The 48,656-nt window shown below is 44.8% G+C and carries 55 protein-coding genes and 5 pseudogenes; 33 read left to right on the top strand and 27 right to left on the bottom strand.

What is annotated here, in order from left to right; genetic code table 11:
* The 6 genes and pseudogenes from QUA80_RS23030 to QUA80_RS23010 form a co-directional block, all read right to left on the bottom strand.
* The coding region (locus QUA80_RS23030) for a transposase (protein ID WP_333427346.1) at positions 1-518 on the bottom strand (518 nt) is incomplete at its 3' end.
* A gap of 587 nt (positions 519-1,105) precedes the next feature.
* Complete coding sequence (locus QUA80_RS23025; protein ID WP_333427344.1) at positions 1,106-1,906, bottom strand: hypothetical protein; 801 nt, start codon at positions 1,904-1,906, stop codon at positions 1,106-1,108.
* Between the two features lie 477 nt (positions 1,907-2,383).
* The gene (locus QUA80_RS23020) at positions 2,384-4,303 is read right to left on the bottom strand and encodes a pentapeptide repeat-containing protein (RefSeq protein WP_333427343.1); all 1,920 of its coding nucleotides are present in this window, start codon (positions 4,301-4,303) and stop codon (positions 2,384-2,386) included.
* 129 nt (positions 4,304-4,432) lie between these two features.
* A complete protein-coding gene (locus QUA80_RS23015; RefSeq protein WP_333427342.1) occupies positions 4,433-4,750 on the bottom strand; it encodes a hypothetical protein in 318 nt (105 codons plus the stop codon).
* 733 nt (positions 4,751-5,483) lie between these two features.
* Positions 5,484-5,723: a hypothetical protein gene (locus QUA80_RS33905; RefSeq protein WP_445302279.1), complete on the bottom strand. Its 240-nt coding sequence runs from the start codon at positions 5,721-5,723 to the stop codon at positions 5,484-5,486.
* A gap of 1,081 nt (positions 5,724-6,804) precedes the next feature.
* Positions 6,805-7,391: pseudogene (locus QUA80_RS23010) on the bottom strand (ISKra4-like element ISMiva1 family transposase); the annotation flags it as partial.
* 84 nt (positions 7,392-7,475) lie between these two features.
* Here QUA80_RS23010 and QUA80_RS23005 point away from each other — a divergent pair.
* Positions 7,476-8,493 (top strand): annotated as a pseudogene (locus QUA80_RS23005) (IS4 family transposase).
* Positions 8,494-9,562: 1,069 nt separating this feature from the next.
* Here QUA80_RS23005 and QUA80_RS23000 read toward each other — a convergent pair.
* Positions 9,563-10,309, bottom strand: a pseudogene (locus QUA80_RS23000) (IS1634 family transposase); the annotation flags it as partial.
* A gap of 177 nt (positions 10,310-10,486) precedes the next feature.
* Between QUA80_RS23000 and QUA80_RS22995 the strand changes: the two are divergent.
* A complete protein-coding gene (locus tag QUA80_RS22995; RefSeq protein WP_333427341.1) occupies positions 10,487-10,702 on the top strand; it encodes a hypothetical protein in 216 nt (71 codons plus the stop codon).
* Here the strand turns inward: QUA80_RS22995 and QUA80_RS22990 are convergent.
* From QUA80_RS22990 to QUA80_RS22975, 4 genes are all read right to left on the bottom strand, one after another.
* Positions 10,699-11,130 carry a hypothetical protein gene (locus QUA80_RS22990; RefSeq protein WP_333427340.1) on the bottom strand — a complete coding sequence of 144 codons (432 nt, stop codon included), beginning with the start codon at positions 11,128-11,130 and terminating at the stop codon, positions 10,699-10,701. The two genes, QUA80_RS22995 and QUA80_RS22990, sit on opposite strands and share 4 nt — an antisense overlap.
* A 107-nt stretch (positions 11,131-11,237) precedes the next feature.
* Positions 11,238-12,194, bottom strand: a complete 957-nt coding sequence (locus tag QUA80_RS22985) for a shikimate dehydrogenase (RefSeq protein ID WP_333427339.1) — start codon at positions 12,192-12,194, stop codon at positions 11,238-11,240.
* Between the two features lie 123 nt (positions 12,195-12,317).
* Entirely contained in the window at positions 12,318-13,682 is a 1,365-nt protein-coding gene (locus QUA80_RS22980) for a P-loop NTPase fold protein (RefSeq protein ID WP_333427338.1), read from the bottom strand.
* Between the two features lie 483 nt (positions 13,683-14,165).
* Complete coding sequence (locus QUA80_RS22975; protein WP_333427337.1) at positions 14,166-14,846, bottom strand: type 1 glutamine amidotransferase domain-containing protein; 681 nt, start codon at positions 14,844-14,846, stop codon at positions 14,166-14,168.
* Positions 14,847-15,108: 262 nt separating this feature from the next.
* Here QUA80_RS22975 and QUA80_RS22970 point away from each other — a divergent pair, with 262 nt between their 5' ends.
* Positions 15,109-15,420: a LysR family transcriptional regulator gene (locus tag QUA80_RS22970; RefSeq protein WP_333427345.1), complete on the top strand. Its 312-nt coding sequence runs from the start codon at positions 15,109-15,111 to the stop codon at positions 15,418-15,420.
* 579 nt (positions 15,421-15,999) lie between these two features.
* On the opposite strand, the gene arr is transcribed toward QUA80_RS22970, so the two are convergent.
* The 3 genes from arr to QUA80_RS22955 all read right to left on the bottom strand — a co-directional run bounded on the left by arr (position 16,000) and on the right by QUA80_RS22955 (position 19,566).
* Entirely contained in the window at positions 16,000-16,434 is a 435-nt protein-coding gene (gene arr / locus QUA80_RS22965; protein WP_333427336.1) for an NAD(+)--rifampin ADP-ribosyltransferase, read from the bottom strand.
* A gap of 27 nt (positions 16,435-16,461) precedes the next feature.
* Positions 16,462-16,593 (bottom strand): hypothetical protein, encoded by a 132-nt coding sequence (locus tag QUA80_RS22960; protein WP_333427335.1) that lies wholly within the window; start codon positions 16,591-16,593, stop codon positions 16,462-16,464.
* A gap of 204 nt (positions 16,594-16,797) precedes the next feature.
* A complete protein-coding gene (locus tag QUA80_RS22955; protein WP_333427334.1) occupies positions 16,798-19,566 on the bottom strand; it encodes a phycobilisome rod-core linker polypeptide in 2,769 nt (922 codons plus the stop codon).
* A gap of 465 nt (positions 19,567-20,031) precedes the next feature.
* Here QUA80_RS22955 and QUA80_RS22950 point away from each other — a divergent pair, with 465 nt between their 5' ends.
* Both QUA80_RS22950 and QUA80_RS22945 read left to right on the top strand, forming a co-directional pair.
* Positions 20,032-20,187: a hypothetical protein gene (locus QUA80_RS22950; protein WP_333427333.1), complete on the top strand. Its 156-nt coding sequence runs from the start codon at positions 20,032-20,034 to the stop codon at positions 20,185-20,187.
* Positions 20,188-20,247: 60 nt separating this feature from the next.
* Positions 20,248-21,432, top strand: coding sequence for a class I SAM-dependent methyltransferase (locus QUA80_RS22945; RefSeq protein ID WP_333427332.1), 1,185 nt, complete (start codon positions 20,248-20,250; stop codon positions 21,430-21,432).
* Positions 21,433-21,545: 113 nt separating this feature from the next.
* Here the strand turns inward: QUA80_RS22945 and QUA80_RS22940 are convergent, their stop codons facing one another.
* Positions 21,546-21,989 (bottom strand): type II toxin-antitoxin system VapC family toxin, encoded by a 444-nt coding sequence (locus QUA80_RS22940; RefSeq protein ID WP_015175629.1) that lies wholly within the window; start codon positions 21,987-21,989, stop codon positions 21,546-21,548.
* Positions 21,990-22,271 (bottom strand): hypothetical protein, encoded by a 282-nt coding sequence (locus QUA80_RS22935; protein ID WP_333427331.1) that lies wholly within the window; start codon positions 22,269-22,271, stop codon positions 21,990-21,992.
* Between the two features lie 512 nt (positions 22,272-22,783).
* On the opposite strand from QUA80_RS22935, the gene QUA80_RS22930 reads away from it, so the two are divergent.
* Complete coding sequence (locus QUA80_RS22930) at positions 22,784-23,029, top strand: hypothetical protein (RefSeq protein ID WP_333427330.1); 246 nt, start codon at positions 22,784-22,786, stop codon at positions 23,027-23,029.
* A gap of 176 nt (positions 23,030-23,205) precedes the next feature.
* Positions 23,206-24,837: a leucine-rich repeat domain-containing protein gene (locus tag QUA80_RS22925; RefSeq protein WP_333427329.1), complete on the top strand. Its 1,632-nt coding sequence runs from the start codon at positions 23,206-23,208 to the stop codon at positions 24,835-24,837.
* Between the two features lie 123 nt (positions 24,838-24,960).
* Here the strand turns inward: QUA80_RS22925 and QUA80_RS22920 are convergent, their stop codons facing one another.
* On the bottom strand, positions 24,961-25,563 hold the full coding sequence (locus QUA80_RS22920; protein ID WP_333427328.1) for a hypothetical protein: 603 nt from the start codon (positions 25,561-25,563) through the stop codon (positions 24,961-24,963).
* A 214-nt stretch (positions 25,564-25,777) separates the two neighbouring features.
* Between QUA80_RS22920 and QUA80_RS22915 the strand changes: the two genes are divergently transcribed.
* Both QUA80_RS22915 and QUA80_RS22910 read left to right on the top strand, forming a co-directional pair.
* Positions 25,778-26,122, top strand: coding sequence for a hypothetical protein (locus QUA80_RS22915; protein ID WP_333427327.1), 345 nt, complete (start codon positions 25,778-25,780; stop codon positions 26,120-26,122).
* 85 nt (positions 26,123-26,207) lie between these two features.
* Positions 26,208-26,612 (top strand): DOPA 4,5-dioxygenase family protein, encoded by a 405-nt coding sequence (locus QUA80_RS22910; RefSeq protein ID WP_333427326.1) that lies wholly within the window; start codon positions 26,208-26,210, stop codon positions 26,610-26,612.
* Positions 26,613-26,633: 21 nt separating this feature from the next.
* On the opposite strand, the pseudogene QUA80_RS22905 reads toward QUA80_RS22910, so the two are convergent.
* Both QUA80_RS22905 and QUA80_RS22900 read right to left on the bottom strand, forming a co-directional pair.
* A pseudogene (locus QUA80_RS22905) lies at positions 26,634-27,212 on the bottom strand (cyclic pyranopterin phosphate synthase MoaA); the annotation flags it as partial.
* A gap of 138 nt (positions 27,213-27,350) precedes the next feature.
* Positions 27,351-28,220 (bottom strand): EamA family transporter, encoded by an 870-nt coding sequence (locus QUA80_RS22900; RefSeq protein WP_333427325.1) that lies wholly within the window; start codon positions 28,218-28,220, stop codon positions 27,351-27,353.
* A gap of 99 nt (positions 28,221-28,319) precedes the next feature.
* Here QUA80_RS22900 and QUA80_RS22895 point away from each other — a divergent pair, with 99 nt between their 5' ends.
* Together QUA80_RS22895 and QUA80_RS33900 are read left to right on the top strand one after the other, a co-directional pair.
* Positions 28,320-28,811, top strand: a complete 492-nt coding sequence (locus QUA80_RS22895; RefSeq protein ID WP_333427324.1) for a MarR family transcriptional regulator — start codon at positions 28,320-28,322, stop codon at positions 28,809-28,811.
* 44 nt (positions 28,812-28,855) lie between these two features.
* Positions 28,856-28,975 (top strand): hypothetical protein, encoded by a 120-nt coding sequence (locus QUA80_RS33900; protein WP_445302278.1) that lies wholly within the window; start codon positions 28,856-28,858, stop codon positions 28,973-28,975.
* A gap of 103 nt (positions 28,976-29,078) precedes the next feature.
* Here the strand turns inward: QUA80_RS33900 and moaA are convergent, their stop codons facing one another.
* On the bottom strand, positions 29,079-30,068 hold the full coding sequence (moaA, locus tag QUA80_RS22890) for a GTP 3',8-cyclase MoaA (protein ID WP_333427323.1): 990 nt from the start codon (positions 30,066-30,068) through the stop codon (positions 29,079-29,081).
* 269 nt (positions 30,069-30,337) lie between these two features.
* On the opposite strand from moaA, the gene QUA80_RS22885 reads away from it, so the two are divergent.
* The 13 genes from QUA80_RS22885 to QUA80_RS22825 all read left to right on the top strand — a co-directional run bounded on the left by QUA80_RS22885 (position 30,338) and on the right by QUA80_RS22825 (position 38,754).
* Complete coding sequence (locus QUA80_RS22885; RefSeq protein WP_333427322.1) at positions 30,338-30,790, top strand: nitrate reductase associated protein; 453 nt, start codon at positions 30,338-30,340, stop codon at positions 30,788-30,790.
* A gap of 93 nt (positions 30,791-30,883) precedes the next feature.
* Positions 30,884-31,168, top strand: coding sequence for a hypothetical protein (locus QUA80_RS22880; RefSeq protein WP_333427321.1), 285 nt, complete (start codon positions 30,884-30,886; stop codon positions 31,166-31,168).
* Between the two features lie 376 nt (positions 31,169-31,544).
* The gene (locus QUA80_RS22875; protein ID WP_333427320.1) at positions 31,545-32,000 is read left to right on the top strand and encodes an ATP synthase subunit I; all 456 of its coding nucleotides are present in this window, start codon (positions 31,545-31,547) and stop codon (positions 31,998-32,000) included.
* Between the two features lie 26 nt (positions 32,001-32,026).
* Positions 32,027-32,782, top strand: a complete 756-nt coding sequence (atpB, locus tag QUA80_RS22870) for a F0F1 ATP synthase subunit A (RefSeq protein ID WP_333427319.1) — start codon at positions 32,027-32,029, stop codon at positions 32,780-32,782.
* 161 nt (positions 32,783-32,943) lie between these two features.
* A complete protein-coding gene (atpE, locus tag QUA80_RS22865; RefSeq protein WP_015175641.1) occupies positions 32,944-33,189 on the top strand; it encodes an ATP synthase F0 subunit C in 246 nt (81 codons plus the stop codon).
* A 26-nt stretch (positions 33,190-33,215) separates the two neighbouring features.
* Positions 33,216-33,683, top strand: coding sequence for a F0F1 ATP synthase subunit B' (locus QUA80_RS22860; protein ID WP_015175642.1), 468 nt, complete (start codon positions 33,216-33,218; stop codon positions 33,681-33,683).
* 87 nt (positions 33,684-33,770) lie between these two features.
* Positions 33,771-34,298 carry a F0F1 ATP synthase subunit B gene (locus QUA80_RS22855; RefSeq protein WP_015175643.1) on the top strand — a complete coding sequence of 176 codons (528 nt, stop codon included), beginning with the start codon at positions 33,771-33,773 and terminating at the stop codon, positions 34,296-34,298.
* A gap of 3 nt (positions 34,299-34,301) precedes the next feature.
* Entirely contained in the window at positions 34,302-34,847 is a 546-nt protein-coding gene (atpH, locus tag QUA80_RS22850; RefSeq protein ID WP_333427318.1) for an ATP synthase F1 subunit delta, read from the top strand.
* A 118-nt stretch (positions 34,848-34,965) separates the two neighbouring features.
* Complete coding sequence (atpA, locus tag QUA80_RS22845) at positions 34,966-36,483, top strand: F0F1 ATP synthase subunit alpha (protein WP_333427317.1); 1,518 nt, start codon at positions 34,966-34,968, stop codon at positions 36,481-36,483.
* 128 nt (positions 36,484-36,611) lie between these two features.
* Complete coding sequence (locus tag QUA80_RS22840) at positions 36,612-37,565, top strand: F0F1 ATP synthase subunit gamma (protein ID WP_333427316.1); 954 nt, start codon at positions 36,612-36,614, stop codon at positions 37,563-37,565.
* A 334-nt stretch (positions 37,566-37,899) separates the two neighbouring features.
* Positions 37,900-38,085: a copy number control protein gene (locus QUA80_RS22835; protein ID WP_190657378.1), complete on the top strand. Its 186-nt coding sequence runs from the start codon at positions 37,900-37,902 to the stop codon at positions 38,083-38,085.
* A 74-nt stretch (positions 38,086-38,159) separates the two neighbouring features.
* The gene (locus QUA80_RS22830; RefSeq protein ID WP_190657376.1) at positions 38,160-38,363 is read left to right on the top strand and encodes a hypothetical protein; all 204 of its coding nucleotides are present in this window, start codon (positions 38,160-38,162) and stop codon (positions 38,361-38,363) included.
* 16 nt (positions 38,364-38,379) lie between these two features.
* Complete coding sequence (locus QUA80_RS22825; protein WP_333427315.1) at positions 38,380-38,754, top strand: hypothetical protein; 375 nt, start codon at positions 38,380-38,382, stop codon at positions 38,752-38,754.
* A gap of 29 nt (positions 38,755-38,783) precedes the next feature.
* Here QUA80_RS22825 and QUA80_RS22820 read toward each other — a convergent pair whose 3' ends face one another.
* On the bottom strand, positions 38,784-38,996 hold the full coding sequence (locus QUA80_RS22820; RefSeq protein ID WP_332958465.1) for a helix-turn-helix transcriptional regulator: 213 nt from the start codon (positions 38,994-38,996) through the stop codon (positions 38,784-38,786).
* A gap of 198 nt (positions 38,997-39,194) precedes the next feature.
* On the opposite strand from QUA80_RS22820, the gene QUA80_RS22815 reads away from it, so the two are divergent.
* Together QUA80_RS22815 and QUA80_RS22810 are read left to right on the top strand one after the other, a co-directional pair.
* Positions 39,195-39,638, top strand: coding sequence for a hypothetical protein (locus tag QUA80_RS22815; protein WP_333427314.1), 444 nt, complete (start codon positions 39,195-39,197; stop codon positions 39,636-39,638).
* 74 nt (positions 39,639-39,712) lie between these two features.
* Positions 39,713-39,985: a hypothetical protein gene (locus QUA80_RS22810; protein ID WP_333427313.1), complete on the top strand. Its 273-nt coding sequence runs from the start codon at positions 39,713-39,715 to the stop codon at positions 39,983-39,985.
* A gap of 37 nt (positions 39,986-40,022) precedes the next feature.
* Here QUA80_RS22810 and QUA80_RS22805 read toward each other — a convergent pair whose 3' ends face one another.
* The gene (locus tag QUA80_RS22805; RefSeq protein WP_333427312.1) at positions 40,023-40,388 is read right to left on the bottom strand and encodes a CHAT domain-containing protein; all 366 of its coding nucleotides are present in this window, start codon (positions 40,386-40,388) and stop codon (positions 40,023-40,025) included.
* 266 nt (positions 40,389-40,654) lie between these two features.
* Between QUA80_RS22805 and QUA80_RS22800 the strand changes: the two genes are divergently transcribed.
* The 7 genes from QUA80_RS22800 to QUA80_RS22770 all read left to right on the top strand — a co-directional run bounded on the left by QUA80_RS22800 (position 40,655) and on the right by QUA80_RS22770 (position 45,868).
* Positions 40,655-41,194: a Uma2 family endonuclease gene (locus tag QUA80_RS22800; protein WP_333427311.1), complete on the top strand. Its 540-nt coding sequence runs from the start codon at positions 40,655-40,657 to the stop codon at positions 41,192-41,194.
* A gap of 202 nt (positions 41,195-41,396) precedes the next feature.
* On the top strand, positions 41,397-42,578 hold the full coding sequence (locus QUA80_RS22795; protein WP_333427310.1) for a GTPase: 1,182 nt from the start codon (positions 41,397-41,399) through the stop codon (positions 42,576-42,578).
* A gap of 121 nt (positions 42,579-42,699) precedes the next feature.
* Positions 42,700-43,245 carry a Uma2 family endonuclease gene (locus QUA80_RS22790; protein ID WP_333427309.1) on the top strand — a complete coding sequence of 182 codons (546 nt, stop codon included), beginning with the start codon at positions 42,700-42,702 and terminating at the stop codon, positions 43,243-43,245.
* 244 nt (positions 43,246-43,489) lie between these two features.
* Positions 43,490-43,807, top strand: coding sequence for a 2Fe-2S iron-sulfur cluster-binding protein (locus tag QUA80_RS22785; protein ID WP_333427308.1), 318 nt, complete (start codon positions 43,490-43,492; stop codon positions 43,805-43,807).
* A 57-nt stretch (positions 43,808-43,864) separates the two neighbouring features.
* Complete coding sequence (locus QUA80_RS22780; protein ID WP_190738159.1) at positions 43,865-44,056, top strand: hypothetical protein; 192 nt, start codon at positions 43,865-43,867, stop codon at positions 44,054-44,056.
* Entirely contained in the window at positions 44,053-45,228 is a 1,176-nt protein-coding gene (locus QUA80_RS22775; RefSeq protein WP_333427307.1) for a DUF3326 domain-containing protein, read from the top strand. The genes QUA80_RS22780 and QUA80_RS22775 overlap by 4 nt, the downstream gene beginning before the upstream one ends.
* Before the next feature lie 46 nt (positions 45,229-45,274).
* Complete coding sequence (locus QUA80_RS22770; RefSeq protein ID WP_333427306.1) at positions 45,275-45,868, top strand: CPBP family intramembrane glutamic endopeptidase; 594 nt, start codon at positions 45,275-45,277, stop codon at positions 45,866-45,868.
* Positions 45,869-46,087: 219 nt separating this feature from the next.
* Here QUA80_RS22770 and QUA80_RS22765 read toward each other — a convergent pair whose 3' ends face one another.
* The 5 genes and pseudogenes from QUA80_RS22765 to QUA80_RS22745 form a co-directional block, all read right to left on the bottom strand.
* Positions 46,088-46,492: a TIGR02588 family protein gene (locus QUA80_RS22765; protein ID WP_333427305.1), complete on the bottom strand. Its 405-nt coding sequence runs from the start codon at positions 46,490-46,492 to the stop codon at positions 46,088-46,090.
* The gene (locus QUA80_RS22760; RefSeq protein WP_333427304.1) at positions 46,489-47,343 is read right to left on the bottom strand and encodes a TIGR02587 family membrane protein; all 855 of its coding nucleotides are present in this window, start codon (positions 47,341-47,343) and stop codon (positions 46,489-46,491) included. The genes QUA80_RS22765 and QUA80_RS22760 overlap by 4 nt, the downstream gene beginning before the upstream one ends.
* A gap of 55 nt (positions 47,344-47,398) precedes the next feature.
* On the bottom strand, positions 47,399-47,728 hold the full coding sequence (locus QUA80_RS22755) for a type II toxin-antitoxin system PemK/MazF family toxin (RefSeq protein ID WP_333427303.1): 330 nt from the start codon (positions 47,726-47,728) through the stop codon (positions 47,399-47,401).
* 234 nt (positions 47,729-47,962) lie between these two features.
* Complete coding sequence (locus QUA80_RS22750) at positions 47,963-48,388, bottom strand: ISAs1 family transposase (protein WP_333427302.1); 426 nt, start codon at positions 48,386-48,388, stop codon at positions 47,963-47,965.
* A gap of 25 nt (positions 48,389-48,413) precedes the next feature.
* Positions 48,414-48,656, bottom strand: a pseudogene (locus QUA80_RS22745) (hypothetical protein); the annotation flags it as partial.

The following is a 48,656-nucleotide window of genomic DNA, read 5'->3' as shown; positions in this document are numbered from 1 at the left end:
ATTGACACGGCGAGCCTTGGCTTACTTAAATATGGCTCTCCTTCCCGTAACTTCTCTTTGGGTTTATAGACTTCAAATATTAGCGGAAAAGTCATTCCCTCCACTAACCCATAGGCTGTGACTGCCACTATCCCATTCTCTATTTTTCCTAAATTTCCAATGTATTGTCGTTTCACATAGTCTGTGGTTTCTCCTTTTTTTCGACCGCCGGTCTCATCAATAATTAGTGTAATTTCTCGACCTGCCAATACTTGTAGTATTAGCTTTAATCTTGTTTGTCTTAGTTGCTCTACTTTCCAAGGCGATTCGGTTAGAAAATGTAATAAGCCTTGCTCGTTACTCAATCCGACTACACGCGCTATTGCTGGTAACGTTTTACGTTTAATATCGGAAATCATCCCGACATGGAGGTATTTAAACGCCTCAAAACTTCTTACTTCTGGAAATAGTGTTCTGTACCATTGACAGTAATCGTCCACGAATTTTATGGTCGATGCAGGTTTTCTTTCCGCAAACATAAGCCAGTTAACGGTTTGTGACACTTTTCTCTATTATTCTATCATAAGAGTGATGGAAGAGCGATAGACCATATAAAGATAGTCGCAAGCATAGCACAAAAGCTGACTACTAGCCACATGAATGTGAGTTTTGTCTTGATACTTAATTGCTTCAGTAATTGTATAGGATGTTTTTCGATCGGGACTTACGCATCGGGACTGGTGAAACCGGGTTTTTTACAAAATCAGGGGTCTACAACACCTCTTTTCGTAATAAAACCCGGTTTCTCAACAATGGTGCGTAAGTCCTATTGATATTCTTTAGCTTGTTTTTTACGCTATAAAAAGTTCAAAAATAATCTCTCACCATTGGTAGGAGCGCATTTCAGTCAGCCAAAGCTTTTATACTGACATATTTCTCATTTTATGAGTATAAAAGCACGTAAATATATTACCAAAAATTGGCATATTTTCCTGGTGTTTCGGGAAGAAAAGTAATTTTTATATCTGATAAAAAACTCAACATTTTCTGGAATTGGACGACAATTTATGCTGTGCTAAGCTTTTCTTAACAGGTGTAAAAATTACTTGAGAAATAACTCATTTGCTCAACCTATTTTAGGCTCATCATTTTTCAATAGCTCCTCACGCAGTCGATGGTACGACTTCTCTATAGATGACAAATCAATATCCGCACTAGATGTTCCGTTGTACTCAAAAGGATTGTCAAGATCGTAGACCAAAAACAACAAATACATGAATGACGTAAACAGAAAACCTGAAACAATAAAATTGGTATTAAAATCGTCGGTACGCGTTATTAACAAAGCACTGCTTGAGGCAATTATCAGAACATGCAGCAATCCATAGGCGGCTGCCAGAAAGTCGGTATCACGAATCCTTTGAATTCGATCGATCAGAAGACGAATCTTTGCCTGTTCACCTTGAAGGCGACTTATCGCAGGAATTTCGCAAAACTTTGAGAATTGAGCCAGTAATTGATTGAGGTTTGTCAGGGCATTCTGAACTCTGATGAATGGCTGACCCTGTTTCAAACAGAGTAGGACTGATTTGAGGATCTCAGCTAACCCTTCTGTAAGTAGGGTTGGGTCATAGTCGGGCTTACGGGCTGCAATGAACAAATTAGTATCTTGAATCGTTTCAACCGCATTCACAATCTGGCTTGGCATATCTTCACTGGTACGGTAATCATTCAGCGTCCCGTTCAGCATAAACGCCAAGATGAACGTTACCGCCGCTAACAGAGAACCTACCTGACTGTCGAACTTACCAAATTCCCACTGCATCTGATGAACGATCCATTTTGCCAAGCAAAATAGTGCTGTTAGCGGCAGAACTTTGAGTAAGATTGACCACTTTGACAGATCGGTAAATTTTCTGAGATTCATTGCGTTTATCCTTGATTAAAGATGTGTTTTTGGTGATGAACGAGTGCGATCGCTGACCTCTGCTAATTTTAGTATTAATGGAGAAGCCGATCGCGCTACGATTTAGATGGCATCCAGAGAGGGTCGTCCTACGCCAACATGATGGACGAACTCAACCGTGATTGCAAAGTCACACCTCGAACCACCGTTGCTCATTGCTAGAAGTTTTCCGGCATTTTTGTACACCGCGATTGAGACGCTGCAACTATGGTGGCGACATAACGCTTCAGAAACTTTTTCGGTAATCATCCCTAGTGTAGAGGATATTAAGAGCGAGGTTGCTATCTATTTTTTGTCGCGAGCAGCTTCAATGAAATGATTCCACGTCAACCCTCCCGCGCGATCGCATTTCAGTAAGCCAAAGCTTTTGTACTAAAGTGTTTCTCACCATTTTAGTACAAAACCAGACCTCAAGGTCACAAACAAACTGGCATCAATTTATTGATTTTTGACCCGATCTTCCGGAGACTGATACTTCGACCCATCAGGCATAATAGCGCCTTCAAGCAAAGCACCACTCAGCTCAGAAATGCTAACTTGAGCACCTTTGAGATTTGCACCGCTTAGGTAGGCACTATTCAAATTAGCACCGCTCAAACTAGCATTTTTCAAATTGACGCCGCTCATATTTGCGTTGCTCAAGTCCGCACAAATTAAATTAGCATCACTGAGGTTGGCATTGCTGAGATTAACCTGACTCAAGCGAGCAAAACTTAGCTTGGCATGGCTGAGATTAGTACCCGCAAGTTTAGCTTGACTGAGGTTAGCATTGTCGAGGTTGGCATGGCTCAAATTTGCATTACTGAGATCGGTATTACTCAAATTGGCTGCACTCAGATTGGAATGAGAGAGATTAATAGCTATTAACTCTGCATCAGTAGAATCCAAACCTCTGAGAGAAACACCATCTTCATTCAAATCTTGAAGTGCCAAAATTCTTGCATAGCTAACTTTTACACCGTGTGCTGCATCGATCGTACTCCAAGCTTGGTAGTGAAATTGCTTCCGGTGATCGGGAGCTTCCTTAATGAATAAAACTAAAGCAACGACAAGACTGAGAGCATCAGCACCCTCCAAAATCTTTCCTAGCAGAGAATTTTCCTCCGCGTTCACATAAATTATGATGAACAAAACGGCTGAAACAGCAGCAACTAACCAGGCTGGTTGTGTCCAAAAATTATCAATGAATTTTTCTAAAATTCCTTTGATAAATTCACCCAATCGCTCAACGAATGATTGACTTTGAAATTGCTGATAACTATCAGTTATTTTCAAAAGCATTTTTTGGATAATTTCACCATCCAACTGAATTCCTACTAAAGGTTTTTTCTCTTCCTCGGTTTGTGGTGCGATCGGCTTAGATTCGTTCAGTAATTGTGTCTTTGATTCTTTTGGCTGGTTGTGGGTAACTTCTTTTTCATCCGGGGCAACTTTTGCTGTAGAAACTACAACTGCGCCTTTTAACATCAAACCTGTAATTGCTCTGTAGGCATCTGTCCATGCCAGCTTGACTTCGGGAGTCCAATCTTCTTGGAGATACTGCTCAAAAGCCATCAGCAGTGCGTCTCCAACTGGACCGTAATACTTGGGAATTACCCCATAGCCGATGTGTCTGCCTCCCAAGGCCTTGAGAACTGGCTCTAAAGCTTCTGGAGAGCGGAGATTTTCTACTACCAATACCAAAGCATTTATGAGCTTTTTTTGTTGTTTTTCTATAGCGATATTGGCAAACAGCGGTTTAAATTCTGGGTGAGCGCTGAAGAGGTTTTCGTAGAATCTAGCGGCAAATTCATCAGCACGAGGTTTGATTTTCTCAAAACTGCTTTCCAGTATATATACGGCTAATTCCGGCTCTTTTTCAGGAATTAATTCTAGTTTGTGATTGGCCGGTACAGTCACCGATTTTTCTGGAATGATCTCTGTTTCTAATTTAATTTTTTCAGGTGAATAAACTACATCTGCGCCTTTTAACATCAAAGCAGTAATTGCTCTGTAGGCATCTGTCCACGCCAGCTTGACTTCAGGAGTCCAATCTTGCTGGAGAGACTGCTCAAAAGCACTTAATAGCGTGTCTCCAACTGGACCGTAATATTTGGGAATTACTCCATAACCGATGTGTCTGCCTCCCAGTGCGTTGAGAACTGGCCCTAAAGCCTCTGGAGAACGGAGATTTTCTACTACTAAAACTAAAGCACTTATGAGCTTTTTCTGTTGCTTTTCCATATCAGTTTTGGCAAACAGCGGTTTCAACTCGGGGTGAGTTTTAAACAATTTTTCGTAGAAGCTAGCGGCAAATTCATCAGCACGAGGTTTGATTTTCTCGAAACTTTGCTCTAAAATTTCAACATTGAAAGACATATTTTTTTCTCTTGAAAGTTGATGAATCTTTGTCTAAAGACAGGAATTTTTAACTATCCGGCTGTGATGAATGCTTTTGATAGAGTGTGGGAAACCTCAGATTTTCTTGGCTGACGCTAGGGCCAGACATTACAAACTAAAGTTTTCCAATTCTTGCCACAGGGTAGTCATAAACTCTTCTGCATCGGTGATGCCCATTTCTCCTAAAGCTTTCCACTCTTCACTGCTGTAATCTAAATCGAGTCCCATCACATCTTGAGTCCAGTAGGGCAAATTAGATGGGTTTTCCATTAGGTCACAGGTTATTTTTAAAATTTCTGTTCCCGTCATCTTTTTTCTAGCCTTTGTCGCCAAGCAAAAGGAGAGCAATTTTGCCAAATTACTTTCTGGTGGAATGGCTATTAGAAATGCCATATTTTGTGCTAGTACAAACTTGTCTAACTTCATTGGATATTTTCCTATTCCTAGTTTTAATGTACTCGCGCAAGTATTTTTGTTCGTTCAATCACACGCACAGGACTTAGGCTGCATAAGTAAAATTTTATACAATCTATAGCTGTCAAGTGCTTCAAGCGCACCATACAAGTATAGTCTGTGCATAAGTCCTAACCAATTTATATTACCTCAAAAAAATTTTTTTTATTCTCGCTCTCGAATTGTTACAATTGTTTGTCATACCAACCTTCTTGGTAGATTTTATTTGCATGAGAGTTGAGGTGGGGATTACAAGTGATAAAATTTTTTAGGTCGTATTTAATTGTGTTGTAAATAGCATCAAGGGACAAGTCGTTAGTATCGCAACCAAAGGAATTTTATATTTCCCACCAAGTTCTTCAATTCCAAGTAACGTAAAACTAATCAAACCAACAAATATACCTGTCCCATCCCGCATTTTTAACTAGCTGAAAAGGCAATAACACGCAGTAAATTAATCACAGTTGCTTGAGATTAATGGAATAAGCTAGGGGAAGGGACATTCTTAAAATGCGTTCGGAGTGTCGTAAATACTCCATCATACTCTTGACAGTAGTTTTCAGAAAAACTAGATGGCTGTAATTAATGCAAGACAGCGTTACCACGTTGATACTGCTGTTTTATAGTCCTGGACGCACGATTGTTTAGAAACGGGATTTTTTTACAAAAAGATGGATTGTAGATAATCTGGGTATACAACCCGGTTTCACTGGCCCCAATGCGTCCAGGACTGTTGTAGATAATCTGCTATCCAAAAGACTATCTGTAGCAGTGGATTATTGATTGTCTTTAGCTGCAAATATTGAGATAGAAACATCAATTTTTCTAGTTCGCTATTTACAGGTTCTGACCTAAGATACAATTTACACGGCACAAGTAAAGCAGCTACGAGACGCATGACTGCAATTCTTTTGACTCGATATTCTGATTCAATGTCGTTTATCATTGCCCCAATTTGCCAAAGCATATTACGGGTCATTGAGTAAATTTCCCGATAACCTACGACCTTCCCAAAATCCTTCGTAAGCGGTATTCGTTCATAAAACGAGTAATAAGCCTAAGAGGATGCTGGGAATAATACTTCGCAAAATAGGTTGGGATACAGGGAGTTTGTAACCCAAATTCGGCACCCCAACTGTCACATGGGGTGCGGGCGGGCTGTAAATTCTTGTTCGATTGTCTAGCGCGAGTCGATCTTTTGCAGTATAAATGCTTAAAAATCGAGCTGACAGACACGATAACTCATTTTTTGCTGGATGATTAAACACGATCGCCAGCTAGTCTTGTATCACAACTAGAAGATTTATTTGGAGAACAAAAATACCGTTGGAGTTGCCGTCAAGCTGACAAGAACACCTACAGATGAATCGAGCATTATTGGATGCTTATGCTCTCGCTCCTCGCGATGCGGAGCGCCCAAAACATACTCTGATTTTGTAAGTTATGCTGCGAAATATCGTGATTAATATCTGTCAATCTAGTAAATAATAACTGCGACAAGTATTTGGGAAAAATCTGAGAATCTCTAATCGCTCGTCAGTCTAATTGGAGATTTGTTTGACCGAGGATATTGTTAATAAATGAATTGTTTGAAAGCATTGAAATATCCACCGCCAGGTCGTCGTTCGGTTAATTGACCTAATTGATTTTTCAATTTCGCCTGTGACTGGATGAGGCGGGAGCGTAAATGTCTTTGTGCTCAGGTATAAACCAACAGACATCTACCCATAATTCAAGCCAGAGATTCTCTTGTTTCACTCGATTTGAGAAATACGCTATCTGTAAAGAATAAGGGGTCTTTGAGAAAACTCAACCCTCTTTCAACAGATTGCTGTTGTTTGTATGTACTCAGCATTTTGTCGGGTCTAATTAGTCGCTATCGAGTACATTTGTGGCGAGAATAAATCGTCCGGATTGTTTGAGTTCTCTCGCTACTGCCCGCTCGTCCAGTTCGGGTGCATCTCAGTTTTGCAAATACATCAAGCGGAAAGTTGACCATTGAGATAAGCACAGCGAAGAGAAAGGAATTAGGACACACTGTCCACATTCCACGCTCGCCCAGATAGTTTCACCCGCTCGCCCAATTCGTTTAATCGTTGATTCCACTGTTCCAGAACCGATAGAACTTAGGGATTCTTCTTTATAGTATCGGTAGTCAACTATTCGGCAGCGATGAGTTTCCAAATAATTGCAAAATGTTTTAAATGCTTTCTTTTTCAGGTCTTTAAATAAATCGATAACTTCATTAACTTGACCGCACCATAATAGACTTTCTGCTTGCTTTAATCGTCTCAATGACCCCGGCTTTGTAAAGATTTTTTTTTCAAAGAATACCAATCTAAAATCTCTCGTCTTTGTTCAGGAACTCCAATTTCTTGAAATAGGTTCCAAATCCCGGCATGACCATCTCCTATGCAATAAATAGGATGTAGTAATTTTTGACTATTAGTCCAGTCAATTAGAGCTTGATCGCTTTGAAAAAAAGCTCCACAATCAACATTATCTAAACAGAAAGCTTTATAATCTTTCCAATAACATGGCTTGCCTCTGTCCTCATTGCGTAGCCTGACTTTGCCCCATCTAATGTAATTTATTGCACTCCTTGTTTAGCAGAAGTGTTGAATGATAAGAAAAGATTGCTAAAATTGGCAGAGCCATGTATAACTGTGGACTTATAAATTATTAATAATCTACTAAAATGCTATTTTCTAACTTCCCCAAAATTGTCAAACGATATCTCGCCCATTTACCCAAAGATGATTATCCTGTTTTAGATAGCTTCACATTTGTCTCCTGCTGGCTAGGGTTTAGTTTTGACCAAAGTCTCGATACTATGCGTTCCCTATTTTCCCGTTTAAACAGTCGAGATATTTCCCTAGATATATCAACTTTTTCCAAGCGTCGTAAGCAGAGAGATATTGATGTTTGTGTAAAAATATTTGAAATATTGCAAGGGGTTCTAAAACGTCAATTAATCAGCTAAGATAGGATGAGTTTATTTTTGTTAGATTCAACGATAGTTACGTTAACAAGTAAATTACTATGGCAACAGGAATACCGTAAAATAAAATTATTTGCTGGAACGGACAATAAACGGGAAATAATTAATGGAGTACACATTCATTAAGGTTTTGGTCATGACAGTCTGTATGGAGATTAAACCATAGCAGCCACACCTCAAAATCGATTTTCTGTAATGGATAGAGGTTTTTATAGTTCTGAACGTGTTCAAGCATTGATGAAAAAATAAAATCAATATTTTGTACTACGAATTAAGAACAATTCTACTGTCAACATTAAGGAAAATGAAAGTTATGAAGTGTGGAGTGACAAACGAAAAGTTAAAGTAAGATTAGTGAGTTTTTTAGATTGAGAAACACGGACTGAATTTAGGTTTGTGACTAATTTGCCTGAATCAGGAGAATTAGCATATACCAATGAAGAAATAGGAGAATTTTATCGAAGACGATGGCAGATTAAATTGCTGTGTAAATTCTTAAAAATCATTGAAAATTAGCTCGTTTAATTACTAAAAATACCAAGGGCTTCAGATACAAATATATGCCTGTTTGATTTGTTATTTGTTGCTTCAGTTGGTTGAAGTTCCTGATGAACTTGGAAATAAACTATTAAACAAGTTACGCTATTTGCAGGCTTTTATGTGTGAGAAAGTCAGCTATATTTGCTGGTTTAAGGAACTTGTTTTTAGTTGCTGAAATCAGCAATTTATAGGATTCGTATGTCTATTTCATAATTCTATCAAATAAGCATTCAATACTTCTGCGCTCGGGTATTTACCTTGAATGCTTTACATTGTCAAAAATAGACGATCGTCGGCAATAGCCCAATCAAAAAATGATTATACGGTCGCACTTAAGGGAAATCAAAAAAACTGTTAAAACAATAGTCCGGACAAAATCTTGGGGGGTTTTAGCGACCCAAAGCCAGAGCCTTCATAACTGCGACCATTTTAATTAAAGTCTGCTCGGGAGCTAACAAGCAAATAAATCTGCGAATACTAGGATGACCGCCCTGTAAGGCTTACCGCCTCGTAAAAAAACTGTCCGGAGTATTGTTAAAAGCTGCCTTAAATGTTAGCGAGAATCACCAACCTCTCAGCGATAATCAAACAGTAGAGCTGAACCACAGTCGTCAGATAGTAAGAAAGGTCTCTGTATTTAATATTGCCTCTATGAATCCGGCTTAATTTAACTTGTCAGTGGAGCAATATTATCAGATTTATTCAAGTAGAAAAAGCGTAATTCGCGGTAAAAAAGATGACGAGCATCAATCTTATTATATCAGCAGCCACTCTGCAGATGCAGAAACATTTGCGTTAAAGAGCCGGGAAATTGGTTAATTTAAAATCTATTACATTGGGTGAAGGATGTAATATTTGAAGAAGATATATGGCCGAGATACGATTATAAAACGGTCAGTAATTTATCGATTTTAAGTACCTGTGCCCTCAATCTTTACCGATTATTCGGTTTTCGATCTGTAAAAGCCGGACAACGATGGTTGTTCTCCAGCTTATCCAAACTCATGATTATCTTCACTTAGCAAGGTATTTAACCAGTTAGCGAAGGCAATAATTTAAAATATTCGAGCGCCCAAACCGTTGAGCAGCAAAGCAAACGGTTAATTTTAATATTAAATAAAATCCCAGAATGAGCGATCGCAAAAATATTGGCGATCGCCAAGTATACTAATGTCCCATTCTCAAATTTTAGCGCAGCTAAAGTTTGAGAATGAAACCGCCCTGCCCCGCAGGGGGTAAGTTCCGGTTAAGGTAGCTGGTACTCTGGATACCCATCTTAACTGTGCCATTTGTTGCAGGTTCTCGGCAGTGTAGAGAGCCGCGTCCGCGACAAACAGCGCATCAACATCCCATTGCTGTTTGAATTCCAGAATCAGTTGGGCAAATACAGCGGAGTCGATTTCATTTCCATCACCCACTCTCAAGTACAAAGGGATATCTCCGTCCCCGCTGCACATGACTGTCTACCATGAATTGCTTTAAATCTGGGCGGTGGTCTCTGGAATAGCCGTGGGTGATGTGAATTGTACCTGGTTCTGCGGTGTTATCTTCACGGCTTTTGTAATCGCCATCGACGTGGAGGGAACTCGAATCTAGGTGCAGGCTGTGCAGGTCTACGCTAAAATGTCGTGCCGCCGACAGTGCCACTGTGACGAAGAGTTCTGTCAGACCAAAAGCGTACAATTTGTCCAAGACGCGCCCGAGCCTGTCATCATTTAAGTGTTCCGGTTTGATCCCTTCTCCCAATAAATGTTCTGTGGCGCGTGCCCACAAAAAAGTTTTCCAACAGGTACAGTGGGGCGCTGACTAAGCCCAACCCATTCAAAATCATCGCTTTGACTGCTTGACCGGGGGTGACGATTTCTTGTGGGTGAGTACCCAAAAGTCGATCGAGTTGTTCGACTAATCCCATGCGATCGCAGATGCCAGCAATTAGCTTTCAAGTGGTCAAGATCCTGTACTCTAATATCAGACGCTTCAATTTTGCTCATCTTTTAACAATACTCGATCTTTTCGATCGCACCTGCCGAATGTGGGATATATAGAAGACCCAAATCATTCAGCTAATTGATAAGAGAAGAACACGGGGATTGAAATCCCCGTGCCGCTTTGCACGAGCGGGCTGAAGCCACTGAGTTTCCCGCTTCCGGTATTGCTTTTATGAGAAATTGCCAGCCACTCAACAATCTCCTATCAATTCCGGTGTTACCGGAATGATGGGGAGTGGGGAGTGGGGAGTGGGGAAATGTATAATTATTGACCTTGACTTTATCATTCCCATCCAACCGGAAACGATATCAAATCTCAAACTGGATCGCGGTTTCACCGGCAGCCAACCCAAAATCTCTTTCTCAGCAATCTCAAATCTCGAAGAGTTTCGTTAGCGGCGAACCACGCCAGTAAAACCTGTAGCTTTAAATTGCTTGAGCTTCAAAGGTGTTCGTTGATTGGCGGCCACGGAAATTCTGAGCTGAAAATCGCTAACTCCGGGAGGAACTTCTTCTATAGAACCCAAGCGAGTCCGGTTTTGCATCACCGGATTGTCGTCAGCATCATAAATGCGGCCGAAAATATCGGCATTGACAACTGGTTTGCCCGTGCTATTTTCAGCTTTCCCAGTAATCAAAAAGCAGTTAGCTTCCATAGAACTGCCGCTGGTGACTGTTCCTTCTGCCATCTGGGCCGGACATTCGCGATAAGAAAGGTCGGAAAGTTTAATCTGCGTCAGAGCCCAAGCAGGTGGAGTGAATACCAAACTAAAAATTCCGATCAGGCAAGTAGCAAAAAAAAGGCTGATAGCTCGAAATTTCATAAATTGCAGCGCAAGTATATTTTAATTCTCAGCTTAGCGCGAATTCACGATCAAATTCCTAGTTATAGGAATTCTGAAAACTACAGCTACTTTTTTAAGCAATGGCATTAGTCGAGGCCTAAATGCTGTCGCAAGGCTTGGCGCATCACATCGACTGGGACGGATTCTTTGTTCAGCCAAATTTTTAAGGCTGCTGCTCCTTGTTGAACTAGCATGGGGAGTCCGTCAATAGTTCGCGCTCCGCGAAGCTGTGCATCTTTGAGAAACTGGGTAGGATTAGGGGTGTAAATTAAATCGTAGACGATCGCACCTGCTGAAATTCGATCGAGCTCACCAGCCGCAACCGGCGACTTTTCCCCCTGCGGATACATCCCCACAGGCGTCGTGTTCACCAGCAAATCTGCCTGCGAAATTAAATTTGACAAATTATCCCAAGTATGCACCTGCAAATTCTGCACCGGCATCGGACAATTGACCCAACTCTGCTGAAATTCCGCTAAATTTTGTTCGCTGCGGCCGACAACGTGAATCTGTGCACATCCCAATTGAGCGCATCCAGCCACAACAGCCCTCGCCGCCCCGCCATTCCCCAAAATTACCGCTACTTTCTGACTCCAATCGGAACCCCCCCTAGCCCCCCCTCGGTCAGGGGGGGGACAGGATTCGACAGCAGAAATCGCGTCTTTAGCCCCCCCTTGGTAAAGGGGGGTTGGGGGGGTTTGCAGCGGCGCGAGAAAGCCTTCAACGTCAGTATTTGTGCCGCACCAGCCTTTATCAGTCAGGTATACGGTATTGACTGCGCCGATCGCTCGGGCGATCGGGGAAACTTCCGACAGCAGCGGTAAAATTGCTTGTTTGTGCGGAATCGTGATGCTAAATCCCCGAACGCCGATCGCCGCAAATCCTGCAATAGCAGCTTTTAAATCGTCTGGTTTTACCGGAAACGGTAGGTAAACAAAATCGACTCCCAAATGGGAAATAGCAGCATTGTGCATCGCCGGCGACAGAGAATGTTCGACGGGATGACCAATTACTCCCAACAGTTTAGTAGTGCCTTTAATCATTTTTGTTAGTTGACAGTTGACTGTTGATGATTCGGCGATTGCAATCGCCGAGTGACGGAGATCGCTCTCAACCATCAACCATCAACTCTCAACCATCAACCATCAACTGTCAACTCTCAACTCTCAACTCTCAATTGTTTCCCGAAACTCCTTGGCGTCTGCCAAAATCGGATTGACATCAAACCAATAATCTTCGCCGTAACGGTATTCAAACACCCAGAGACTCCGCAGCAAGATTTGGTATTTAGTTTCCCCACTCACTGTTTTGGTAGCGGATACTTGGCGCAGCAATTGCCACTCATCAGGTTCGATCGCCAAAGTAAGCTGGTGGCGGCGCTGGACGATCACATTTTCCAAAGTTTCCCGCGACAGAGGAGGGTCTTGTTTTTGCAGACAGCTATACAGCAGTTGCAGCAAATTGCGGACATGACCGCCGCTGACTCGACACAGGCGATCGAGAGTTTCTGCAGAGTCGAAAACTTTGCCCACCAAAGCATAGCGCTGCGAAGGATGCACCGTCGGAAAAGCCCGCGCCAGAACCATCTGCCGCAGCAATTCCACACCCTCAGAACACTCAGAACCGTCGCTCAATTGCACCGGCACCATCGGCAAAACCTTCGGATCTACCCCAAACCGATTGGTCAACTGACCCAAATCGTTAGAGAAAATCAGCACTAAAGGAATTGTATACACGACGTGGCAATTTAGTCTTGCCAACTGTTCGCCGCGATCGACAAACAGGTATTCCGGTTGCAGCCGCCCCGTAGGTTTCGCGCACAGGTGTATGCGATCGAGATTGTCGATAATTACCACAAGTCCCTGTTTTCCCTGGCGTTTCAGTTCTTGGTTAGCCGGTTCTAGCAACTCCTTATTAAGCGCATCTAAAATTACGTTAGTTCGCGGCTCTAAATATTGCCTCAACTCCGATCGCAGATTCGGAGCATCTTTCGCCTTAGCAGTAATTTTGCCAATTCCCAAAGCCAGAGAAAATTCTCCCTCCGTGCTAGCATTTATTTCCCCAAAACCAGGGACATTAGCTTCAGCCCTCAAATCTATTTGAGTTTGAAAAACATCAGCAACCCCTTTGAGCAAAGCTTTAAAACCCGTCGGTTGCAGCTTTATTTTCATTTTCTCGATGCTTTCGCTCACCTGACGAGCAACGCTCAACAAAATGTCAGTGATATCTACATCTGCCATGTCTAAGTCTTTACTCGACTCAAAGTAAACAACATGAAATCCTTGTTGCTGCAATTGAGCTTGCAGCCGCAGCAATTCTGTTGATTTACCCGAGCCGATGTGACCGGTGAATAATTGACAGGTAGGTGCATCGGGGGACAGGCGGCTGATGGTGCGCTCCAATTGTTCCACAATTGTGCCGCCCCGCACTGAAGAAAAATCGATATAGTATTGTCTGTCTTCTGGATTTGCTACTGCTAGCGTGTAGCTGGGATTGCAAGCTTTATAAAATTTCTGTAAATTTAGTTCCATACCCTGTTCGCTCAAAACTACATTCTGCCCTAATAGCTTATTCGTTTCGATATGGTAATAATCAGCACACATTCTCAACTTATTCTGATGTTTTATGAGCGTTCAATATCTCTATTCTTCCCTCAACTAGCACTCCCAAATTATACTTAATTTTTGCCTGCTGGAATAAATCCTATTCACTCATACCCATAACTAAGTAATTTATATTTGTACAGCGAGCGCTAATTCATCGACATTGCAGACGAAAATTTAGCAGTAATGTTCTCCGATAAAAGTGGCTGTGTGAGTACGGTTAACCGAATCAACAAAAACAGGTAGTAATTAGGTATCCCGAAATCAGATTTTTTTAAATAATACCTTCGCCATTTTCAGAATAGATGGGGTACGAATGCCTCAAACCAACCTACTCTCCTAGAGCATTTTGGCTGAGGCGCGAAGGTGTTGTTTAAAAAACCCGGTTTCTCTGTGTGATATTTTTTGGATCTACTTATTTTCGATCAATTCTACCATTTTGTGACCGACACCTGCTGCAGAAGCGGGGTTTTGGCCTGTAACCAGCCTCTCGCTGACGACAACATGAGGCTGAAAATTAGGAACTTTCGTAAAATTAGCGCCGCGTTCAATTAATTTCGACTCCAGCAAAAACGGCACTATTTCAGTAAGTCCCACAGCCGCTTCCTCTTCATTAGTAAAAGCAGCCACAGTCTTGTTAGCAACCAAATATTCGCCATCGGATAACTTAAGATTGACTAACGCGGCCGGCCCGTGACAGACAGCACCGACAATGCCGCCTGCTTCGTAAATAGCAGCAGCAATCTCAGCGAGTTCTTGATGATCGGGAAAATCCCACATCGTCCCGTGTCCGCCAGCATAGAAAATAGCGCTGTATTCTGCAGGATCAATTTGTGCGGGATTGAGCGTATTTTCAACTCGAAAAACCTGCTCGGAATCGTCTAAAAAAGCCTTGTTTAGCGGGTCTTCTAAATCAACTCCAACCATTGGAGCTTTGCCGCCTTTTGGACTGACAAAATCTACCGCTAATCCCGCCTGAGTAAATGCGTCCAATGGATGAGTCACCTCTGGGAGATAAAAACCCGTTTCTTTACCAGTGTCGCCCAGTGTATCGTGGCTGGTTAAAACAATCAGAACTTTTTGGCTAGTCATAATCTATTCCTTTTGCGGATGTCTTTGTGCCTGTTCTTTTCATCCTAGACCGAATTTATCTAGAATACAAATTATCAAACTTTCGGGTAAATATAAATCTATTTATAGCAGCCGCTAAGGTTTTTACCAGGTTCTTTATTCCTGAAACCATTGCGGGGAATTGCTTTCCCTTATTCCTTCTTCCTTTTTCGTTCTGCTATATGATTAACTTTCCACGGTATGGCAGCTTTAGCTTTATTGAGGTTTACCGCCTGGGAATTGTATCGGTGCCACCCGAGTCCTCCAACTCACGCCACCGGCTGTTAGCCAACAGGTCGCAGCCCTAGAGTCAGCTTTGGGAAATCCCTTGTTTCAAAGGACTCCGAGGCGGATGGTTCCCACGGAAGCCGGACAAATACTGTATACTCAAATTCCTGGTGCGATCGAGAAACTTGCATCGCTTCCAACAAAAACTCAACAGCCCAAACTCCGCAAACCCTTAGAATCGGTACGCCGGAAGAATTTTTTACTGAACGAATTCTCGATCGACTACCGCAGGACGATCGTACTTTTTAAACCGTACAATTTGGGTTAACAGCAGAGTTAATCCAACAACTCAAAGCAGGAAAACTAGACATTGTAATTGCTACTCAAGAACTTACTCGATCGGATATGGAATGTCAACTGCTGTTCGAGATAATTTTCTGAATCGTTGGGCCACCAAATATTGTAATTCCTATTGCTAAAGGCGTCAGACGAGATGATGTAAATCCACTCGCTCAATGGCTTCTAACCCAACCGGGGATTGCTTGCAGCGAATAATTGCCGATCGCGCGTCGCTTTTGGCGAGTTGTATTTAGCACAAGACTTGACGTTCATCCGAAACCGATCGTACCCGATTTAAGAGCAATTAGACAAGCGGTTGCATCGGGATTTTGCTTTAGCATTCTTCCCGACTAATTGTGTGGCGCTCCGGTGAAAGAAAATCGCTTGACACTTGTGCTTAAACCTGCACAGGCTGTTACCAATCGCATCTGGCTGGCTTTTCGGAAATCGGAAAGACAGTTACCAAAAATCAAACGGATGTTAGAATTTTACAAACTTCAATAAGTCGATAAAGTTTTAATTTACTCGCGGGGAAAAGTGAATTGCGACTTTATTTTCACATTTTTGCTCAATCCTCGATTGCCTCAATACCAAGTTGCTTAAGTCGCTCAAGATGCTCCTTCATGGCTTTGAGCTGTTCTGGTGTGTGTCCCTGCCAATCTGTAACCTCACCACAGACCCGTAGCGGATTCCGAGAACGGTATGACTTTGTTGGGTTTCCAGGGAACTTCTTGTCCGTCAAATTGGGGTCATCTTCAATCAGACCAGTCGGCTCTACTATATAAATTCTTTCTGGTCCTTCGCCCAAGGCAAGTTCAGCTCCCCAAATAGCAGCATCCAAGGTGGCGGTTAGATAGACATAGGATGCCTTCTTCCTCTTACCGTAGTTTGAATTAAAGCCTGGTTCAATCAGGTCTCCCTGCTTCAGATTTGCCTTAGTGCCATGATAGAACTTTTGTGAACTTAGGTCTATTGACTTGTCCTCACTTCTGTTTGTTATCATTGTCGTTATATTTTTGTGAATGTCAGTTTAGGCCTCTTCTTTTTCCTCATAGAAATAGTCGCCTTGCGTTAAATCCATGCGAGAAAGTGGAAACTCGAAGTAGCCATCGAATAGTCGGACTTTGGAGAAGTCGTCTCGGTTGAGTGTGTCCTCACTCACCGGGGCGCATTCGCATAATTTATTATCAAGATGCCAAATCCATGTATATCTTAGTCCGCGCACCATCCGGACTTTGTTTTTGTAGAAGCGATTTCAATAGCCGACTCAAAATTAGGGTAACATCACCAAAAATCCCCCGCTACAGCCTAACCATAGCGAGGGATTTTTGTCAACCTAAGAAATCAACTTTCTTGCAGTTTGTTGTTAGCTTCTGTCGATCGCAGCTACAGGCTCAAAACTCGGAACCACAATTTCACCGTTCTGCTTAGTCAACTGGTTGTACAGTCTTTCAGTATTCGGGAAATTAGCAGCCGGTAGAGTTGGGAAGCGGCGGTAAGGAACAGTATCCTCACCAAAAGCCTCAGCATATTCAACGCTGTTCAACATCGCGTTGATAAAGCCCTTAATCCCTTTACTTGCCAAGATTTGGTTGTAAGTCCGAATCTCCGCCTGATTGCGAGGAGCCCGGCCCAAGAAATGCTTTGTGCCCAACTCAATCACCTTAGTATTTGGATAAGGTGCATAGAACTGTTTGATGTACAGCGAGGAACAACCTAAACCTTCAATGAACTCCTTGAGATTGATTTCATTGTTGCCAAGTTTGCTTTCTAGCGCCGTGAATTCATTCTTCACAACGTAGGGATTCAAGTCGCGTTCAAAAACTTGACGGTAAGCAGCTTGAATTAAAGTTTTCAAAGCTACTTTGTCCGAAGTATTCGTCAGCTTGAACACCTTAGTTTGTTCGCGCCGCTTGCTGACACCTTGAGCAATCCGAGTTTGCAACTCGAAATCGCCCCGATCGCCTGCGACACCGAGTTCGATAAACCGAGGCGTGTCGGCAATCTGAGCTTGGAGATTTTGGTCGGCGACGGAACCCGATCGCATCGTCCGCATCGACAAACCTGCGGGAGTTACGTAGCGCTCGTAGGGCACTGTATCTTCCCCGAAAGCTTCGTTGTACTCCAGACTGTCGATGATGCCATCGACCAGCGCGTAGAAACCCTTCTTAGCGCAAATATCAAAGTAAGCGTTCATTTCCTGGCGGCCGTAGGTAGGGCGTCCCAGGAGTCGGCGGTGAATGTACTCGATCGCCTTACAAACGTACAGCTTGCTCCAGTACATATTGCGGAACACGTCAGACTTCGCCAACATCCGAATAAACTCGCGCATCGTGATGTCGCCGTTTTCCAGCTTAATTTCCGCCACTTTTTGGCGCTGGCCGTCGAACACGTCGCGACCGAACACTTGCAGGTAAGCTGCCCGAATCACCGCTTGAGTCGAACTTTCGCTAAATTTGACACTAGAACTGTTGCTGTAGCTGCTAGAGACACCGCGGGCAGTTTTCTTGGAAGCCACATAGCCGCCCGGTAACTGGTCTAGTTTAAAGACCTTGGGGCCGAGAGAGCCGGGAGCCTTGCCGCGGGCTTCCGGGTTGCTCAATTGGTTTTCAATCCCCGCACCTTGACGGATCAGGATACGGCGGGTGTCCTTGCCAAAAGGAGCTGGACGGTTTTTGGGGTTGCGAGTTTCTTTCGGGAAAATCGCGCCAAACTGAATTTCTAACGGGTCATTGCCGACACCGTAAACGTGCTGGTCTGGCAGCGGTTGGGTGTAGCCTGCGAACAAGGTGATGAACTGAGGAACCTTGCGGAACGGAGCGCTGAAATTGAACAAATCAATTTGCGGGCCCCAGTTGCGGCACTCCTGAGCTTCTTGGCCCAAACCGCGCAGGTAAGGCACTGTTTCTTCGCCGAAGTAGTCGGAATATTCCTGGGAATAAACCATCGCGTCTACGAGGGCTGACAGGCCGCCTTTGGTGACGATCGCGAAATACTTGCTAAATTCCTCCCGCGAGCTCAAACCGCGGCCTAGGAAGTGACGGGCTGCCAATTCTACAGCACGGCTGTTGACAAACGGCTCGTAGAATTGCTGACGGTACAGAGGAGATTTGCCAAGGCGACGAATAAACTCTTTCATCGAGATTTCGCCATTTTTGACCTTGGATTCCAAGTCAGAAATGCTTTGGCTGTATGCGCGGCTAATGTCGCGCTCGAATACTTGGCGGTAAGCTGCTTTGACTACTTCTTGCTTTTCCCCCGAAGACAGGCCGGTTTTCATGACGAATTTCGCCCGTCGCTCGGCTGCGTTGAAGTAGATTTGGGGCAGTTGCAGCCCTTGCTGGTCGTTGGTTTCGCGCTGCCGCACCTTATCTGAAGGTGTGGGGGCTTTGAATTCGGTAATAGCTACGTCGAAATACTGTCCGACGATCGCACTTGCCTCGCTATCCTTTTTGAAATAGCCCAAGGATGCTGCCTTCATTTCCTGCATTGCCACCAGCGTCGCCGCCGACGAGCAAGCATTTTCGATGATTTCCCGCAGTCCGCGCACGTTCACCGAAATAATGTTCGGGTCGCCAGCTACGATCGCGTAGGTGATGTAGCGCAAAAACCAGCTCAAATCCCGCAGAGATTTGGTCATGTTGCCCGGGCCGTAGCGCGAGACATTAATCGGCCCAAATCCTGCTGGGATCGGGCCGCCGCCACCGTTGCCAGAAAACAGATTTCCCAGCCCCAAGAAGCCGCCGCCGCCTGAGCCGTTGCCGCCGCCTGCGCGACTTTCAACGTAGGTGACATTTCCCAGTTTCATGCCTTCAGAGACATTCGCCGAGCCCCCGCGAGCCGCCCCTGCTACAGCCATCACAGGTTCTTGCGGTCTTTCCAAAAATGCCAGCGGGGAACCGCCGGTAAAAATCCGGTTGGCTGCGCGGGATACTATCAGTTCCGAGTTTTTGGTCAGCGTCGCAGAGATATCGATCCGCAGAGTCCCTGAACTGAAATAACTTGCCAGTTCGCTGAGTTCGCCCCGCTGTAGGAAGCGGTCTTGCTGTTCTGCTTGCGAAATTGTTGCGACCGGTACAGTTTGATATAGTTGCGGACGCGCAACCGAGCTTCCACCACTTGCCTTTACAGTCATTAGACTCCTTCGCTCCCTATCTAAATCGTTGCAGCATTTACCCAGACTAACCTTGCCTTCTCATGCAGGTAAAATTAGGTATTTTTGCTTTGTTTACTTTTTGCCTTTACCTGTCACGAGGTTCGGGCGCACTTACTTTCTTAGATTAAAATGTTTTGGTTTCATCTTTCTGCCTGCCGGGAAATGTCCGATCGGAAGGCAGGCACGGGGTACTCCCTCCGCTGCGCCCCGCCCGTACACCCGTGGAAAAAAAGACTCGGCAGGAGAGTTGCCTTTGGGCGATTGCAGCAAGTGCCTTTCATTAAGGGAAAAGAAAATCAAAAATTTTCTTCTGCCTTTTTCTGGGCCTCTTGCTCTCTTGAAAGACGCCTCCGCTTTACCCGAAAGCTGAGCGGTAGGTTATTGACAGTCCTTGTTTGTTAAAAAGCCTGTCGAGATTTATTGTATAGATTTAAGAGAGCTTATATGAGAAAAAATGATAAGTTTTATTACGCGGAAGCTGTCAGGGCTTGGCTATCAGGGGTTAGTCGATCGCCCGAACCCTCTCTTTCAGGCTTGCCCAACGCCAGCGCAGCGAATCTTTTGTTGCCAGTAACGCAGCAACAGAAGTGCATGGCCTAGCGCTGTTTGCCCGTAGCTGCTGACAACAAATCTGAAAACTCACGCAATATTACCTCACCTATGGATACTACGCCTGATATCAGCGCTGCCGTGCGGCGGCTTTACGATACCTTCCCTTTCCCGCCCGATCCTTTGTCCGACGAACCGCCCCCAGGGTACAACTGGCGCTGGAGTTGGCCTGATGCTTACAATTTTTGCACCGGCCAAAAGCCGCCAAAACTCGATATTCGGATTTTAGATGCTGGCTGCGGGACTGGTTCGAGCACCGATTATCTGATTCACCTCAATCCTGAAGCTTCGGTAACGGCGATCGACCTGAGTGAAGGTGCTTTGAAGGTAGCACAAGAACGCTGTCGCCGATCGGGAGCGCGCGAAGCTGATTTCCGCCACCTCAGCCTGTACGATGCCGCCGAGTTAGAGGGCGAGTTCGATTTGATCAACTGCGTCGGCGTGCTGCACCACTTACCAGATCCGATCCGGGGCATTCAAGCGCTGGCGGCGAAGTTGGCGGCGGGCGGTTTGATGCACATTTTTGTGTATGCTGAGCTCGGACGCTGGGAAATTCAACTCATGCAAAAGGCGATCGCCCTACTCCAAGGCAGCCAGAAAGGTGACTATCCCGATGGCGTGAAAGTCGGCCGTCAAATCTTTGCTTCTTTACCAGAAAACAACCGTCTTGTCAAGTACGAAAAACAGCGCTGGGCGGGAGAAAATCAGCGAGACGAATGTTTTGCTGATATGTACGTTCACCCGCAGGAAATTGACTACAATATTGAGACTTTGTTCGAGTTAATTGACGCTTCGGGATTGGAATTTATCGGTTTCTCAAATCCGGGATATTGGCAGTTAGAAAGACTTTTGGGCAAAGCGCCGGAATTGATAGAAAGAGCTCAAGGTTTGACGGAACGAGAGCTTTATCGATTAATTGAATTGTTGGATACTGAAATCAGCCATTACGAGTTTTTCTTGGGTAAAAAGCCTGTAGTTAAAGTTGATTGGTCGGACGATAAGGCACTTTTGGCGGCAATTCCCGAGTTGAGTGGTTGTATGCACGGTTGGCCGAGTCAGCAAGTCTTTGATTGCAACTACCAATTGGTCAATTTGTCAAGTGCGGAATTTGAGTTTCTGCAAGCTTGCAATACCAAAACTGTGGGAGAGATTTTGGCGGATGTGGAGATGGGATTGGATGAAGTGCGATCGATCTTATCAAAACAGCTAATTTTGCTAACACCCGGTAAAATCTAAGGGCGGGCTCTCCGGCCCAACTCCTACTCCCCACAATCAAATTAGCTTTTTGTGGAACAGGCATCTTGCCTGTTCTTTGCTCGGAGTATAATTTATGTTAAATTCCCAATTAATCAAGGCTTTACAGTTGGAGGATTAACAGCCGTAATTTGTGAATAACGAGCGAAATCAGCAATGTTAAAAGTTAGGATATGGGTTAAACCATGAACTAGCATAGCAGCAACTAGCCGCGCATCATGAACGTTAACACCTACAACCTTATGTGTTATCACCAGTCGCTCCCATTCTTGATAAATTGCTTCGGTATCCAACAACAGAGGAAAAAGCTGTTTTAAGCGATTAATTTCTGCCTCTGCTTCTATTGCAGTACGCCCTAATCCATTTCTCTGGATCGGGCGCGTGCAAACGTTCCAAAACTCGATCGACTTTTGGGGTACGATATAAAGTTGTTCCCCGCGATCGCGCAGAGTAATCACGGCATTAACGGCATCAGGATTCATTGGGTGTGCTGTATCGATGCTACGCAGCAGTATGTTTGTATCTACGAGAAACGGCATTTAACCTCTGTCTCCATAAATGCTCTCTCTGCTAATAGCTTCATCTGAAAGAGTGGGGAGATTTAGGGTACGATGACTGTCAACCCATTCTTGAAATGCTATTGACCATTCTGTTGGGGTAGCTGTTTCATAAAATGGAGGTTGTTGAGGTTCAATTAGCTGTTTGAGCATCGCATCTAGTAATGGTTTAATCTGATCCGCCGTGCGGTTGGTGATTTTTCCCAAAACTTGAGTAATCGTCTGTATCTCTTGTTGGTGAGATTGCTGAAGATTGTGCAGCATAATTATCCTTGAGTGCAAGTTTTTGGGCTGATGAGAGCGGGGTCGATCGCACTTTTTAAATTGATGTGAATATTATAACTGTAGCGCAAAGCCTAGGAAGTAGGCGATTGCTCGTTCCCAGGCTGGAGCCTGGGAACCAGTTAATCATGGATGCACGTACTAGGATTTTCTGTCCGAAGAGAACGTAGTGAAGCAATCTCAAAGCTGACGCACCTTTCCCAAATCCCAAATCCCAAATGGATTGACACAGGCCCCCGTCTGCGGCTACGCTTTGAAGTGAGAGGTTGCTTTGCTTGTAGAGGAAGTAGCCCGCGTCGCCCAAAAATCTAGTTGCACTGCCCAAAGCTGTTGCGAGCAGCAATGGACAGCATAACCGCCAAACTGGGACAAGCAGTCTGGAGGCTAACGGAGTATGATAACACTCTCTGTAGCCGCCCTGCTATGTGTTGAAAAGCGGGGCGGCTGGGTTTTTGGGTTTTTCTAGAAAACCTAAAACCAGGAGAACATATATTATGTCACAGGAATTCTTGCCTGACGACAACAAATTCGATCGGCCAAATGACGGCTCAGCAGCAGAATCGGAACAGGATGTGGTTTGTGTAACGGTGACAGGTTCGCCCAAGGGTGTCAGGGAAACCATACTCACCTTGTACCGCCTGGGATTTGCCCAAGTTGGCGATTGGAGTCCCCTACAACGTGCAGCTAATCCGAAGCAAGTGATGAGTGTGCTGATTCGCCGTCGGAAGCGCAAAGCGTAGGTGTTTGCTCGTTCCCAGGCCTTAGCCTGGGAACACATTCCATGAGCATCTGCCTCCTGTTTTTATTTTTATCCGTTAGCGAGGCAGAGCTTCTGGATCTCGGTTCCCAGGCTAGAGCCTGGGAACCAGTTAAATTATGGTCACAATAAAACGAATATTACGGAAAGACAAAGGACATGACGCGAGAAGAAGCAGCGCGGCGAATTGACCAAGCAGCCGAGGAGAAATTAAGTAAGCTAGATTTGTCCAAGCTAGGGTTGGAGGAATTGCCACTGGAGATTGTTAAGTGTACGCATCTGACACAGCTTTGCCTCAATCATAATAAGATTACCTCTATCCCAAAGGAGTTCGGGCAACTCTCGAATCTGACAGAGCTTGACTTTTGGAACAATCAGATTACCTCTATCCCAAAGGAGTTTGGGCAACTGTCCAATCTGATACAGCTTAACTTTTGGAACAATCAAATTACTTCCATTCCAAAGGAGTTCGGGCAACTGTCCAATCTGACACAGCTTTACCTTAGTGACAATGAGATTACCTCCATTCCAGAGGAGCTTGGGCAACTGTCGAATCTGACACAGCTTAACCTCAGTGGCAATGAGATTACCTCCATTCCAGAGGGGCTTGGGCAACTGTCGAATCTGACCCTGCTTAACCTCAGTGGCAATGAAATTACCTCCATCCCAGAGGGGCTTGGGCAACTGTCAAATCTGAAATACCTTTACCTCAGTGGCAATGAAATTACCTCCATCCCAAAGGAACTCGGGCAATTGTCAAATCTGAAATACCTTTACCTCAGTGACAATGAAATTACCTCCATCCCAGATGCGCTCGGTAAACTGTCGAGTCTTACACAGCTTAATCTCAGTAGCAATGAGATTACCTTTATTCCAGAGGAACTCGGGCAACTGTCCAATCTGACATGGCTTTTCTTCAGTGGCAATGAGATTACTTCCATCCCAGAGGAACTCGGGCAATTGTCAAGTCTCACCCTGCTTAACCTCAGTGACAATGAGATTACCTCCATCCCAGAGGAATTCGGGCAACTGTCCAATCTGAAATGGCTTTACCTGAGTGGCAATGAGATTATCTCCATTCCAGAGGAACTCGGGCAACTGTCAAAGTTGACACGGCTTGAGCTCAATAATAATCAAATTGCTGAAATTCCAGAGGCGATTCGCAGCATGAAGGATTTGGAACTAGATTTGCGAGATAATCCGGTATTGATTCCGTCGCAAACTCTCGGTTATGGTCACAACCATGTAGGCTCTGGTGATTTGCCAACCATCGACTCTTACTTCTACACCCGCAATCCAGAGCTACTTGAGCTAGATGCTGAGCGCAAAAAAATTAAATCTGAGGGATATTTTGACGTTGAAACCCTTCAAGATGCCAGACGAAGGATAACAGTTTCTATTGTGCAGCGACAGGGACAGCCTAAATTTCGACGTAAGTTGTTAACTGCTTACGGCGGTCGATGCCCAATAACTGATTGTGATGTAGAGTCAGCTATCGAAGCAGCACATATAATTCCATATCAAGGTAATCAAACCAATCATGTAACAAATGGTTTACCACTTAGAGCCGACATACACACTCTCTTCGATTTGCATCTACTATCAATTAGACCAGATACTAATGAAGTGGTGATTGCCCCTGAACTCATCGGCACCTGTTACCAAGGTTTGGCTGATCGGAAACTGACTTTACCCCAGGATCGAAAAACAGCACCAAATCAAAATGCTCTCAGCAAGCATCATGAAATTTTTCTCAGCAAATGCAAAAGTAGTCAGCTACAACGGTTATAAGGTCTAGATGAGGAAAATAGAGTTTCCCCGCCTAGCTTTAGTATGCTGCAAATGACTGGTTTCCCACATTTCCCCGCCTAGAGCTTGGAAGTGCTGAGGCTATGTCAGAATATGTCAGGGTTTTTATAGAGTTCCTTGACCGATTAATATAAATCTCAACAATGTAGCAAATAAAGCACCTATAATGGCACTAATTGAACTTAAAATAATTTGGTCTTTATTTTTAATAAAAAAGTTAGTTTTTTGGTTTGACCTTTCTTTAGTAAAAACTACAAATTTTTTGTTTATACCAAATAACCAGTGTTGAAAGTATGTTTTTCTTTTTAAAATAATTGGCTTGATTCTTTCGATCATACCAATACAAAGAGAATCATCATCACAATATATTTGTGTGTTAAATTGATCGAGTTCTAAATTAAAATAAGGTTTCGTTAACACGATTTCTAAATTATAGAAATCTTGTTTCTCTGCAATTTCTATAATCTCATTAATTGATTCTAATTCATATTCGTCCTCAAGTTTAATGATATATGAAGAATATGATTGTTCAAATAGTTCACGTGTTCTTTGAATCTCACAAATTGAATCTAATTTAGGTTCGTTCGGAGTAATATTATAAGTTGAAAAACAAGATTCTTTTAATATTTCCTCTATTTTTTCTACATCATCCAAAAATATTTTGGCTGTTGGCAAAAAAGTATGTATCTGCTTTTTTAGTTTTTTCATTAGTTTTTTAGTTATAGTGTTTACAAAAATAAACTTTCTACATACCCAACTACCTCTGTTTTATCTTCAGAGTCATCTTTATGTTTAGACATTTATCATTTCTCCAAAAGAGAGGGATTACAAGTAAGTCCTATTGCATATTTAACATTTTTTCAATTCCCTGTCTACCGTAAAGATACTTAAACATCAACTCTTTACATAAAGACCTGTAACAGTGCCAGCCGCTCCAACCGCTGCGACCGTGCCAGACGTGCCAACAAGCGCCAGACGTGCGACCGCTCCGATCGTGCCAGACTTGCCAGCAGTCCGATCACCTCGGAGTCATCCGATCGCCCCCCAGTGTCGCAGCCTCTCAACAGTCGCAGCCGATCGCCCCGTGTCGATCGGACTGCCGCCAATTTTGGAGTCTTATTGGTGGAAAACCCTACTAAATTCGGCAGACATCAAAGCCTGTCTTGCTTTTGCCGCAGACCATGAGAAAACCGATCCGCCTTGGCTACTTTCAACGTCAGGGTTGTTTTTTTATCCCTACTTGCTCAAACCTGAAATCCTGACCTAAACAAACCAGGATTATTTGCCGTTATAATTACGCTTATTAGTACAAAATATTGCTTTATGAACTACCACTCAATAATCCACTAAAAATGATGAAAGAAGACACCATTAACATCCTTGGTTTTCATGCACATATTTACTTCGACGGTGATAATCGCGATGCCGCAGCGCGTGTACGAGAAGGATTGACTCAGTTTGAGGTGCAGCTTGGGCGTTGGCATGACAAACCCATTGGCCCCCACCCCCAAGCGATGTATCAAGTTGCATTTTTACCAGACCAGTTTGGCAAAGTCGTTCCCTGGTTAATGCTGAATCGTGAGGGGCTCGATATTCTCATTCACCCTGAAACAGGCGACGATGTGGCCGACCACACAAAACATTCTTTGTGGCTGGGAGACAAACTAGAGTTGAATGTCGAATTCCTGCGACCTAAGACAGGCAACGCCAGCTTACGATCGATCCGCGCGCAAGGCGAGGGCGTTACTTCAGACTGACTTATCGCTGATAATAGATAATTAGCCGCCGATTTGAGACATAGTGCGGCTGTAATTTCCTTGAGTAGTTCCCGAATCCCGCTGCTTGAAATTAATCTCCGGTTTAATCTCTAATATGTGCCGCACTCGCTCGCGCAATTCGCTTGTAGGAGTCCCGCTGCGGAGAGCAGTTTTTAAGTCAATTTGCCCCGTTTCGTTCAGCAGACAAGGCCGCAGCCACCCGTCAGCCGACAAACGCATCCGGTTGCAGCGATCGCAAAAACACTCGGACATCTGACTGATAAATCCTAAAGTACCCTTCGCCCCCGGAATTTGAAACACATCCGCCGGCCCGTTACCCCGCACACCCGACTCAGCTAACCCGTATTTGTCGCTAATTTGTTGCCGCAATTGGGCCGAAGCTACCCAACCCTTATCGCCAAATAAATCCCCATTGCCGATCGGCATAAACTCAATAAATCGGACGTGCCAATTCCGGTTAATAGTTAATGCAGCCAAATCCAATATTTCGCCGTCATTGACACCGGGAATTACCACAACATTCAGTTTCAGCGGGTCAAATCCTGCTTGATAAGCCGATTGAATTCCCTCCCAAACCTGCGTTTGCTCGTTCCCAGGTCTTAGCCTGGGAACCAGTTAATCATAATATCCAATCGAATCAACTTCATCAGAAAAACCTGCGGGATTTGTGGATAGGGAAGTTATGCGATCGCGCAGTTTCCTTCTCCACAGTGTTCTTTAGCGTTTGCGATGCCTATTAGTTTGTTGTCCGATCAAAACACTCATCAAAACGATCGCAATCCCAATGAGTTGAATTCGCGTAAATGTTTGGTTTAGTAAGACGAATCCAATGAGTGTTGCGACTATAGGACTCATCAACCCTAGATATGAAACAGCCGATGCTTTGAGTTTATCAATCCCCCGGAACCAAAGTGCATAAGCAGCTCCAGTGCCGACTACGCCCAGGTAAACGAAACCCAATAGGTTAGTTGTTGAGAGATGAGTTATTGGCCCTTCAATTACGAGGGCGATTGGCAGCAGAACGATTCCGCCCACTGCTAACTGCCATGCTGTAAAGACAAGGAGAGAAACTGGGCGTTTCCACCGTTTGACTAGCACAGTTCCTAACCCCATTGTTGCGGCTCCAGCGATCGCGGCAACAATGCCAACACGATCGAGGCGCGCAGTAGGGCCGAGAACCAGCAACCCGACACCCACAAAGCCAGCGATCGCTGCCACAATAGACAGCTTAGACGGTTTTTCATTCAATATTATCCAGGAAAACCATACGACCAATAAAGGCTGGATCGCGCCTGCTGTTGCAGCAACGCCACCCGGAAGGCGATAAGCAGCTACAAATAATAGCGCTTGAAAGATGCCGATATTGAGGCTGCCTAAGAGCAAAATACGCCACAACCAAATACCTTTAGGCAGTTGTCTCGACCATGCTGTTAGCAGAATACCAATTGGCAGCGATCGCAAGGCCGCCACCATTAACGGATGGTTAGGCGGTAGGAGTTCAGTTGCTACAGCATAAGTCGTTCCCCAGATCATCGGTGCTAAAGCAGTCAGCAGAACATCAGACAGACGAACAGTAGCTGTCTTCATAGTTTTTATCTCGATATTAAGATACTTGATATCGAGATAATAGCATTTATCTTGATGCTAAGATAGTTGACATCAAGATTTTTAGGTGAGAGTATTTTAATGAATGGCGATCCCGTCGATGTGATTTTGGCTCAATGGCAGAGAGAGCGCCCTGGCTTAGATGTGTCACCAATGGGCATCATGGGAAGGATGGGGCGACTAGCTAAATACTTAGAACGATCGATTCAAGAGACAGTTTTAGACTTTGGCTTGAATGGTGGAGAATTTGATGTGTTGGCTACATTGCGCCGCTCTGGTCAGCCGTACCAGCTTTCGCCAACTGAGCTATTCAACAGTTTGATGGTTTCATCTGGTACAATGACGCATCGTATCGATCGCTTAGAACAAGCTGGCCTTGTAAAGCGCATGGACGATCCAAGCGATCGCCGAGGGACGCTAATTCAGTTGACCAGTAAAGGTTTCAACACGATCGAACAAGCTGTTGATGCTCATGTTGCCAATGGGCATCGTCTCCTTATGGTTTTAGATGAAGCGGAACGTGAAGTTCTCGCTCAATTGCTGAGCAAGCTTTTAATTTCGTTTGAGGAGTAACTGGCAGTCATCATATCTATGACAACCCCGAAATAGAACAAATTTTGTCAATTCCCGTTCACCGGAAGCAAGATTTGAAAGTTGGAACCTTAAGAGCCTTGATGAAAATAGCCCAGCTATCTGAGGAAGATTTACAAGTTTGTCTGAAGTATCATCTATTTTGAGAGCGATCGCCGGTTTTTTCTCAAGTCCGCCCGTGCGAAGCTATCTCGTAGGAAATCGCCCCTCTCCTGGAAATCACAAAAAGAGCGCTCTATTTCGGGCAGTTCACCCGCCGATTTGAGACATTGTGCGGCTGTAATTTCCTTGAGTAGTTCCCGAATCCCGCTGCTTGAAATTAATCTCGGGTTTAATCTCTAAAATGTGCCGCACTCGCTCGCGCAATTCGCTTGTAGGAGTCCCGCTGCGGAGAGCAGTTTTTAAGTCAATTTGCCCCGTTTCGTTCAGCAGACAAGGCCGCAGCCACCCGTCAGCCGACAAACGCATTCGATTGCAGCGATCGCAAAAACACTCGGACATCTGACTGATAAATCCTAAAGTACCCTTCGCCCCCGGAATTTGAAACACATCCGCCGGCCCGTTACCCCGAACACCCGACTCGGCTAACCCGTATTTGTCGCTAATTTGTTGCCGCAATTGGGCCGAAGCTACCCAACCCTTATCGCCAAATAACTCCCCATTGCCGATCGGCATAAACTCAATAAATCGGACGTGCCAATTCCGGTTAATAGTTAATGCCGCTAAATCCAATATTTCGCCGTCATTGACACCGGGAATTACCACAACATTCAGTTTCAGCGGGTCGAATCCTGCTTGATAAGCCGCTTGAATTCCCTCCCAAACCTGCGTCCATCGCGATCGTCCCCGACTGCCAATTATCTTATCGAAAGTCTCCGGTTCCAAGGAATCCAAACTAATATTAATCCGGCGCAAACCAGCATTGTAAAGATTTTCCGCCATGGACGCCAGCAAAAAGCCATTAGTTGTCATTGACAAATCTCGCGTTTCGGGCATCGAGGCGATCGACCTCACCAATTCCACCACCCCAGGCCGCAGCAGCGGTTCCCCACCAGTCAACCGAAACTTTGTAAATCCCACGGGTATAAAAACTTCCCGCAGCAGAGTTAGCAATTCCGAGTGAGTTAACAACTGCTGCTGCAATACATAGTCCAACTCGCTACCTTCTGGCATACAGTAGAGACAGCGGAAGTTGCAGCGGTCTATTAAACTAATCCGAAGGTAGTCTACGGGATTCATGTCAATAGTTTGTAATATTATTTAATTATAAATGGCGATCGAACTTTTTGCAATAATGGTAGGAATTGCGCGCGATCGGTCAGAAACCGGGTTTTTACAAAAATCTTTCGCACTTACCCAAAAATTCTGACAAAAACCTGGTTTCTTGGTATTAGCGCGCAATTCCTGAATCGACGATCGAGCTTATCAAAATCTTGTTCATTTCTCTCTCCTCTCTAACTCCGCGCCAAGAGCGCTCTCTGCGGTTAATCAACTATCAACTATCTATTATGTTCTTTGAATTTGAAGCTGATTTTGTGGAAGCTTTGCGCTGCATTCCGATGCAGGTACGTCTCAAGTTAGATACTTGCGGCATTAAATTAAAGTTGCAGGATTGGAATCATTTGACTCAAGCAGAACGTGAAATCCTTGTAGAGAAACCTTGCTTGACACCAGCAGAAATTATTGATTACCGAGAACAGCTAAATAAAATATTAATTCTACACACAGGCAAACCGGGAACTGATTTGGCGGTTGATGAAAATCCCCCGTGGATGGATGCTGCAACTGTACCGGAGTCGGTTTCTGTAAAAGCGCAAGAGTTCGGCGTGACAATTGCTTTGGAACAGTGGGCGAGTTTGCAGCCTCTACAGCGATTTGCTTTGATTAAGCTTAGTCGATCGAGCCACGAAAATAGAAACTTCCTTCCGGCTGTTAAAGAGTTTCACCTCGTTGAATCATAGGTCACTTGCCCTGCCTCTAGTTCGTACTCTGGCTAACAGTCCCGGACAAGACGGCACGAACCGCCTGTGACTACACTCCTGTCAAGTGATTTTTTGTATCTAAAACTACTATATGCTGGCTGGTTTCAGATATCGCCTCTAAAATCAGTATTAAAGACTACTAATTACAGCAAGCCGATCGTGGACTTCTATGCAGATGTAGGCTGGGACGAAGCATTCGGGTACCGGCCCGGACAACAAATTGAGTTCAAAGCACAGCCTGGAACCTTTGATTCTGTTGCTTGCTGCGAACCGATGACGGTACCCCCATCTGGCTGGAGGACGATCCGTACCCCGCTGCCCTCGCCAACTGGGAGTAGTTTCGACGGCAGTGATTGACGCTGGTTGCTGGTTAGAGCCTCACGGTTGAGCGCTGTCGCCCCAAAAGTGCTAAAGTTGAGTTTTCTTTTCGGGCGATCGCCCGAAAATAAGTATTCATAAAACCTGCGGCTATCTGCATAAAAGCCTTATAGATTCAGGCTTGGGAACGGTTCGGCACGCTTGCCGAGCCAGGTCAAGCGGCTCAGCCAGACAGTTCTCAAAAACCAATCGAAAAATTCATTTTTTTTTAAGTTATGTTACCTGCACGTGGTATTATTCGATGTGAAGTGTACGAGCTGTAACGTTTGTCACACTTGTCGCTACAAGACGGTTTCAACCGAATTAATTGTAGTGGGAGTCAAATAACACCGGCTGCTTTGAAAGTCAAGTAACCTTGTCAGATCAATCTCGCGCATCCACCGCCCAAACGCAGGACATCTCTCAGACAGGTTCGTCCGAACCGGAGTCCACTGATGCTATGCAAGATTTCTACAAACTTCAGCAACAGTTGTTTGTAGTCACACTCGCTTTCACGGGAATAATTTTTATCTCTGTGTGGATTTTTTATTCACTCAACATTGCCCTAAATTACTTGATTGGGGCGATCGTAGGTGTGGTTTACTTGAGAATGTTGGCCAAAGACGTTGAGCGCCTCGGCCCGCAAAAGAGGAGTCTGAGTAAAAATCGGTTGGCTGTATTTATTGGGTTGATTGTAGTAGCAACTCAGTGGAATCAGCTACACATTTTGCCCGTATTTTTGGGATTTCTGACATATAAGGGCGCGCTCGTCTTTTATATGCTGCAAAGCCTGTTCGTTCCCGACCCGCAAAACGGGTCAGGCAGTCGGTGAACCCTCACTGTGTGAATTTGTTGTGAATGGAAATGCTAAATGTCTTAAATGCCTTTAATGCTTTTCCCCTCGCTGAGTTGGAAGTTGGCAAGCATTTCTACTGGCACATCGGTAATCTCAAAGTGCACGGGCAGGTATTCATCACCTCCTGGATTGTGATTGCTCTCCTCCTGATAGCTTCCCTGGCGGCAACTCGCAATATGCAGAGAATTCCGCGCGGAATGCAAAATTTCATGGAGTACGCCTTAGAATTCATTCGAGACTTGGCTAGAAATCAACTCGGCGAGAAAGAGTACCGTCCCTGGTTGCCATTCATTGGCACTTTGTTCCTGTTTATTTTTGTATCGAATTGGTCGGGGGCATTAGTTCCTTGGAAACTAATTAAGTTGCCAGAAGGCGAACTAGCAGCTCCGACCAACGACATCAACACGACGGTAGCACTTGCTTTGTTGACTTCTCTGGCATATTTTTATGCGGGTTTCAGCAGGCGGGGTTTGGGTTACTTTACTAAGTACATCGAACCGACCCCAGTTTTATTGCCGATCGCGATTTTGGAAGATTTCACCAAGCCTCTTTCCCTGAGCTTCCGTTTATTTGGTAACATCTTAGCGGATGAATTAGTGGTAGCGGTGCTGGTGCTGTTAGTTCCCCTGTTTGTACCTCTGCCCGTAATGATGTTGGGTCTGTTTACCAGTGCGATTCAAGCTTTGGTATTTGCCACCTTGGCAGGAGCTTACATTCACGAAGCATTGGAAGGACACGGCGACGAACACCACGATTAACACTCTGGAATTGGAACGCGGGAGCGGGAAATAGGAAATGGGAAATCGGGACAGAAAAAGAGATGATTCAACCTCGATTATTTCCCAACTACCAATTACCAACTACCCAATTACCGAAAATCTGTCTTTCATTCTGTACACCAAGGTTAAGGAAATTTATCATGAATCCGACAATTGCTGCTGCTTCTGTTATCGCCGCCGGTTTAGCTATTGGTTTGGGCGCTATTGGACCTGGTATCGGTCAAGGTAATGCCTCCGGTCAAGCAGTAGAAGGTATTGCCCGCCAGCCGGAAGCAGAAGGCAAAATTCGCGGTACTCTCCTGCTGAGCTTAGCATTCATGGAATCCCTGACCATCTACGGTCTGGTTATTGCATTGGTGCTGCTGTTTGCTAATCCCTTCGCTTAATACTGAAGGACTGCGAAAAGGGGCGGATGTCTTTCCGCCCCAAAACCAAGGAGGAACTAAAAGTGTTTGATTTTGATGCAACTTTGCCCTTTATGGCGTTGCAGTTCCTAGTTTTGATGGTAGTCCTGAATGCTGTTTTCTATAAGCCCCTGACAAAGATGCTCGACGAGCGGGATGAATACATCCGTACCACTCAACTGTCGGCTCAGGAACGCTTGGCGAAAGCTCAGAAATTAGCGCAGGAATACGAACAAAAACTGGGAGAAACTCGCAAACAGTCTCAAGCAGTAATTGCTGCGGCTCAAGCAGATGCCCAAAAAACCGCGTCGGCAAAAGTAGCTGAGGCTCAAAAAGAAGCTCAAGAGGCGCGAGAAAAGGCAGGACAAGAGATTGAGCAACAAAAACAAGAGGCAATGCGCTCGCTGGAGCAAGAAGTAGATGTCCTGAGCCGACAAATTCTTGAAAAGCTATTAGGCACTGCACTGGTCAAATAGCTCTATCGAACAGTTTTAGATTTTGGGTAAATGCTCAAATCTAAAATCGGTTGACTAAACCTGCACGCGCAATTATGGAAGAGTATCATGGGGACTGTTTTATTGCTAGCCACAGAAGCTAGCGGGGAAGGTGGTTTCGGTTTAAATTTCGATATTTTAGAAACCAACCTGATTAACCTGATCGTTGTTATTGGATTGCTGTTTTACTTCGGGCGCGGCTTTTTAGGGAACATCCTCAGCGAAAGACGCTCCGCTATCGAAGAGGCGATTAAAGAAGCAGAAACTCGCCAAAAAGATGCAGCAGCATCTCTAGCAGAACAACAGCAGAAATTGACTCAGGCCCAAGCAGAAGCGGAACGGATTAGATCCGCTGCTGAAGAAAATGCGAAGAAAGCTAAAGAAGCAATTCTAGCTCAGGCAGCGCAGGAAGTTGAACGCATGAAAGCAACAGCAGGTCAAGAGTTGGAAGCAGAGCGGGAAAGAGCGATCGCCCAACTCAGATCGGCGGTTGTATCTATGGCATTAGAAAGGGTGGAAGGCCAGCTAAAAACTAGCTTGAACGAAAACGCTCAACACCAATTAATCGATCGCAGCATTGCCTTACTGGGAGGCTAGAAAGTGAGTAAAGTCAGCACCGAAGTCTTACAGCCTTACGCATCCGCTTTGATGTCACTGGCTAAATCTAACAACCTCTCAGAGCAGTTCGGCGAAGATATCCGCTCCTTGCTGAACCTGCTAGAAAATTCGGAGGAACTGCGCCTGTTTCTAGGCAGTCCTCTGGTGAAACCGCAGGATAAAAAAGCCGTCATCGATCGAATAGCGGGGTCAGAAATGAACCCGTTGATGCAGAACTTTTTGCGGCTGTTAGTAGACAAAGGACGGATTCTTTTTTTAGAAGGAATTGGTAAAAAATACTTGGCCGAACTCCGAGAGCTCAACCAAACTGTTTTGGCGGAAGTTACCTCTGCTGTCCCGCTTTCAGACGCTCAACAGCAAACTGTTCGCGAGAAAGTGCAGGCGATGACAAGCGCAAGGCAAGTAGAAATTGAAACCAAAATAGACGCAGATTTAATCGGCGGAGTCGTGATTAAAGTAGGCTCTCAAGTGATTGATGCCAGCCTGCGAGGACAATTGCGCCGCTTGGGAATTCGATTGAATTCTTAATAGTTAATAGCTGATAACTATTAACTAATTTAGTTAGGGGTTAACTGTTAGTAGTTTGGAAAAACTGACAATTGACAACTGACAACGGACAACTGACAAATAATAACTGACAACTGACATGGCAGCAATCAGACCAGACGAAATTAGCAGCATTATTCGCCAGCAAATTGAGCAGTACGACCAAGATGTTAAAGTTTCTAACGTCGGTACGGTACTGCAAGTAGGCGACGGCATTGCCCGGATTTATGGCTTAGATAAAGTTATGTCTGGGGAATTGCTAGAATTTGCCGACGGCACCGTTGGTATTGCACTGAACCTCGAAGAAGATAACGTCGGCGCTGTGCTGATGGGACAAGGCCTCGGCATCGAAGAAGGTTCGGCAGTTACTGCTACTGGCAGAATTGCTGAAGTCCCCGTGGGTGAAGCAATGTTGGGACGGGTAGTTGATGCTTTGGCCCGTCCGATCGACGGCAAAGGGGACATTAAAACTACTGAATCTCGCTTGATTGAATCTCCGGCACCGGGGATTGTTTCTCGCCGTTCTGTTTACGAACCCATGCAAACAGGAATTACCGCTATTGATGCGATGATTCCGGTGGGAAGAGGACAGCGGGAACTGATTATCGGTGACAGACAAACCGGTAAAACTGCGATCGCGATCGACACGATTATTAACCAAAAATCGGAAAACGTAATCTGCGTTTACGTGGCGATCGGTCAAAAAGCTTCTACAGTAGCTAACATCGTCAACGTCCTGCAAGAAAAGGGCGCGATGGACTACACGATCGTTGTAGCAGCTAACGCTAGCGACCCCGCAACCCTGCAATACTTGGCTCCCTACACAGGTGCTAGCTTAGCCGAGTATTTCATGTACAAAGGCAAGCACACTTTGGTCATTTACGATGACCTTTCCAAACAAGCACAAGCTTACCGCCAAATGTCGCTCTTGCTGCGCCGTCCTCCCGGTCGCGAAGCTTATCCCGGAGACGTGTTTTACCTGCACTCTCGCTTGCTAGAACGCGCTGCTAAATTGAGCGACGATTTGGGCGAAGGCAGCATGACTGCTTTGCCAATTATCGAAACCCAAGCTGGCGACGTTTCTGCTTACATTCCGACGAACGTAATTTCGATTACCGACGGTCAAATCTTCCTTTCTTCTGACTTGTTTAACGCTGGTTTGCGTCCGGCAGTAAACCCCGGTATTTCGGTATCGCGGGTAGGTTCGGCGGCTCAAACTAAGGCGATGAAAAAAGTAGCCGGTAAGGTGAAATTGGAATTGGCGCAGTTTGAAGAACTGGCAGCATTTTCTCAGTTTGCTTCTGACTTGGATAAAGCTACTCAGAATCAATTGGCGCGCGGTCAGCGCTTGCGGGAACTGTTGAAACAGCCCCAAAGTTCGCCTCTGCCGATGAACGAACAAGTGGCTGTAATCTATGCCGGTATTAACGGCTATATGGATGACATTCCTGTGGAAAAAGTCAACAAGTTTACTGTTGGTTTGCGCGACTATTTGCGGACTAGCAAGCCGAAGTACGGCGAAATAGTTCAAGGCGGAAAGGCATTGACTGATGAAGCTGAGAAGCTGCTGAAAGAAGGTATCGCTGAATACAAGCAAAGTTTTCTAGTTTCTGCTTAGACAAGTAGAAATTTTGAACCGCAGATGAACGCGGATTAACGCAGATAATCTGAAGTTGATCTGCGTTACTCTGCGTTACTCTGCGGTTTGAATTAAGAAGATGCGGGCAAGGATTTAAGGAGAAAGTTATGGCAAATCTGAAAACTATTCGCGATCGCATTAAGTCGGTCAAGAACACTAAAAAGATTACAGAAGCAATGCGCTTGGTGGCGGCTGCTAAGGTGCGCCGGGCTCAAGAACAAGTGACTGCAACTCGACCTTTTGCCGATCGGCTGGCAGAGGTATTGTACGGTTTGGCGGAACGCTTGCAGTTTGAAAATTTGGATTCGCCGCTGCTGAAAAAACGCGAAGTGCGATCTGTGGGACTGTTGGTAGTTTCGGGCGATCGGGGTTTGTGCGGCGGCTACAACAGCAACATCATCAAATACGCCGAAAATCGCGCTAAGGAAATCAAAGCTGAAGGCTTAGACTACAAGTACGTGTTGGTAGGACGCAAAGCTACTCAGTATTTCCAGCGCCGCGAACAGCCGATCGATGCTACTTACGCTAACTTGGAACAAATTCCCACAGCATCGGAAGCGGCACAAATTGCTGACGAATTGCTTTCTTTGTTCCTGTCGGGAACTGTGGACAGAGTTGAGTTAATTTACACCAAATTTGTGTCGCTAATTAGTTCGCGTCCGGTAATTCAAACTTTGCTGCCCCTCGACCCCCAAGGTTTTGAAGTGCAAGACGATGAAATCTTCCGCTTGACTACCAAAGGCGGAGAGTTTCAAGTATCGCGCGAAAAGGTTTCTGCACCTACTAAGAAGAGTTTGCCCCGCGACATGATTTTCGAGCAAGATCCGGCGCAAATTCTGGATGCTCTTTTGCCCTTGTATTTGAACAACCAATTGCTGCGGGCTTTGCAAGAGTCTGCCGCTAGCGAGTTGGCTGCGCGGATGACGGCAATGAACAATGCTAGTGAGAATGCTAGCGATTTGATCGGTACTTTGACGCTGACTTATAACAAGGCGCGGCAAGCGGCAATTACTCAGGAAATCCTGGAAGTTTGCGGCGGTGCTGAGGCTTTGAAGGGTTAGGTTAGGGTTGACAATTTGTTGATTTTATGGTAAGCGTCTGAGGGAACTCAGGCGCTTTTTTTATTTATAAAGTTGTTACAATTGACCACAATGTACTAACAAAGCCCAACTCAAGATTTTTTGCAGAAATCGGGTTTATGAGCGTAAATCATACCTAAATGACTTAAATTAACGCTCTGTAGCGTTTTTTGCGGAAAACGGTATTTATTGCACTCTTGCATTAGTATGCACTAAAGCATATAGTTAAAACAATGCACCTGTATGCAAAAAGCTGGTTTTTAGGCAAACTACATAAAAATGTCAAAATGTATATGTTGTAAAGCCTTGAGCCTGTATGGATGAAAACAAGACTGTGGCTATTAGAGTAGAAATGCCGCCGGAGCTCCGGAACCGATTTAAGTCGGCTGTTGCTAGGGACGGTAAAAATATGAGGGATGTTTTGCTGGAATTTATGGAGCAATATGTCATGAAGGCTGAGCAACCAAAAATAGAAGCAAGTCAAAACCAAAACAACACATAGCTGCTGTGTGCAGTGGTGGAGCGATCGCATACAGGGCAAGACATTTAGTTTTTAAACTGTAAGGGAAGTCTCAAGTGAGGAGCGATCGCGTACCGAATCCAAAGCCAGAAAACGTACACCATGTTACAGATCCCGAACTCTGTGAAAAGATGGGCGAAAAATACCACTGGCGGTTAAAAGAAATCCGAGTAACTCGTAACACCCCCCCTGATGTGGCTTGCGTGTTTGACGGGGAACAAACCTCGTTTCAGGATATGTGGCAAGATTACCAAGATTAAAGGAAAGGGAGGAAAAATGGCTAAAAAAATCTGGATTGTCTACAAAACCGAAAGCATGAGTGCTCCGGGCTGGGAAGAACGTCAGCTTATGCCAAGGGGCAGTCTAACTAATATACTTTGGGAAAATTGGACTTGGGAAGAAAACCCAGAAATTCCTCAAGTAGGGGACAAAACCCGCGATTATGAAAATCTATCTGACCCCGGTAATGGAGTCACCCACGGGAAAGATGGAGATTGGGTAGTTACTCGCGTTCAGCAGTTTTTTGCTTCCGATACGCAGGAGCGAATTGTGGTGTGTTACTGTTCTTACCAACCTGTTACATCTGATTGGGAAGCGCTACAACAAAGCGAGTCTGTCAATCAGATGCTAGCAACTGTCGAGCAATATTGAGTGGATAATTAGTTCGTAAAAGCGATCGACTATTCCTGCACAATCTCATACAAATCTTCGATCGACAAATCAAAAGTCCTAGCCAACTTGTGCAAGGCTGTCACGTCAACTGTTGCTAATCCAGGCGATCGGGCATAGGTTCTGAGCGTGCTGTAGACGACGCCCGATCGCTCTGAAACTTCTTTCAGCGTCCAGCCCTTCTCGGCAGCGAATTCTCGCACCCGCAACTTAATTAATCCCATAACCTCTTGACACTTGACTAATATAAGTCATACAATTATATTGTAAAAAGCGATCGCCCCCAGGTCTGGAAAACTAAAAAGCGATCGCCTATCAAAGTTCAAATCCCATATAAGGGACTGATCTATCAAATTCCCAAATCAGGAATCGATCTATCCAAATCAGGAATCGATCTATTCAAATTAGGAAACTTATCAACTATGTTAGCAAGCTTTCGACCAAAATCAACCCCCAGACACAGATTGAGCCGGTTTGTGACAAAAGAGGCGATCGCGCGGCTGCTGAAAATCAAGGTAGAACAAATATATCGCTTCGAGTGCTGGGCGCATATCCTGTACGTGCACGCCAAAGGGATGAGTCGGTTTGTGAGTTATGCCGACTTTCCGCCAGTTTTGGGAGTGGAATTGCCCTCTGGTTTAGATTTTGGTTATTGGAAGCGCCGTTGGGCGAGTCAGAAAGAGAGACACGCGCCGGATTTTTGGGTGGATTTTTATGCGGCGAGATTTCAGAAAGCTGTTTGTGTTTCTGAATTGTTGGAGTGGGGGGAATTGGTGGGGGTGATTAAATTGATGTTAAGTGCGATCGCCGTGGAGTCGCTGCGAAAGGTTTACGCACAAGAGAAATCTCTGCTGGAACATTTCTAAGCAGAGCGATCGACTAAAAATAGAAGTAAACTGTCGTAAAATATTGATTGAAAAAAGGTAAAGGAATAAGAACAATGACAACCGAACGCTGGACCGATGAAATGGTGGATGATTTGGCTTCTACTGTAGAGCAAACTACTCGGAATGTCGATATGCTTGTAGGTGCTGTCAATGCTCTTTTAGAAAGAGACTCGCAGCGGGATGAAGAAACGCGGCGGCGAGATGAAGAAATGCGGCGGCGAGATGAGGATTTTCAACAGTACAAATTAGAAAATGACCAACGATTTAATACCCTGCTCGAAGAAGTCAGATTTCTCATCAGAAAACTGGGAGAGAATCAAGGATAGATTAGCAATAAAAATTTTTAAATGCTTACTGTTTCTCCTACGCCAAACCCTGCGATACAAATCCTGCCCAATAATGGGGACTGACAAAGGGCAATGTTTCCCGACAAAGCAAATCTAATCGCAATCCCACATTTTTGATAAGTTCTGCTTGCTGTTCTCCTTTTTGTTGCTCAAAATAATCCTCTAACTGCCGTTTATATCTACCAGACAACTCATCGCCTGTCAAGTTTCGGAGCTTAACTTGTGCTTTCCGTAGCGCTTCCGAACGGCTATTATGCTGCTTTTCCCGATCGTATAAAATACAAAATAAAGCGGTTGCTAAATCATCCACATCCCCCAAGATACTGACCGCTTTGATATTTCTTAATTGCTTTCTCTGTTGGGTGCAATTGGCGGTAAACACTGCCGATCTTGTTCAGAGAAGTCGCTTCTCCTTGACCATGTTTAATTTTCCGATCGATAGCTAAAGATTTTTGTCGATAGCCGGAAATACCCGTAATGCCGATAATTTACAGGTTAAAAGCTGTCGCTATTAGAACCAAGTCAGCCTGCGTTGCTCGGCCTGACGGCGTTACAGTATAATTTCAGCAGTGTCGGTCAAAGTGCGATCGCCCTTGCAGATCGGCCATAATAGTAACCAGTGAGTTTGGTAAAAGCGAGGAAATAACTATGGTCACTGCTACTGCTGTACAGGATAATTTTACTTTAGAAGAATTCATCACCGAGCCGCCCGACAACATGGAATTGGTAGACGGCAAACTTGTGGAGAAAAATGGCATGACACTAAAGACGGGTAAAATTCAGTCAAGGCTAAGTCGTTACTGGGGAGATTACAAAGATTCTAGCCAACAAGGAGGAGAAGCTTATGTCGAGGTTCCTTGCCGCACTAAGCAACAAATTCGCCGTCCCGATGTCGCTTATCTCACACCCGAATTAGTTGCACAATTTGGCAATCTTGCCACTTTACCCCAAAGCTTTCCTTTAATTGCCGAAATAGTTTCACCCACCGATATCGCTGAAGATGTATTTCTCAAAGCACAGGAATATTTAGAATCTAGCTGTCAGGAAGTCTGGTTAGTTTTTCCCGAAAGTCGTTTAATATTCGTGATGACTCAAAATCAAATATTGACATTTCGATCCGGCGATACCGCCAGCACCCAACAAATCCTGACAGGTTTTAGCATTGATGTCGATCGATTGTTAGCTTAAACTAAATTTAACAACCTTTCATTTAGCAGCACGCAACACAAAACTCTCCTCTACCCGTTGCACCAGTTCTTAAATCAAATTGCTACAATATTCTTAAGACTCCCCCAGTCCGCGAAGGCGGACTTCGTTTGTCTAGCCCCGAATTCTATTCGGTGGTGTTTAATCCAGATTTAATATCCCACCATTATCGGAGCAAACCGCCATGTCAGACGATTTTTCCTTAGACGAGCTTTTAAATAGAAGTTACTACGCCTTCAAAGACGCAGAAGACCAAGTGGGACAGTGCAATGTTTTAGTCATAGGCAAAACCGGCGTCGGCAAAAGTACCCTGATAAATTCCGTTTTTCGCCAGCGCTTAGCAGAAACCGGAGTCGGCCGCCCCATCACTCAAGGCATTCGCCAATATACCAAACCGAATTGCCCAATTACAGTCTACGATACTCCCGGACTCGAACTTAACGCAGAACAAATTAAAGTTATTCAATTAAACGTTGCTAAACTAATTGAAGACCAAAGACTCCTGCACCCCAAAGAACACATTCACGTCATTTGGTACTGCATCAATCACAGCGCCAATAGAATAGAATCTGTGGAGGAAAGCTGGCTAAAAGAAATGGAAGTCAAAGATGTACCAGTTCTTTTAGTGCTGACTCAGACGACATCTAAAAAGCAGAGCGAGTTTTTCAAGCAACTGGAACACATGAATTTGCCTGTCAGTCAAATCATCCCTGTGATGGCTGAACCGGAAGAAATAGATGAGGATTATACTGTAAAATCTCACGGTTTAGACAAGTTGGTCGATGCAACTTTTCAACTGCTGCCCGAAGTAGCTAAAAAAGCTTTTGTTAAAGAACAAATTGCCAATATTGCGCTCAAAGCTGATATGGCATTTAAGTATCTAAGTGCTTATGTTGCAGGTTCTGCCATTGTCGGTGCGACTCCTGTACCGTTTGCTGATGCGCCGATTTTGATGACGATGCAAACGGCAATGATTGCTAATATTACTGTAATTTTTGGAATGCCCTTTGATAAGGGGTTTATTTCGGCGATGCTGTCTGCTATTAGCGGCACAGGCGGGGTTACTGCTGTCGGCAGAAGTATTGTTACTAATTTGATTAAAATGATTCCTGGTGCGGGTACTGTTGTCGGCGGTGCTATCTCCGGTGCAACGGCAGCAACTCTCACGCTTGCCCTCGGTTTGGCTTACATTGAAGTGCTTAAAGCTTATATGAAAGCTCAAGTTAATGGGGAACAACTTTCTTTGCAGCAGTTAACCAAGATGTTTGTGGAAATGTACAAGGACTATGCTAGTTCTGGGCGTAAAACTTTGAAGGATGACACACAGAATCAACCTAAACCTCCCAATCAAATTAATATTGAGTAAATTGGCAAAACAGGGCATAGGGCATAGGTTATTTGTTAGTTCCAATTACCAATTACCAATTCTCAATTCCCAATTACCAATTGATTGCTACAATATGAGTGAATTCTGCAAAAGGGAGTAAATGGCTATGGTAATGGCTGCCGTTTTATCAGAAAATGTTTCTCTAGAAGATTTTATGGCTAATCCCCCCGAGGATAGGGAATGGGTGGACGGGCAAATTGTGGAGAAAAATGGCATGACAGCAAAACACAGTCTAATTCAATCCAAACTAGATTATTCTTGGAGAAGTTACAAAATATCTAGCGGACAAGGCGGCGAAGTCTATACAGAAGTTCCTTGTCGTACTGACAGCCGAGTGCGCCGTCCAGATGTAGCTTATCTGACTCCTGAACTTGTTGCTGAATATGGCGATGTTCCTACTTTGCCTCAAAGCCCGCCGTTAATTGCAGAAATAGTTTCTCCTACTGATATTGCGGAAGAAATTTTTCTGAAAGCACAAGAATATTTAGATTCGGGTTGTCTGGAAGCTTGGATTGTTTTTCCAGAAAGTCGCTGGATATTGATAATGACTCAAACTCAAAAGTTAACTTTTAACCTGGGTTCTACCGTCAGCACTCAGCTAGTGCTGCCGGGTTTTAGTGTTGCGGTTGATGAGTTGTTGGCTTGAATGTAAAAAATTAATTAAGTATAAGTGCTTTGTGGTACAGTTCCGCCGTGAGGTTTGTAATAATTTGTGAAAAAGTCATTGACAAAAGGCCACTCGCTCGTCCCAGCCAATTAATAAAAAAAATTATCAATAAAAATGCAGTTGTAAAATTGCACAAAAGTACAAACAGCGGTAAAATACTGAGTGCTTTGTTTCCAAATCTAGCGTAAATTCCAATCGGGGAATTAAAACCAATAATTGAAATATGTCTAAGACTTACACTGTTGAATTGATCCACCAAGGCTCTACCTATACCGTAGAAGTACCCGAAGATCAACAAATTCTGCGGGCGGCCAACGCCGCCGGCATTGATTTGCCGAGTTCTTGCAATGCAGGGGTTTGTACTACTTGCGCTGCTAAAATTATTGAGGGTCAAGTCGATCAAGTTGATGGCATGGGCGTTAGTCCCGAGCTTCAGGCAGAAGGTTATGTGTTACTGTGCGTTGCTTATCCCCGATCGAACTTGAAGATAGAAACAGAAAAAGAAGACATTGTGTACTATCGCCAGTTCGGTAAATCTTAGGAGTAAGCTAAAATTGACCTAAGTACCGCTAGCGGTAAAACCATTATGGATCGCCAGATGACTACCCATTTCATTTCCGCAGAAGTTGACCTCCACGAGACAGCCGAGCAACTGCACTCGGCTATTGAAATTGAACTGCAAAAGTACGGCGAACCGCTGCGGTGGGCAGTTACAGACGTGGATGTCGATCGGCAAAAGGCTGTGGTAGAAGGCTACGTGCTCGTGGAAGCATCCCCCGCAACATCGTGAACCCCCGCCCTTTGACAGTGGTTTTGATAGTCCCCACAGGCGTAGGAGCCTCGATCGGGGGCTTTGCAGGAGATGCGCTGCCAGTTGCTAGGGCGATCGCCCAAATTTCAGACACCCTGATCGCTCACCCCAACGTCCTCAACGGCGCTCAACTTTATTGGCCGATACCTAACGCTCTCTACGTTGAAGGTTACGCCCTTGACAAATTTGCTGCCGGATGCTGGGGACTGCAACCAGTACATCAAAATCGCATCGGCTTAATCCTAGATTCCGCGATCGAACCAGACTTGCAGTTGCGACACTTGCAAGTGGCTGATGCAGCCAGAGCTACATTGGGTTTGAATATAACCGATTGTGTTTTAACCGATCGCCCCCTGCAAGTAGAATTGCGTATTTCTGAATCAGGGGCATCCTGGGGGACGATCGGCAATCCCGACAGTTTATTGCGCGCTGCAGAAAAATTAATCGCACAAGCAAGAGTAGAGGCGATCGCAGTTGTGGCCAGATTTCCCGACGATGAAGGCAGCCTCGCCCTCCAAAACTACCGCCGCGGCAAAGGAGTTGACCCCCTCGCCGGCGCGGAAGCCCTCATCAGCCACCTCATCGTCAGGACGTTTAAAATCCCCTGCGCCCACGCCCCCGCGCTTTCGCCACTTCCCCTCGATCCGCACCTGTCCCCGCGATCGGCTGCTGAGGAAATCGGCTATACTTTCCTACCTTGCGTGCTTGCCGGCCTCAGCAAAGCTCCCCAATTTGTCACTCCTACTGTGGGACAGGCATCTTGCCTGTCGCAGGTATGGGGCGGGCAAGATACCCGCACGCAGGTATGGGGCGGGCAAGATGCCCACCCCACAAGAGAGAAATTCTATGCAAACAGGCGAGATTTCGAGTCCCAGAATTTGTGGGCCGATCGAGTCGATGCGGTAGTGATACCCGCCACAGCCTGCGGTGGCAGTGCTATTCTGAGTTTGAGCGGGCGATCGTCGGTACAAATCATCGCTGTCGGCGACAACAAAACCCAGATGCAGACTACTCCAGAAAAACTCGGAATCAAAGCTTTGCAGGTAAACTCATATTTAGAGGCGATCGGAGTTTTGGTCGCTTTGCGAGCCGGGATCAGTCCAGCTTCCTTGGGTGCAGACATCTCCTCCCTGCGTTGTTTGTCTGACTAAACTAAACAAATCTAAAATCTCAAACCTCAAATCTAAAAGTGATTAAGTGGCAGAAAAACTTCCCGGAAATCCTGAAATTGAACCCTTGACGCGCACCCAAGTTTTAGTAGCAATGGGCGTGACAGCAATTATGTTGCTGGCGGTAGCTAAATTGTGGTTGCTATTTGGATCGGTATCGCTTTTGCCAGTCAAATTGATAGGAATGGACTTGCTCAAAGGATGTGCGCTGGGACTGGCAATTACAGGCTGCAGTGCGATCGTTTATCGCCTCTGGCCGGGTTATCGCCGGAGTGCAGACCTTTACTTGGAAGTAGTGCTCCAACCTTTGTTTTGGCCTGATTTAATTTGGCTGGGACTGCTGCCGGGACTTAGCGAAGAATTGCTATTTCGAGGGGTGATGCTGTCTGCTTTGGGATTGAATGTTATCGGTTTAGTTTTATCGAGTTTTTGTTTCGGCATCCTGCACTTGGGAGGCATGGATCAGTGGCCTTATGCTGTTTGGGCAACGGCTGTTGGATTGCTGTTGGGTTACAGTGTTTTAACTACTGGGAATTTGTTAGTCCCAATTACGGCTCATATTTGTACAAATTTGATTTCTAGCTGTGTTTGGAAGTGGGAACACAATTCGGTGAAGCGGTAGATCGATCGCAATTCCAAAGCGATTGAATCCCGCCTGCGCGGACTATAGCAATAAATGCTAACGCGCAAGCGGGTTTTGAGATTGAACGAACCGCGAAGACGCTAAGGGCGCGTTCGGCGAAGCCGTTCCCGTTCCCCGCAGGGGTTCGGTGAAGGGTAGGGTAGGAAGAGAAAGAGTTCACAGAAGTGAACAGGTTTTAACCGCCGATTTTTATCTGTGTTAAGGCAGTTTGTAACTGCTAGATCGCACAATCAACTCACCTTGACGCGGATCGCGGCTGAAGATAAAAGCTCCTTCTTGAGTTTCGCCGCTTGACAAAAAATCAATTTGTTGGTCGCCGGATTCTACGACTTCACCGTTGACGCGCAATTCGGCAATAATTTGCACTGATTCGGCTGTTTCGCCGCCCGTATTAGTTACTGCAAACGGCACGTAAAATTGCCCTTGAGTTTCGCGAACAGGCGTGTTCCGAGTGACAGAAATAACCGGAGGTTCCTGCTTTTTAGTCATCCAGTTGTAGAGTACGAGTCCGATGAGGATAGAAAGGATCGAACAGGCGATCGCAAAGGCCACCCATTCAGCAGGAGTTCTTTTTTTTTGCTGTTCGTTATTACTTTCTCTCATACCGCCAACCTCCCCGCCGCGCCGCCAACAACCGCCGGCAACCCCAATACTAATGTATAGTTCAACCAAATCGACCACGGGTCGTCAAAAGTGAGTTTGTGGAAGAAAAACATCATAAATGCAGAAGCCACCAGCGACACTAAATAGGCCATGACAGTTTCGCTGATGGGACGCTGAAAAATCCCTTGCTGCTGCTGCCGTTTTGCTTGATAAGTAAAGCCGGCTACAAATACAATACCGTAGGAAATTAGCAGCGAAGCGGCGATAATTGCTAATTGCCTAGGTGGCGAAATACCTGCAGCTAGCATGGGAATTTCGTCAGTTGGGGCGATGTTGAAAGCAACGATCGTCGCGCCGATTAAAGTAGCGCCGATATCTGCTAGAGTTGCATTAATGGTAGGTTCCTTTTCGCTGCCTGAAGTTTGATAGCGATCGCCGCTCAAGAAACCGTTTGCCAGGGCTACTCCCAAGGAAAACGGCAGACCTTCAAAGATGATTTTCCCCAAAGTTTCTTGCAGCGGAGTCTCCGGCGTAATTTCCCTAAGCAAAAACAGGACAAAAGCCGCGCAGACAATGCCGATAGCCATCGCTTCTACGGTATCGATTGCAGCCTCTAGCCAGCGGATGTCTTGAGTTTTGCGAAAACCTTCCGTGCGAGTCAGCAAGAAAACGACGAGAAAAGTAGTTGCGATCGCGATCGACTTTTCCGCTGGTTTAGTATGCGAACCGATCCACCAAACCTCCATCGTATAAAGCAGGGGAATTCCGAATAAAAAACCCCCCGATGCACCTCGAATGATGTCGTTTAGTTCATTTGACCACTGATTTTTGCGTCTTTTTGATTTGTTCATGTTTTAGTGAAAACGCACCTCAAAAATTTCGCAAGTAAATATTTTTTTTACCTGCTCAAATAGAATACCATATTTGTTGTATTCTTTCTCTAACTTGTGCCAAATCATCAGGGGTTAATATTCCCAGTCTGCGTTCAACTAAACTTTTTTGTAATGTGTTCAGTTTATGTAAGCGAACCGATGAAGGTCGATTTAATCCTGCTTGTTGCCATTCCCGATTTTCTACATCAAAAGTTGTGCGAGGGATTTGACTGGTTATCTTCGCAATAATCATGTCTTCATCTCCTGTGTCCAACAGTACCAAACCAGGACGGCGTTTAGTTTCGGCTGCACCCGCAAACAGGAATGCAACTAGAACTAATTCTCCAAACTGATAATTAGTCATAGCTCAAATCTCATCGTAAATTGCGTCTTCTTCGCTGCAATCACCAACAGGGTAAACGCATCTAAATTAATTTGACAAACACCTAAATTTGTGCATTGCTAAACAACTAAAAAAACATTTTTAAAATTCTTAATTTTCACCCGACTTGAGCAGATTAAATCCGAACCTTAAGATTTTCTAAACTTCTTAAAGCCGGATAATTTTTCTGATTAGATAGGTATTAGATTTAGAGCATTAACTGGCAGAGTTTAAAATTTTAACTAAATAATTATTGTCCATTGCCGCTCGATACCGTTTCATTTTTAGACTTTGTTTGGAAGTTTTTTCTTGTTTTAGTAAATTTATAGCCAAGCGACGTAGAAGTGCAAAATTTTCGGGAGAGTTCTGTTTCCGAATCCGGCTTTTATCTTCATAAAATGTAACATCAAGCGTCCAATGTAAGCTATTTTCAATGCCCCAATGACTGCGGATAGCCCCAGCAATTATCTCAGCATTACTGCTTAAACTACTCAAATAAAAACGAGCTTCAGTCGTGGTTTTATTCCACAGCCGCCGTTCACTAACTATCATGACAACTGTTTTTAATCCAGTCCATAATGCTTGATTATGCAGATGTGGTAACTCGGATACATCAGCCGTCCAGACTTGTCTTTTTTCCACTCGATGATGTCCGGCTTCTACTTGCTCATGCCGGACTGTAGTCTCTGCCTAAATAATCTTCTTTTTTAGCTACTTCAAACCACTCTTTCACAGCTTGATAGAGGAGTTTTTGATTCCCTTTTAAAGCTAAAACATAATCTCCTTTTTTCTTGATAATCAGAGATGTTATGTCTTTTTGACAGCCCATAGCAGGGAGCATGTCAAGTTTGCGCGCGCTCGCTCTATTCTCAGTGCGTGCGATCGCTCCATTTTCGGAGTGAAGAGGGAA

Source organism: Microcoleus sp. F4-D5 (genome assembly GCF_036704885.1).
GTDB lineage: Bacteria > Cyanobacteriota > Cyanobacteriia > Cyanobacteriales > Microcoleaceae > Microcoleus.
The sequence above is the reverse complement of the archived record's forward strand: the minus strand, read 5'-3'. Positions and strand labels throughout refer to the sequence as shown.

Excerpts from the sequence above, each read along its gene's own strand:
- QUA80_RS22780 (WP_190738159.1), top strand. The coding sequence starts at position 43,865 with ATGACTACCCATTTCATTTCCGCAGAAGTTGACCTCCACGAGACAGCC.
- QUA80_RS22815 (WP_333427314.1), top strand. The coding sequence starts at position 39,195 with ATGTTAGCAAGCTTTCGACCAAAATCAACCCCCAGACACAGATTGAGC.
- QUA80_RS22925 (WP_333427329.1), top strand. The coding sequence starts at position 23,206 with ATGACGCGAGAAGAAGCAGCGCGGCGAATTGACCAAGCAGCCGAGGAG.
- QUA80_RS22985 (WP_333427339.1), bottom strand. The coding sequence starts at position 12,194 with ATGATTAAAGGCACTACTAAACTGTTGGGAGTAATTGGTCATCCCGTC.
- QUA80_RS22910 (WP_333427326.1), top strand. The coding sequence starts at position 26,208 with ATGATGAAAGAAGACACCATTAACATCCTTGGTTTTCATGCACATATT.
- QUA80_RS22785 (WP_333427308.1), top strand. The coding sequence starts at position 43,490 with ATGTCTAAGACTTACACTGTTGAATTGATCCACCAAGGCTCTACCTAT.
- QUA80_RS22855 (WP_015175643.1), top strand. The coding sequence starts at position 33,771 with ATGGGGACTGTTTTATTGCTAGCCACAGAAGCTAGCGGGGAAGGTGGT.
- QUA80_RS22760 (WP_333427304.1), bottom strand. The coding sequence starts at position 47,343 with ATGAACAAATCAAAAAGACGCAAAAATCAGTGGTCAAATGAACTAAAC.
- QUA80_RS22820 (WP_332958465.1), bottom strand. The coding sequence starts at position 38,996 with ATGGGATTAATTAAGTTGCGGGTGCGAGAATTCGCTGCCGAGAAGGGC.
- atpA (WP_333427317.1), top strand. The coding sequence starts at position 34,966 with ATGGCAGCAATCAGACCAGACGAAATTAGCAGCATTATTCGCCAGCAA.
- atpB (WP_333427319.1), top strand. The coding sequence starts at position 32,027 with ATGGAAATGCTAAATGTCTTAAATGCCTTTAATGCTTTTCCCCTCGCT.
- QUA80_RS22800 (WP_333427311.1), top strand. The coding sequence starts at position 40,655 with ATGGTCACTGCTACTGCTGTACAGGATAATTTTACTTTAGAAGAATTC.
- QUA80_RS22955 (WP_333427334.1), bottom strand. The coding sequence starts at position 19,566 with ATGACTGTAAAGGCAAGTGGTGGAAGCTCGGTTGCGCGTCCGCAACTA.
- QUA80_RS22825 (WP_333427315.1), top strand. The coding sequence starts at position 38,380 with ATGGCTAAAAAAATCTGGATTGTCTACAAAACCGAAAGCATGAGTGCT.
- QUA80_RS22900 (WP_333427325.1), bottom strand. The coding sequence starts at position 28,220 with ATGAAGACAGCTACTGTTCGTCTGTCTGATGTTCTGCTGACTGCTTTA.
- atpE (WP_015175641.1), top strand. The coding sequence starts at position 32,944 with ATGAATCCGACAATTGCTGCTGCTTCTGTTATCGCCGCCGGTTTAGCT.
- QUA80_RS22935 (WP_333427331.1), bottom strand. The coding sequence starts at position 22,271 with ATGCTGCACAATCTTCAGCAATCTCACCAACAAGAGATACAGACGATT.
- QUA80_RS22765 (WP_333427305.1), bottom strand. The coding sequence starts at position 46,492 with ATGAGAGAAAGTAATAACGAACAGCAAAAAAAAAGAACTCCTGCTGAA.
- QUA80_RS22945 (WP_333427332.1), top strand. The coding sequence starts at position 20,248 with ATGGATACTACGCCTGATATCAGCGCTGCCGTGCGGCGGCTTTACGAT.
- QUA80_RS22835 (WP_190657378.1), top strand. The coding sequence starts at position 37,900 with ATGGATGAAAACAAGACTGTGGCTATTAGAGTAGAAATGCCGCCGGAG.
- QUA80_RS23015 (WP_333427342.1), bottom strand. The coding sequence starts at position 4,750 with ATGAAGTTAGACAAGTTTGTACTAGCACAAAATATGGCATTTCTAATA.
- arr (WP_333427336.1), bottom strand. The coding sequence starts at position 16,434 with ATGATAACAAACAGAAGTGAGGACAAGTCAATAGACCTAAGTTCACAA.
- QUA80_RS22980 (WP_333427338.1), bottom strand. The coding sequence starts at position 13,682 with ATGGAACTAAATTTACAGAAATTTTATAAAGCTTGCAATCCCAGCTAC.
- QUA80_RS22895 (WP_333427324.1), top strand. The coding sequence starts at position 28,320 with ATGAATGGCGATCCCGTCGATGTGATTTTGGCTCAATGGCAGAGAGAG.
- moaA (WP_333427323.1), bottom strand. The coding sequence starts at position 30,068 with ATGAATCCCGTAGACTACCTTCGGATTAGTTTAATAGACCGCTGCAAC.
- QUA80_RS23025 (WP_333427344.1), bottom strand. The coding sequence starts at position 1,906 with ATGAATCTCAGAAAATTTACCGATCTGTCAAAGTGGTCAATCTTACTC.
- QUA80_RS22860 (WP_015175642.1), top strand. The coding sequence starts at position 33,216 with ATGTCTTTCCGCCCCAAAACCAAGGAGGAACTAAAAGTGTTTGATTTT.
- QUA80_RS22940 (WP_015175629.1), bottom strand. The coding sequence starts at position 21,989 with ATGCCGTTTCTCGTAGATACAAACATACTGCTGCGTAGCATCGATACA.
- QUA80_RS22755 (WP_333427303.1), bottom strand. The coding sequence starts at position 47,728 with ATGACTAATTATCAGTTTGGAGAATTAGTTCTAGTTGCATTCCTGTTT.
- QUA80_RS33905 (WP_445302279.1), bottom strand. The coding sequence starts at position 5,723 with ATGATAAACGACATTGAATCAGAATATCGAGTCAAAAGAATTGCAGTC.
- QUA80_RS22810 (WP_333427313.1), top strand. The coding sequence starts at position 39,713 with ATGACAACCGAACGCTGGACCGATGAAATGGTGGATGATTTGGCTTCT.
- QUA80_RS22920 (WP_333427328.1), bottom strand. The coding sequence starts at position 25,563 with ATGAAAAAACTAAAAAAGCAGATACATACTTTTTTGCCAACAGCCAAA.
- QUA80_RS22950 (WP_333427333.1), top strand. The coding sequence starts at position 20,032 with ATGAGAAAAAATGATAAGTTTTATTACGCGGAAGCTGTCAGGGCTTGG.
- QUA80_RS22990 (WP_333427340.1), bottom strand. The coding sequence starts at position 11,130 with ATGAAATTTCGAGCTATCAGCCTTTTTTTTGCTACTTGCCTGATCGGA.
- QUA80_RS22795 (WP_333427310.1), top strand. The coding sequence starts at position 41,397 with ATGTCAGACGATTTTTCCTTAGACGAGCTTTTAAATAGAAGTTACTAC.
- QUA80_RS22840 (WP_333427316.1), top strand. The coding sequence starts at position 36,612 with ATGGCAAATCTGAAAACTATTCGCGATCGCATTAAGTCGGTCAAGAAC.
- QUA80_RS23020 (WP_333427343.1), bottom strand. The coding sequence starts at position 4,303 with ATGTCTTTCAATGTTGAAATTTTAGAGCAAAGTTTCGAGAAAATCAAA.
- QUA80_RS22790 (WP_333427309.1), top strand. The coding sequence starts at position 42,700 with ATGGCTATGGTAATGGCTGCCGTTTTATCAGAAAATGTTTCTCTAGAA.
- QUA80_RS22885 (WP_333427322.1), top strand. The coding sequence starts at position 30,338 with ATGTTCTTTGAATTTGAAGCTGATTTTGTGGAAGCTTTGCGCTGCATT.
- QUA80_RS22975 (WP_333427337.1), bottom strand. The coding sequence starts at position 14,846 with ATGACTAGCCAAAAAGTTCTGATTGTTTTAACCAGCCACGATACACTG.
- QUA80_RS22930 (WP_333427330.1), top strand. The coding sequence starts at position 22,784 with ATGTCACAGGAATTCTTGCCTGACGACAACAAATTCGATCGGCCAAAT.